Below are 56,018 nucleotides of genomic sequence, written 5' to 3'. Positions count from 1 at the left end.
GTAGAGGTTGCCCTCCAGCGCCAGCAGGTCGCGGTGCCGCGCGAGGGCGGCGACCGGCAGCTCCGGGCAGAGCATCCCGAGGCGCTCCAGGACCCGCTGCAGCGCGTCGCGCGCCGCACGCGGGGTGTCGACGGCGGGCGTCGTCAGCAGCAGCAGCGGCCGACCCTCCTCCGTCAGGCCGATGTCGTCCGTCGTCGGAGCCAGCCATGCTCCCTCGAGCGAGGCCGACCGGACCGCGCCTACCACGGGGGCGAGGAGGGTGACCGCGGCGCCGAGTCCGATCCCCCGCTCGACCCGCAGGAACCTCTCGAGCGTGGCGACGACGGGAGGGGCGGTCGAGACGATGCACCTCCTCGGAGAGGACTCCACCCGGACGATGCGCTCGCGGTGGCGGTGCTCGGCGAGCCGAGCCACCGGCGACGCCCGCAGCGACTCGGCCTCCCGCGGCCGCATCGTCCGCTCGGCCGGCGGTGCGGCGTCCGGCGCAGGCGTCCGCCGCCTCCCCGTCCGCGCTCCGCCGATCCTCCGGCCCTGGACCGTCCCGCTGCTCGTCATGAGGCGAGCCTGACCGCAGGCCGAGGCGGAGGACGCCCGCCGATCCCGATCGGTGGAGGGATCGGCGCACGTGCCCTCTGTGGAGGAGTCGGATCCGCGTCCGGGGTCCGCCGCCGCGCTCCCGCTCGGTATCCTTGACGTCATGGCACGCAGCACGGAACCGTCGACGAAGGCGGTCAAGGAACCCGGACGTCTCAAGCAGATGTGGCAGGTGTTCCAGATGACCCGCCGCTACGACAGCAGCGCCGTCTGGATCATCCTCCTCGCGCTCCTGCTCCCGATCCTGCTCGGCGTGCTCCTCGGCATCCTGCTCGGCAACGGCAACGGCTTCGTGATCGCGCTGTGGATCATCGTGGGCGTGATGGCCGGCCTGGTCGCCGGACTCGCCGTGCTCTCGCGCCGCGCCGAGCGCGCCGCCTACGGGCAGATCGCCGGGCAGCCCGGCGCGGTCGGCGCCGTCCTGCGCAGCGGACTGCGCGGCACCTGGACCGGCGGCGAGATGCCCGTCGCCGTCAATGGCAAGACCCAGGACGCCGTCTACCGCGCCGTCGGCCGCGGAGGCGTCGTGCTGATCGCGGAGGGCCCCGCCTCCCGGACCAAGCGCATGCTCGAGGACGAGCGGCGCAAGGTGTCGCGGATCCTGCCGAACGTCCCCGTCACCTTCGTGCACGTCGGCTCCGACGCCGATGCGACTCCGCTGCACAAGGTGCCGAGCCGCCTCTCGAAGACGAAGAAGGTCCTCACCAAGGCCGAAGTCCTCGCGGTGAAGAACCGGCTCTCCTCGCTCAACACGTCGCTGCCCATCCCGAAGGGCGTCGACCCCTTCAAGGTGCGCCCTCAGCGATCGCGCTGACGCACGACGCGACAGGCCGGTCGGGATCTCTCCCGGCCGGCCTGCTTCGTCTGCTGCGCGAGTCAGTAGCGGACGAGAACCGTCCCGGCCACCTTGTCGTGGAAGCCGCGCTGGTCCGAGTCCCAGACGAGCGCCGGCACCAGCACGGCCAGCAGCACAGAGCGCACGATCGGGCGCCACACGCCGACCCAGCCCCCGCCGAGACGGATGACGCGCATCCCGAGCAGGCGGTGCCCGATGCTGCCGCCGATGGTGGGGATGAAGACGACCTGCAGCAGGACGAACAGCAGCAGGCTCGCCCAGCGGTCGTAGTCGAAGAACGCGAGCGACAGCAGAGCGGCGACGGCGAAGTCGACGGCCAGGGCGGCGATGCGGCGACCGGACCGTCCGACCGAGAGGCGGCCCTCTCGTGGGAGGCCGAGACGCTCCCCCGGGTACGAGCTCGGGGCGGCGTCGGCGAAGGTCCTGCGGTCGGCGGCTGGCATCCTCCGATCCTATCCGCGGCGTCTCGGAGCGGACCGAGGAGCGAGTGGTCCGGCAGACGACGTGGAGCCCGACCCCGGACGGGCCCCGTAACATGTCGGAAACAACAGGGACACGGTGGGGAAACCCCCCGTCACTACCCTGGAACGGCTGCGCTCTGCAGCTCCCCGTTACGCCATTGGAGACCTTTGCATGTTTAAAGATTCTTCCGAGGTGCTCTCGTTCATCAAGGACACGGACGTCAAGTTCCTCGACATCCGGTTCACCGATCTCCCCGGTGTCCAGCAGCACTTCAACATCCCCGCCTCGACTGTCGATGAGGAGTTCTTCTCCGTCGGTCAGCTCTTCGACGGGTCCTCGATCCGCGGATTCGCGAACATCCACGAATCGGACATGCAGCTGATCCCTGACGTGACCACCGCCTACGTGGACCCGTTCCGCGTCGAGCGCACGCTGATTCTCGTCTTCGACATCTACAACCCGCGCAACGGCGAGATCTACTCCAAGGACCCGCGCCAGGTCGCGAAGAAGGCCGAGAAGTACCTCGCGTCGACCGGCATCGCCGACACCGCGTTCTTCGCCCCCGAGGCGGAGTTCTACATCTTCGACGACGTCCGCTACGAGATCACGCAGAACTCCGCGTTCCACTCCGTCGACTCGGTCGAGGGCGCCTGGAACTCGGGACGCGTCGAGGAGGGCGGCAACCTCGGCAACAAGACGCCCTACAAGGGCGGCTACTTCCCGGTGAGCCCCGTCGACAAGCAGGCCGACCTCCGCGACGACATCTGCCTCAAGCTGATCGACGCCGGCCTCATCCTCGAGCGCTCGCACCACGAGGTGGGCACCGGCGGCCAGGCCGAGATCAACTACCGCTTCGACACGATGGTCCACGCGGCGGACGACATCCTGAAGTTCAAGTACATCGTCAAGAACACGGCCGAGCAGTGGGGCAAGACCGCCACGTTCATGCCGAAGCCGCTCTTCGGCGACAACGGCTCGGGCATGCACACCCACCAGTCGCTGTGGAACGACGGCACGCCGCTCTTCTACGACGAGAACGGCTACGGCGGTCTCTCGGACCTCGCGCGCTGGTACATCGGCGGCCTGCTCAAGCACGCTCCCGCCGTCCTCGCGTTCACGAACCCGACGGTCAACTCGTACCACCGCCTGATCCCGGGCTTCGAGGCGCCGGTCAACCTGGTCTACTCGGCCGGCAACCGCTCCGCGTCCATCCGCATCCCGATCACCGGCACGAACCCGAAGGCCAAGCGCATCGAGTTCCGTGCGCCCGACGCCTCCGGCAACCCGTACCTCGCGTTCGCCGCCCAGCTGATGGCGGGCCTCGACGGCATCAAGAACCGCATCGAGCCGCACGAGCCGGTCGACAAGGACCTCTACGAGCTGCCCCCCGAGGAGGCGAAGCTCATCCCGCAGGTCCCCGCGACCCTGGGCGAGGCGCTCGACGCCCTCGAGGCCGACCACGACTTCCTCCTCCAGGGCGGCGTGTTCACTCAGGAGCTCATCGACACCTGGATCGAGTACAAGCGCGAGAAGGAGATCAAGCCCCTCGCGCAGCGTCCTCACCCGTTCGAGTTCGAGCTGTACTACGGGGTCTGATCCCGCAGCACTGCCGAAGGGCCGTTCCTCCTCGGAGGGGCGGCCCTTCGCCGTCCCCGGCGCGCGGGTGTCAGCGGTAGGAGGGAGCGTCTCCCGCGGCCGGCCCGTAGAACAGGCGCTCGAAGACCGCGCGTGAGCGGCGGGTCACGCCGAGGTAGTCGTCCTCGAGCGCCGTCGCGGACCCGGCCGGGTACTCCAGCAGGCGCGCGACGCCCTCGAGCTGCCGGCGGTCGGTCGGGAGGACGTCGCTGGTGCGGTTGCCCCAGAGCGTGGTGCCCGAGCGGACACGGGACGCGAGGATCCACGCGGCACGCAGCCGCTCCGCGTCCTGCGGGCCGACCATGCCCTCCTCCTCCGCGACCGCGAGGGCGGTGAGGGTCGAGGTGGTCCGCAGCGCCGGGGTCCGCCGCGCGTGCTGCAGCTGGAGGAGCTGCACCAGCCACTCGACGTCGCTCAGCGATCCACGGCCGAGCTTGAGGTGACGGCGGGGGTCGGCGCCCTGCGGCAGACGCTCGCTCTCGACCCGTGCCTTGATCCGCTTCACCTCGCGGATGTCGCGGTCGGAGACCGCTCCCGGGTAGCGGACCCCGTCAGCCAGCTCCTCGAAGTCCTCGATGAGCGCCTGGTCCCCCGCCACTCCCCGCGCCCGGAGCAGCGCCTGCGCCTCCCAGGTCAGCGACCAGCGGGCGTAGTAGGCGCGGTAGGAGTCGAGGGAGCGCACGAGGGGCCCGTTCTTGCCCTCGGGCCGCAGGTCGGCGTCGAGGTCGAGCGGCAGGCGGGAGTCCTCCGTGAGCCGGACCAGCTCGGCGACGACGAACTGCGAGTAGAGCTGGGCCTGGTGCGGCTCGGCGGTGCCGGGTCGCTGGACGTACATCACGTCGGCGTCGGAGCCGAAGCCCAGCTCCGCTCCCCCGTACCGGCCCATGCCGATGATCGCGAACTCCGCGTCGGCGCCGGGCCGGGTCGCACTGCCGCGCCGGATGGCGGCGAGCACGCCGCCCAGCAGTGCGCTGATGATGTCGGTGAGGCTGGTCGCGATCTCCTCGATCGAGCTGAGACCGAGCACGCCCCCCATGGCGGTCCGCAGCACCTCGCGCCGGCGCATCGAGCGGAGGACTGAGGCGACCGCGTCGGGCGTCTCGTGCCGGGCGAGCACGGCGCGCACCTCCTCGGCGAGCTGGGCGGCGCTACGGGGGCGGAGGGCGTCGTCGTCCTCGAGCCAGGCCGCCGACTCCGGGATGCGGTCGAGCAGCTCGCCGACGAAGCGCGATCCGGAGAGCACCGTGGTGAGCCGCTTGGCGGCTCCGGACGAGTCGCGCAGCATCCGGAGGAACCAGGGCGTCCCGCCCAGTGCGTCGCTGAGGCGCCGGAACGCGAGCAGGCCGTAGTCGGGGTCCGGTCCGTCGGCGAACCACTGCAGCATCACCGGCACGAGGTGGCGCTGGATGCTCGCGCGACGCGAGACGCCCGAGGTCATCGCGGCGATGTGGCCGAGCGCCCCGCGGGCATCCGCGAAGCCGATGGCGGCGAGGCGCGCCTCCGCCTGGCCGGTGGACAGCTCGGCGCCGCCGTCGGAGAGCGCGGCGACCGCGGAGAGCAGCGGACGGTAGAACAGGCGCTCGTGCAGGCCCCGGACGCGGTGCTTGATCCCGTTCCAGACGCTCAGCAGCTCCTCCGCCGTGCGGGCGAGCCCGCTGGAGCGGGCGAGGGTCCGCAGCTCGTGCTCGTCCCGCGGCATCAGGTGCGTGCGTCGCAGGCGCCGCAGCTGGAGGCGGTGCTCGAGCAGCCGGAGTGCTCGGTAGTCCTGCGCGAACTCCTCCGCGGCGGAGCGGCCGATGTACCCGCGGTCGGCGAGGGCGCCCAGGGCGAGGAGGGTCCCGGGCATGCGGATCTCGTCGTCGGTCTGCCCGTGGACGAGCTGGAGCAGCTGCACCGTGAACTCGATGTCGCGCAGGCCGCCGGGCCCGAGCTTGATCTGGTAGTGGACGTCGTTCTGCGGGATGTTCTCGGTGACCCGCTCCCGCATCCGCTGCACCGACTCGACGAAGTTCTTGCGGGAGGCGCTCGACCAGACCTTGGGCGCGACCGCGTCGACGTACGCCCGCCCCAGCTCCTGGTCGCCGGCGAGCGGGCGCGCCTTGAGCAGCGCCTGGAACTCCCAGCTCTTCGCCCACCGGTCGTAGTAGGTGATGTGCGACTCGAGGGTGCGCACGAGCGCGCCCTGCTTGCCCTCCGGGCGCAGGTTCGGGTCGACCTCCCAGAGCTCCGGCTCCATCGCCAGCGCAGAGGTCCCGCGCATGAGGAGCACGGCGAGCCGGGTGGCGACGTCGATCGCACGGGCGTTCGTCAGCTCCTTCTCCGGGTCGCCCTCGGCGACGAAGATCACGTCGACGTCGCTGACGTAGTTGAGCTCGGACGCTCCCGCCTTGCCCATGCCGATGACGGCGAAGCGGGTGGCGGCGACCTCGTCGCGGCCGAAGCGACCCGGGCCCGCGCCCTCGACCAGCTCGGTCCGCGCCACGGCGAGGGACGCCTCCAGCGCGGCTCCGGCGAGGTCGGCCAGCGCCCTCGTCACCCGGTCGATCGCCGCGACGGGGTCGGCCTGGCTCAGGTCGTGGACGACGATCCTGGTGAGGAGGCGGCGGTACCGCACGCGCAACGCCGTCCAGCCCGCCTCCTCCCGGAGCGACGAGAAGCCGTCGACGGCGCCGACCGACTCGAGCAACTCGGCCTTCATCTCGGCGCGCCCGGGGAGCGTGCGCACCGGCTCGAGCACGCTGGCCAGCTCGTCGGGCCGGCGCTGGAGGAAGTCGGCGAGGCCGGAGGAGGCCCCCACCACCAGAAGCAGCCGGGTCAGGGCCTCGTCGTCGGCGAGGACCGCGTCCATGCTGTCGCGGTGCCGTCGCAGCAGGTCGATCAGAGCGAGCAGCGCCTCGTCCGGGTCCGCCACCCGGGCGAAGGAGGGCAGCACCGACTCGAGCTGCCGCCCGGCCAGCTCCTCCGCCTCGGCCAGCCGTGCCCCGGTCTCGCCGAGCGCGGCGAAGCCGAGGCGTGCGACATCGCGGAGGGAGCGTTCGCGGGGCATGGCCGAGGCGTCAGAGCATCTCGAGATTGCTGCGCAGCTCGTACGGCGTGACCTGGGCGCGGTACTCGGCCCAGTCCTTCCGCTTGTTGAGCAGCACGAAGTTGAACACCTGCTCGCCCAGCGTCTCGGCCACGAGCTCGGACTCCTCCATCAGCGAGATGGCGCGGTCGAGGCTGGCGGGCAGAGCGCCGTAGCCGAGCGCCCGGCGCTCCGCGTCCGAGAGGGCCCACACGTTGTCCTCGGCCTCGGCCGGGAGCTCGTAGCCCTCCTCGATGCCCTTGAGCCCGGCCGCTAGGAGCAGCGAGTACGCCAGGTAGGGGTTCGCCGCGGAGTCCAGCGCCCGGTACTCGATGCGCGACGACTGCCCCTTGTTGGGCTTGTAGAGCGGAACGCGCACGAGGGCGGACCGGTTGTTGTGGCCCCACGAGACGTAGCTGGGCGCCTCGTCGCCGCCCCAGAGCCGCTTGTAGGAGTTGACGAACTGGTTCGTCACGGCGGTGATCTCGGGGGCGTGCTTGAGCAGGCCCGCGATGAACTGACGGCCGAGCTTCGAGAGCTGGTACTGGGCGCCCTGCTCGTAGAACACGTTCACGTCGCCCTCGAAGAGCGAGAGGTGGGTGTGCATGCCCGAGCCGGGGTGCCCGGAGAGCGGCTTCGGCATGAAGGTCGCATAGACGCCCTGCTCGATCGCCACCTCCTTGATCACGGTGCGGAAGGTCATGATGTTGTCGGCCGTGGTGAGCGCGTCCGCGTAGCGGAGGTCGATCTCGTTCTGGCCGGGGCCCGCCTCGTGGTGGCTGAACTCGACCGAGATGCCCAGATCCTCCAGCATGCGCACGGAGCGGCGGCGGAAGTCGTGCGCCGTGCCTCCGGGGACGTTGTCGAAGTACCCGGCGGAGTCGACCGGCTCCGGACCCTCGGCGCCGAAGGACGACGACTTGAGGAGGTAGAACTCGATCTCGGGGTGCGTGTAGAAGGTGAACCCGCGCTCGGCCGCCTTCGCCAGCGTGCGCTTGAGCACGTTGCGCGGGTCGGCGACGGCGGGCTGGCCGTCGGGCGTCGTGATGTCGCAGAACATCCGCGCCGTCGGGTCGATCTCTCCGCGCCACGGGAGGATCTGGAAGGTCGACGGGTCCGGATGCGCGAGGACGTCGGCCTCGAAGGAGCGGGTGAGGCCCTCGATGGCGGAGCCGTCGAAGCCGAGCCCCTCCGCGAACGCGCCCTCCACCTCGGCCGGCGCGATCGCGACCGACTTCAGCGTGCCGACGACGTCTGTGAACCAGAGGCGAACGAATTTGATCCCTCGCTCTTCAATGGTGCGAAGAACGAAGTCCCGTTGCTTGTCCATCCAGACCCCTCCTGTTTCGACCCTCAGGCTACTGCCTCCGACCGGGGCCCGCGGGGCGCCCGAGGCGCGCCGTAGACTGGCGCCCATGTCAGCGCAGCCCGTGAAACGCGTTCGAACCCGCCACTTCCAGAACGCGAAGGACTCCGGTGTCCGCATCACCGGGCTGACCAGCTACGACCAGCTCACGGCGAAGATCTTCGACGACGCCGGGATCGACTTCCTCCTCGTGGGCGACTCCGCCGGCAACACGGTGCTCGGCTACGACACCACTCTGCCCGTCACCGTCGACGAGCTCATCCCGCTGGCGCGTGCCGTCGCCGGAGCCGTCGAGCGCGCCTTCGTCGTCGCCGACATGCCCTTCGGCTCCTACGAGTCGGGTGCCGACGACGCGCTGCACACGGCGTTCCGCTTCATGAAGGAGACGCACGCGCACGCGGTGAAGCTCGAGGGCGGGGTCCGCTCCGCCGAGCAGATCCGGCGCATCGTCGAGGCGGGCATCCCCGTGATGGCGCACATCGGCTTCACGCCGCAGAGCGAGCACGGGCTCGGCGGCCACATGGTCCAGGGGCGCGGCGAGGGCATCGAGCAGCTGCTCGCCGACGCGCGAGCCGTCCAGGAGGCCGGGGCGTTCGCCGTCGTCCTCGAGATGGTGCCCGCGGACGCGGCACGTCAGGTGACGGAGGAGCTGCGCATCCCGACGATCGGAGTCGGAGCGGGACCGCACGTCGACGGACAGCTGCTCGTGTGGACGGATTTCGCCGGATTCACCACCGGCCGCATCCCCCGCTTCGTGAAGCAGTACGCGGATCTGCGCGGCGTGCTCACCGGAGCGGTCACCGCGTACCGGGACGACGTGGAGTCCGGCGCCTACCCCGGCGCCGAGCACAGCTACGAGTAGCCGCGGTCAGCGGTCCTCGGCGGCGTCCTCCTCGGCCCACTTGCGGCTGTTCTCGTGCAGCCGCTCGACGGCGTGCTCCGCCTCCTCGCGAGAGGAGAAGGGTCCCACCCGGTCGACGGAGGGGGACACGAATCCCTGCTCCACCGTGCCGGCCTTGAGGTTGTACCACCAGGAGTTCGCGTCGCCGTCAGCCATGCCGCGATCCTACGCCGCAGCCCGCGTCGGTCCGCACCCCCGCCCTTCGCTAGCATGGCCGCTATGACTGCTGCGGCGACCGCCATCGGGATCGACATCGGGGGAACGGGCATCAAGGGGGCCTCGGTGGACCTGGCCGCGGGCACTCTGCTCAGCGACCGGATGAAGCTCGCCACTCCCCCGGGCGGCACGCCGAAGGACATCGTCGCCACCGTCCAGCAGATCCTCGAGAAGATCCCGGACCTGCCCTCGGACACCCCGGTCGGCATCTGCTTCCCCGCCGTCGTCGTCCACGGACGGACGATGTCGGCGGCGAACGTGTCGGACGAGTGGATCGGCCTCGAGGCCGAGAAGCTGTTCGAGGACGCGATCGGCCGGAACATCTTCTTCGTCAACGACGCCGATGCGGCGGGCTACGCCGAATCGCGCTTCGGAGCGGCGAAGGACAAGGAGGGCCTGGTCATCATGACCACCCTCGGCACCGGCATCGGGACGGCGCAGATCCACGACGGGATCCTCATCCCCAACGCTGAGCTCGGCCACCTCGAGATCCACGGCGGCGACTACGAGAAGAAGGCCTCGTTCGCCGCCAAGGAGCGCGACGACCTCGACTACAAGCACTGGGCGAAGCGGCTGCAGCGCTACTACTCCCACCTCGAGGCGCTGCTCTGGCCCGATCTCTTCATCGTCGGCGGCGGCATCTCCAAGCACCACGACGAGTTCCTCCCGCTGCTCGACCTGCGTACCCCGATCATCCCGGCGGCGCTCCGCAACAACGCCGGCATCCTCGGCGCGGCCGCGCTCGCAGGGCGGGGCTGAGTCTTTTTCCTCGGCGGTCCCCGCCCGCCGAGGCGCGGTCGGCCTCGGGAGGTGACGCGTTCCGGGGAGCGGGGTGCGGACGGCTACGGCGAAACGCTGGCACGCGCTTCGCCGGTTCGCCTGGTGCGTGGCGCCATGGCGGACGGACGTGATCAGACCTTCGGGGTCCAGTCGTTGCGGTGAGCCACGACGGGGCGGGGGCACCTGGTCCTCGGCGGTCGATCCGCAGCGGCGCCTCAGGACCGTCCTCCGGGACCGTCGCCTTCCGGACGTCGTGATGCACCGCTTCGTCCGCAGGAGGCAGCGCGAGAGATGGCATGCGCCAGTCTCAACGAGTAGCCGCGCAAGGGTGTATCGAGACCCGGGAACCGCCACCGCAGGCCGTCGCGCTGACTGCGGGCGGGAGCGCGAAGCAACCGGCGGAGACGCGAGATGCCCCGCAGGGGCGGGGCATCTCGTGGCGAAGGGGTCGGCTGATACGCCGGGTTCTGTTCACGCCGCGCCTCTCGGCGGGCGCTGGACGGCCATCTCTCTCGGAGCCACGTCGCCGTGACCCTCCAGCGGTCTACCCGAGGACCCGACGAGCAGCCGCATCGTCCTCTGTCTGACCTTGCTCCGGGCGAGGTTTACCGAGCGGACCGGATCACTCCGGCCCCTGGTGGTCTCTTACACCACCGTTTCACCCTTACCGCCGGCCGGAGCCGACGGCGGTCTGTTCTCTGTGGCACTGTCTCGCGGGTCGCCCCGGGTGGGTGTTGCCCACCGCCCTGCTCTGCGGAGCCCGGACGTTCCTCGGCACCACGGCTCTCGCCGCGGTGACGCGACCGTCTTGCCGGCCCGTTCGCCCGTCCAGTGTACGGCTCAGGCGAGGGTGGACTCCTCGCCGCGCACCAGGATGCAGCCGCTGTCGGGGCAGAGGACGACCTCGTCGGGAGCGGAGGCGCGGATCCAGGAGAGGTCCGACTCGGTGAGGGCCACGCCGCTCCCCTCCGACACCTTCCCGCGGAGGAGGGCCGCGCCGACTCCGTAGCGGGCGCGCTGCTTCTCGTACAGCTCGACCAGGTCCTCCGGAAGGGTCGTCACCAGGTCCGCCCGGTCCCGGGCGAGCGCCTCCTGCTTGCCGCGGAGCTTCTCGGCCTGCGCGTCGCGCTCCTCGGCGAGGGTCCCGAGCGAGGCGACGACCTCGTCGCGCTCGGCCTGAGCGGCGGCGACCTCGGACTCGATGCCCTCGATCCGCTCCATCAGGGTCAGCTCGATGTCCTCGAGGTCTCCCCGTCGCTTCACGAGGGAGGTGATCTCGCTCTCGAGCGCGGCGATGTCCTTGGCCGCGGATGCGGTCTGCAGGCGGTCGCGATCGCGGGTGAGCCGCTTCTCAACCACGCCGACGTCGGACTCGATGCGCCCGAGCTCGGTGCGCACGTCCTCGAGGCGCCCTGTGCGCTCGGCGAGGGAGCGGCGGGTCTCGTTGTCGCGGGCCTGCATCGCCTGGATCCGCGCGATCTGCGGGAGCGTCGCGAGGGCGTGGCGCAGCTGCGCGCCCCTCGTGTCCAGACTCGCCAGAGTCAGGAGTTCGCGCTGGTGTGCGGGGCTGGCTTTCACGTGGCGGTCCTCGTTCCCGGCGCGCAGTACGGGCGCGCCGCGTCCATTCTCCCGCGCCCGCGGCGGGTCAGTGCACGATCGCGAAATCCCACGGGTCGGTGCGGGTCTCGCTCACCTCGACGGTGACCGTGGGCAGGGCCTCCCGCAGCGCGGTCGCGGCGACGTCGAGCCACAGCCACTCGCTCGCCCAGTGCGAGACGTCGATGAGGGCGGGGCCGGTGCCGTGCAGGGCCTTCTCGCGCGCCTCGGACGCCGGGTGGTGCCGGAGGTCGGCGGTGATGAAGACGTCGCTCGTGCGGACGGCGGGGGCGTCCAGGAGCGAGTCCCCCGCTCCCCCGCAGAGCGACACGCGGCGCACGGGTGTCTCGTAGGCGCCCGCGGCCCGCACTCCCCCTGCGGTGGCCGGCAGGAGCTCGGCCACGGCTCCGGCCAGGCGTCCGAGCGTCACCTCCTCGGGCAGGTCGCCCACTCGGCCGAGCCCGATCGACGGGTCGGCGCCCGGGACGAGCGGCGTCGTGCCGGTCAGGCCGAGGCGGGTCGCGATCACGTCCGAGACGCCGTCCGCGACGATGTCGGCGTTCGTGTGGGCCGAGATCAGTGCGCAGCCGCCCCGGATGAGGTCCGCGAGCAGGCGGCCCTTGTAGCCGTCCTCGGCGATCGAGGTGACGCCGCGCAGCAGCAGCGGGTGGTGCGCGACCAGGAGCTGGTAACCGCCGTCGACGGCCTCCGCGACGGTGTCGGAGACCACGTCGACCGTGAGCAGGATCCGCTCCACCGCGGCGTCGGGGTCGCCGGTGACCAGGCCGGGCGCGTCCCAGCTCTCGGCGGCCGCCTCGGGCCAGAGACGGTCGATGACGGCGTGGACGTCGCGCAGTGAGGGCATGCGTCCAGGGTAGGGCCGCTCAGGGCGGGTGGTCGGTGTCCACGGCGCGGATCGCGGCGTCTGCGTCGGCCGCCGCGTCGAGGTCGGCTCGCAGGTGGTCGTCCGACTCCGGCACGCGGACGGTGATGCCGCTGTACCGCTCGATCTCGATCAGGCCCGCGACTCCGGAGGCGGCGAGCACGTGGCCGCCGATCCCGCCGGTGGTGTCGACGACGTGCGTGTGCAGGCCGGCGACGCTGATCCCCTGGAACGGCTGCGGGCCGACGAAGCCCAGCAGCGTGCCCTCGACGCCGGTCGGCCGGACCTCGTGCTGGTCGCGCATCGCGTCCGGCAGGCGGCGGTAGGGCTCCGCCCGCGCGATCGGCCGGCGCAGGGTCGGGGTCTCCGCCCGCGCGCGCAGGCGGACGCCGACGAAGACGTCCGGACAGGGCACGAGCGAGCGCACTGCGGCCAGTCTGCCGAGCGGCGCGATCGGGAGCCGTCGCGGCGCACGGTCGGTGGTCCGTGCTTGCCTGGGGACCATGAACGAGTACCTGCCCTGGGCCGTCGCGGCCGCCCTGCTCCTGGCCCTCCTCATCACGGTCGTCGTCGGCCGCCGACGGCGCACTGCGGCGGAAGCGGCGGCGGAGCAGACCGCGAAGGAGGCTTCGGAGGAGCACCAGCGCACGATCGCCGGGCGCGACCGGAGCCACGAGGCGGCGCTGAAGGCACTGACGCGCGCGCGCGACGCCGAGCGCGACCTCAGTCGTACCGAGCTCGAGACGGCGCAGGAGGAGGCCGAGCAGACCCGTGACGCGCTCGCCAGGACCTGGAGCAGCGAGGCCGTCTCGCACACCCTGATCCGGGAGGCGTGCGCCTCGGCGGGGCTGTCCGGCGTCCTCGCCACGAACGTCGTCTTCGTACCGGTCGAGGCGCGCACGACGCGCCGCTTCCTCGCGCAGATCGACCATCTGCTGCTCACCCGGCACGGCGCGCTCATCATCGAGGCCAAGTACTGGCAGGGGGTCGTCTTCGACGGCGTGCGACCCGGTACCGTCCACCCCTCCTACGGCGTCCTCCTCGACGAGGATGCACTGCCCGAGGCCTTCGCGGTTCAGATCGCACCGGGGACGGTGTCGCGGTGGACGGTGCGCACGCATGTCGAGCAGCACGTCCCCGCCCGGCAGGTCCGGATCCAGGCCGCGAGGCTCAAGGAGCACCTGGCCCTGAACGGTCTGCCCACGCCGTGGTTCGAGACGGCCGTGCTCTACAGCCACCCCGACGTCAGGACGTACGCGCCCGGATGGCAGGGCACGGGAGCGGCACGGACGAGGATCCTGACGGGAGTCGACGAGCTGACGGACGCTCTGGCCGATCTCGCACGGCGCCCGAACACCACGATCGGGGAGGACGCCTGGGGCGAGCTCTCCGGATTCCTCGCCGGATGCGGCGGCCATGTGGAGCCGGTCGGGCCGACGCGTGCGTGACCAGCAGGGGGACCCGGCGGCCGGGCGGGTACGGTCATGACCGGCCTGAGCCGGACAGGACGGCGCCAGACCCTGTAGCGCCGTGAACGACGAAGGTCCGCACTCCCGGAGGAGTGCGGACCTGTTCGGTGGATCCGAGGGGATTCGAACCCCTGACCCCCTGCATGCCATGCAGGTGCGCTACCAGCTGCGCCACGGACCCGTGTTCTGTTCTGTCTTGCTTCGTGCTGTCCTGCGCTGTATCCGCCCGGCGGAAGCAACTCGAATAAACTACAACACGATTCGCGTGAAGTGAAATCGAGCGCTGTCGCCGGGCGTGTTCGTCAGTTCGAGGACGTCGACGACTCGACGGCGACGGGCTGCTCGAGGGTGAACGGCACCGTCGGGCAGTCCTTCCAGAGGCGCTCGAGCGAGTAGTACATGCGGTCCTCCTCGTGGAAGACGTGCACGACGAGGTCGCCGAAGTCGAGGAGGATCCAGCGGCCCTCCGCACGGCCCTCGCGGCGCAGCAGCTTGGCGCCGGAGTCGTTCAGGCGGTCCTCCACCTCGTTCGCGATCGCGACCACGTTGCGCTCGGAGCGGCCGGTGGCGAGGAGGAAGATGTCGACCAGCGGCAGCGGCCCCGAGACGTCGAGGGCGACGAGGTCCTCACCGCCCTTGGAGTCGGCGGCGGTGGCCGCGAGCTGGAGCAGGGCGCGGGCGGAATCGGTCGCAGTCATGAAGCCTTCAGTGTCGGTGGTGGAGATCAGAAGATGTTGAGCACGAAGCCGCCGATGAACAGCGCGATCGCGCCGACCAGCAGGACGGCCGCGGTGATCGCGAGGACCACCGGGACGCTCACGCCGGCGCGCTTCTGCGGCGCGATCATCGAGGTGCCGGCGGCGTGGGTGGAGACGGCGCTGGACGCCCGGACCGGCTCGGACTCGCCGACGGGCTGCTCGCGGTCGATGCGGTCGACGTAGCGGTCCACATCGGGCGAGTCGTAGAGGTTCGGGTGCTGGCCCGTGGAGCCGAGGCTGCGCGGGAGGTCGAACGAGCCGGTGACGAGGATCTCCCCCGTGTCCGTGCCGACTGTCGCGCCGGGGCCCGTGGTCGGCAGGATCAGCGCGTTGGTGGTGGTGACGGCACCGGTGGCGGCGACTCCGCTCGCGATGAGGGAGTCGAACGAGGCGTCCACCTCCTCCTTCGACTTGCTGTCGAGCTCCTCGGTGATGGCGAGGTGCTCGATCGGCGGCTCGAAGCTCCCGGTGATCTCGGTGGCCTTCTCGTCGGCGATGTCGAGGGATCCGCCCACCGACGCGAAGAGCGCGGTGTTCAGGTGCGGCTGCTCGGGCTGCTCGCCGGCCGTCGGCTGCTCGTCGTCCGCGTCCCGCTCGTCGGAGGCGTCCGCGGACGGCGTCTCGTCGGCGGAGGAGGAGCTCTCGATCTCGGCCTCGTGCACCTCGGCCGCGTCGGCCTCGTCGGCGTCCGCGGTCGCATCGGAGGCGGACTCGTCCGCCTCCTCCTCGGACGCCTCGGGGGCGTCCTCGGTGACGACGTCCTCGTCGCCCTCCGGCTCCTGCTCCGCTGCACCCTCGGGCACCGGCTCCGCATCACGGGACTCGTCGGCCGCCTCGATCACGGGGACCGCCCCGGTCGGCGGGAGCGCCGAGGCGCGCTCGACGTCGTCGGAGCGCTCGTCGTCGGACCGCTCCTCGTCGGCGGGCGGCTCCGCCTCCGGTGCGGCGGCGACCTTCTCCGCCTGCTGCTGCGCCAGCAGTGCGCGCAGCTCCCGACGGGTCAGCTGGCGGCCCGTGGCGTTCTCGGTGGCGACGATCTCCATCGAGGAGGTGCGCAGGTCGGGCTCGCTCGCGGGGCTCGGCTCGACGGGGGTGATCCGCAGGGCCTGGGTGGGGGTCAGCACCGGCATGTCGCCGGCGGTGGTGGCGGTCGCGGTGGCAGCTCGGCGGGACGTCGTCGGAACGGCGGCGGTCGTGGCCGCACCGGCCTCGCGCCTCTCGCGCTCGCGGATCTCGCGCCGGGTGAGCGGCTTCTCCTCGGGCTGAACTGTCATGACGTGCTCCGATACAGGTGGTGCTTCGAGATGTACTGGACGACACCGTCGGGAACCAGGTACCAGACCGGATGACCCCGGTTGACGCGGCTCCGACAGTCGGTCGAGGAGATCGCCAGTGCCGGAATCTCCAACAAGGATACGTCCTGGGCCGGCAATCCCGAAACGTTGAGGACGTGCCCCGGCCGGCTGACGGCGACGAAGTGGGCCAGCTCCCACAGCTCGTCGTAGTCCTTCCAGCTCAGGATCTGAGCGACCGCGTCCGCGCCGGTGATGAAGAACAGCTCGGCGTCGGGGTGCGCGGCGTGGATGTCGCGCAGGGTGTCGATCGTGTAGGTCGTGCCGATGCGGTCAACGTCGACGCGGCTGACGGTGAAGCGCGGGTTCGACGCCGTCGCGATCACCGTCATCAGGTACCGGTGCTCGGCGGAGGTCACCGTCTTCTTGTGCCACGGCTGGCCGGTGGGCACGAAGACGACCTCGTCCAGGTCGAACGACTGGGCCACCTCGGAGGCGGCGACCAGGTGACCGTGGTGGATCGGGTCGAAGGTGCCGCCCATCACGCCGATGCGCGGACGCCGCGGGCCTCCGCTCGCGGCGGACGTCACGATCGCTGGGCTCCCCGCCTAGTGTCCGTGACCGTGCTGGTCGTGGGAGCCGGCGCCGGTCTTGTGCGAGTGGCGGTTCGCCACGTCCCGGTAGCTCCAGGTGACGAAGCCGAGGGCCGTGAAGGCGACGGCGGCGATCAGGCCGAAGACGATCGGGGGGAACGGCAGCTCCGTGTGGGCCGCTGCTTCGGCGAGGACGGTCGTCGCGAGGGACATGCAGTGCTCCTTGGAGGTCGTGGTCGCCCCGGCGGGGCTCCGACGAGTCTACCCGGACGCCGCTCGACGCCGGATCGCCGGTCCGGGCGCTAGGCGCGGACCTGTCCCGCGCCGCGCAGCAGCCACTTCGTGCTGGTCAGCTCGGGAAGACCCATGGGGCCCCGAGCGTGCAGCTTCTGCGTCGAGATGCCGACCTCGGCGCCGAACCCGAACTCCCCGCCGTCGGTGAAGCGGGTGGAGGCGTTGACCATCACGACCGCGGAGTCGACCTCGGCGAGGAAGCGCTCGGCGCTCCGGAGGTCGTTCGTCACGATCGACTCGGTGTGGTGGGTTGAGTACCGGTCGATGTGGGCCATCGCGGCGTCGAGGTCGTCGACGATCGCGACGGCGACGTCGAGCGAGTAGTACTCCGCGGACCAGTCCTCATCGGTGGCGGGCACCGCGTCAGGCCAGAGCGCCGCGACGCGCTCGTCGCCGTGCACGGTCACTCCCGCTTCCGCGAGCCGGCCGAGGACGGGCGGGAGGAGGCGCTCGGCGGCGTCGCGGTGGACGAGGAGGGTCTCGAGGGCGTTGCAGGTGCTCGGACGCTGCACCTTGGCGTTGTGGACGATGTCCACGGCCCACTGCTCGTCGGCACTGGCGTCGAGGAAGACGTGGACGACTCCGGCGCCCGTCTCGATCACAGGGACGGTTGACTCGGTCACGACCGACTCGATGAGGCCCGCGCTCCCCCGCGGCACCAGGACGTCGACGTAGCCGCGCGCTCGCATGAGGGCCTTCGCGCCCTCGCGGCCGTGGTCGTCGACCGTCTGCACCAGCTCGACGGGCAGGCCGACGGAGGCGACGGCCTCCTGCAGCAGCTCCACCAGGACGCGGTTCGTGTTCTCCGCGGCCGAGCCTCCGCGCAGGATCACGGCGTTCCCGCTCTTGAGGGCGAGCGCCGCGATGTCGATGGTGACGTTCGGGCGCGCCTCGTAGATCGCTCCGACCACGCCGAACGGGACCCGCACCTGGGTGAGGGAGGCGCCGTTGGGCAGGTTCGATCCCCGCACCGTCTGCCCGACCGGATCGGTGAGCCCGACGACCGCGACGACGGCGTCGGCGAGGGACCCCAGGCGCGCCGCATCGAGGCGGAGGCGGTCCTGCAGGCCCGCGCTCATCCCGCTCTCGCGGCCCCGCTGGAGGTCGAGCTCGTTCGCCGGGACGACGCGCTCGGCGCTCGAGCGCACCGCGTCGGCGATGGCGAGCAGAGCCCGGTTCTTGAGGTCGGTGGTCGCACTGCGGAGGGAGCGCGACGCGACGCGGGAGGCGGCGAACCGCTCGGTCAGCGCACTGCTGTCGGGGGTCGTCTGCGGCATCCGGCCAGTGTAGAGGCAGACGACCCCGGCGGCGGGAGTCAGCTCTCCTCGCCGGCCTCCGTGCCGTCGCCCTCGTCGGCGACGCGCCAGACGCCGCCCTGGCGCTCGCGCTCGAGCTCCGCGCGGGCCTCGGCCTTGGCGTCCATCCGCTCGAAGTAGTCCTCGCGACGCTCGTTGCGGGTCTTGCGCCGGTTGTCCTCGAGGCGGAGGTCCGTTCCGCGGGGCGCGGTGATGAGCTCGGCCGTCGAGGTGAGGGTCGGCTCCCAGTCGAAGACGACGCCGTCGCCGGGGCCGATGACGACGGTGGAGCCGGCGACCGCTCCGGCCGAGAAGAGGCCGTTCTCGACTCCGAGCTTGGCCAGGCGGTCGGCGAGGAAGCCGACGGCCTCGTCGTTCGTGAAGTCGGTCTGCGCCACCCATCGCACGGGCTTGGTGCCCAGGACCCGGTAGACGTTGCCGTACGAGCCGCCCTCGACGCGGATCTCGAAGTCCTTCTCGTCCACGGCGCGGGGGCGGATGGTGATGCGCTCCACCCGCGGCACAGCGGCCAGCTCGAGGCGGTGCTTCTCGACGATCTCGGCGAGGGCGAACGTCAGCTGGCGGAGTCCCGAGTGGCTGACCGTCGAGATCTCGAAGACGCGGTAGCCGCGGCCCTCGAGGTCGGCCCGGACGAAGTCGGCCAGCTCCTGGGCCTCGGGCACGTCGACCTTGTTGAGCGCGATCAGCTGCGGGCGCTCGATCAGCGGCACCTGTCCAACGCCGACGGGGTATGCCGCCAGCTCCCCGAGGATGATGTCGAGGTCGGTCAGCGGGTCGCGGCCGGGCTCGAGCGTGGCGCAGTCGAGCACGTGGACGAGCGCGGTGCAGCGCTCGACGTGGCGGAGGAACTCCAGGCCCAGGCCCTTGCCCTCGCTCGCGCCCTCGATGAGACCGGGCACGTCGGCGACGGTGAACCGCGACTCCCCCGCCTGCACGACGCCGAGGTTGGGCGCGAGGGTCGTGAACGGGTAGTCCGCGATCTTCGGCTTGGCCGCCGAGATCGCCGCGACGAGGCTCGACTTGCCCGCCGAGGGGAATCCGACGAGCGCGACGTCCGCGACGGTCTTCAGCTCGAGGACGACGTCGCCCTCCCAGCCCGGCGTGCCGAGCAGCGCGAAGCCGGGCGCCTTGCGCTTCGTGGTGGCGAGAGAGGCGTTGCCGAGCCCGCCCTGCCCGCCCGGAGCGATGACGAACCGGAGGCCGGGCTCGTCCATGTCGATCAGCTGGTCGCCGTCCGGCGACTTGACGACCGTGCCGACCGGGACGGGGAGCTCCATGAGCTCGCCGTTCCCGCCCGCGCGGTGGTCGCCCATGCCGGGACCGCCGTTCTCGGAGCTGCGGTGCGGGTGGCGGTGGTAGGCGAGCAGCGTCGTCGTCTGCGGGTCGGCGACGAGGACGATGTCGCCCCCGTGCCCGCCGTTGCCGCCGTCGGGGCCGGCGAGCGGCTTGAACTTCTCGCGACGGACGGAGACGCAGCCGTTGCCGCCGTGGCCGGCACGCAGATGCAGCGTGACGTTGTCGACGAAGGTGACCATGGTGTGAATCCGTCCGTGAGTGCGTGCGGCGCCGGGATGCCGGCGCCGGGGGGCTGTGCCCCGGTAAACGCGCAAGGGGCGAGCCGAAGCCCGCCCCTTGCGTCCTGTGCCTGTGCGGCCGAGGAGGTCGACCCTACTGGGCGGCCGCCACGATGTTGACGACCTTGCGGCCGCCCTTGCTGCCGAACTCGACAGCGCCCGCCGAGAGGGCGAACAGGGTGTCGTCGCCACCGCGTCCGACGTTCGCGCCGGGGTGGAAGTGCGTGCCGCGCTGGCGGACGATGATCTCGCCCGCGTTCACGACCTGGCCGCCGAAGCGCTTGACGCCGAGACGCTGCGCGTTCGAGTCGCGACCGTTGCGAGTGGAGCTCGCGCCCTTCTTGTGTGCCATTTCTCATCTCCTCGAGACCGGGGGGCCGCAGCCCCGTGCTGTTGCCCTGCAGGGCGATGGCTCGCTCCGCAGGTCAGCTCAATTCCTTTGCAGGACTACTTGATGCCAGTGACCTTGACGCGCGTGAGGTCCTGACGGTGCCCCTGGCGCTTCTTGTAACCGGTCTTGTTCTTGAACTTCTGGATGATGATCTTCGGACCACGGAGGTCCTCGAGCACCTCGGCGGTGACCGTGACGCCCGCGAGGGTCGCCGCGTCCGAGGTGATCGACTCACCGTCGACGAGCAGCACGGCAGGAAGCTGCACGGTGCCGTTCTCGTCGGCCTTGACGCGGTCCATCGTCACGATGGTGCCGACCTCGACCTTCTCCTGCCGACCGCCGGCGCGCACAACTGCGTAAACCACTTCTCGTACCTGTTTCTCGTCTGGACGGAGCGGAGGCCTCGTCCGGGGCTTGTAGGGACGGGGCTGAGCCCCGGTCTTCCGGTTCGTACCCGTCTCCTCACGACACGAGGGAACCGGCACCGCGGCCCGCGCCCCGTGAGGGGCGGAGCGACAACGGAAATCTGCGTGAGCACATGGATCGCGCCACACCAACGGTCAAGAGTACGGGATCCGCGCTCCACGGTCAAACGCACACGACTGCGAAGCCGTGTCCACCCGACCGGCGACCCCGTCACGATAGTCGAGGAGGAGGCGCGTGGACGGACGGCGCGCCGCCTACGATCGGGGAATGGCCATCCTCGTCGACGCCGCGCGCTGGCCGGCGCACGGCCGGCTGTGGGCGCACCTCGTGAGCGACGTCTCGCTCGAGGAGCTCCACGACTTCGCGCGCCGTCTCGGCGTGCCCGAGCGCGGCTTCGACCTGGACCACTACGACGTGCCCGAGGAGCGGATCGACGAGCTCGTCGCCGCGGGCGCGGTCCCCGTCGGCGCGCGGGAGCTGGTCGAGCGGCTGAGGCGGAGCGGGCTCCGCGTCCGCGGGCGCGACCGGGACGCCGAGAGGGCCCGGCGCCGGCTCTCGCCGGGCACCGGGCCCTCCTGACACCGGGTCGCGCTACTGGTCGGCGCGGCGCGGGGTCTGCTCGGGGATGACCGCGACTCCGGTGAGCGCGGCCGTCGTGACGCGCCGGCTCTTCGCACGGCCCTGGCCGGGCTGCTTCGGGGCCGGCAGAGCGTCGAGCACGGAGTCGAGCAGGTGCTCGGCGACCTCGCTGCGGACGCGGCGCGGAGGCGTGACCGGCGCGATCGGGATGTCGAGGATCGGCGCGGCAGCGGCCGGCTCGATCTCCTTCTCGACCGGGGTCTCGACGGGAGCCGACTCGACGGCCGCCGTCTCGGCGGCCTCCTGGCGCGGCTCGCGGTCGCGGCTGCGACGACGGCGCTCGCCCCGGGCGGGACGCTCGCCGCGACGACTCGGCTCGGACGGCTGCTCCTCGGGTGCCGTGGCGGACTCCTCCGGCGCCATGGCCTCGACGGTCTCGGCGGCGTCCTCGACCAGCGCGGCCGCCTCCTCCGCTGCCTGGCGCACGGCCTGGGGGTGGATGGTGCTGGCGGCGATCTGCGCGAGCGCGTTCTTCGCGTCGTCCGTGATGGCGTGGGTGCTGATCGGCTTGGTCGCCGGCGCGCCCTGCCCGTTCTGCCCGCCGTTCGAGCGCCCGGAGGCGGCGGGCTGCTGCTCGCCGCCCTTGCCCCGGCGGCGCTGCTCCTGCTGCGGAGCGGCGGTCGACCGGTGCTTGAGCACGGGGTCGTGGTGGACGATGACGCCGCGTCCGGCGCAGATCTCGCAGTTCTCGCTGAAGGTCTCGAGCAGGCCCAGGCCCAGCTTCTTGCGGGTCATCTGCACGAGGCCGAGCGAGGTGACCTCGGCGACCTGGTGCTTCGTCCGGTCGCGGCTCAGGCACTCGACCAGGCGGCGGAGCACGAGGTCGCGGTTGGACTCGAGCACCATGTCGATGAAGTCGACGACGATGATGCCGCCGATGTCGCGCAGGCGCAGCTGGCGGACGATCTCCTCGGCCGCCTCCAGGTTGTTCTTCGTGACCGTCTCCTCGAGGTTCCCGCCCGAGCCGACGAACTTGCCGGTGTTGACGTCGACCACCGTCATCGCCTCGGTGCGGTCGATCACGAGCGAGCCGCCGCTGGGCAGCCACACCTTGCGCTCCAGCGCCTTCTCGATCTGCTCCGTGATGCGGAACTCGTCGAACGCGTCCTTCTCACCCGTGTAGACCTCGACGCGCTCGAGCAGATCGGGTGCGACCTGGCTGAGGTAGAGCTCGATGGTCTCGCGGGCGTCGTCGCCGGCGATGACCATCTTCTCGAAGTCCTCGTTGAAGACGTCGCGGACGATCTTGATCAGCAGGTCCGGCTCGCTGTGCAGGAGAGCGGGAGCCTGCCCGGTCGCGGCCTTCGCGCTGAGAGCCGTCCACTGCGCGGTCAGGCGCTCGACGTCGACGGTCAGCTGCTCCTCCGTGGCGCCCTCGGCCGCGGTCCGGACGATGACGCCCACGTTCTCGGGCAGCACCTCCTTGAGGATCTTCTTCAGGCGGGCGCGCTCGGTGTCCGGGAGCTTCCGCGAGATGCCGTTCATCGAGCCGTTGGGCACGTAGACGAGGTAGCGGCCGGGGAGCGAGATCTGGCTCGTGAGACGGGCGCCCTTGTGGCCGACGGGGTCCTTCGTGACCTGGACGAGGACCCGGTCGCCGGGCTTGAGCGCGAGCTCGATCCGGCGGGGGCCGCCGGCGTTGTTCGCGGCGTCCCAGTCGACCTCGCCGGAGTAGAGCACGGCGTTGCGCCCGCGTCCGATGTCGACGAAGGCGGCCTCCATGCTCGGGAGGACGTTCTGCACGCGGCCGAGGTAGACGTTGCCGATGAGCGACGCCTCCTGCGAGCGGGCGACGTAGTGCTCGGCGAGGACGCCGTCCTCGAGCACGCCGATGCGGATGCTGTCCTCCTTCGAGCGGACGACCATGACGCGGTCGACTGCCTCCCGGCGGGCGAGGAACTCGGACTCGGTGACGACCGTGCGGCGCCGGCCGGCGTCGCGGCCGTCGCGGCGGCGCTGCTTCTTGGCCTCGAGGCGGGTCGAGCCCTTGATGCGCTGCGGCTCGGTGATGAGCTCGGGCTCCCGGGCCTCGCGCTGCTCGCGCGGCTGGCGGACCCGGACGACGGTGTTCTCGGGGTCGTCGGAGCCGGACCTCTCGCTCTCGCCGCTGCGGCGGCGCGAGCGGCGGCGGACGGAGCCCTGCTCCTCGGCCGGGCTCTCGCGCTCCTCCTGGACGCCCAGCGGCGCGCCGCGGGGAGGCAGCGGAGCCAGCTCGACGTAGTCGGGCAGGACCGGCGCCTGGAACAGCAGCGACGGGCTCGGCAGTGCGGGCCGTCGCGGCTCCTCCTGCTCGGCGCCCGGGGTCTGCGGGAGGGCGTTGAAGAACACCGCGCCCGTCGACGTCGACGGCTCGGCCGCCTCCGCGGCGCTCCCGGTCTCGGGCAGCTCGATGCCCTCGGCTCCGGTCTGGTCGGTCTCGTTGCTGTCGATGATCGTCTCCCCTGTCGCTGGCGCGCTCGACTCGGTCCGCCGGGTCGCCCGGCGGCCACCGAAGAGGCGGCTGATCTTCCTGGCCCCGCTGCGGGGCCCGTCGCGGTCCGGATCGGATCCGCTCGTACTGTTGTCTTCCACCATTCCTGGTGCACTCCTCGGCCGGGTCGTCCGCCGCGTCGTCTTCCCGGATGCTTCTCTCGTGCGAGGGGCCTCGGCCCGCCGCGAATCCTTCCGCTCCCCCGGTCCCGTCGCGCTCGTGGCGCGGGACTCCGGTTGCAGCTGCACTCTCGGAACTGACTATCCGACACGCGCTCCTCCGCGGTGCGACCTGCGGTCGACTCCCGGCGGAGCGGAGATCCGGCGCGTCCATTCGCGGAACGCTGTCGATCTCCTGTGGCCCGGTGCTCGCCCGGTAAACCTTCTTCGCGTCGATGCGGGGTCCCCCGGACCGACGGCTCCGATTATCGCACGCATTCCCAGAGGCGCCGATCCGGCGCGTGCCATAATCCCCCGGTGTCCAGCGATCCCGGGGTGCGCGACGCCCCCACCCAGCAGCGCCCCGTCGTCTTCGCCGTCCTGCTGATCGTCCTCGGCGTGATCGGCTGGACCGCCGCCTTCGCCCTCACGAACGACAAGTTCGCCGCTCTCGAGAACCCCGATGCGGGCCTCGGCTGCGACTTCAGCCTGCTCGTGCAGTGCAGTGCGAACCTGAACTCGGCGCAGGGCGCGGTCTTCGGCTTCCCGAACCCCCTCATCGGCCTGGCGGCCTGGATCGCGCCGATCGTGGTGGGGCTGGGCCTGCTCGCGGGCGCCCGGTTCGACCGGTGGTTCTGGGCGGCCTTCAACGTCGGCTTCCTGCTGGCCCTGGTGTTCGTGGGCTGGCTCATCGCGACGAGCGTCTTCGCGCTCGGAACGCTCTGCCCCTGGTGCATGCTCACCTGGGCCGTCGTCATCCCGGGCTTCTGGCTGGTGACGCTCCGCAACCTCCGTGAGGGCGTGTTCCCCGTCCGCGCCGGGGTTCGCCGCTTCGGTGGTGCCGCCTACGGCTGGGTCCCGTTCATCACGCTGCTCTGCTACCTGCTGATCGCGGTGATCGCGCAGGTGAGGCTGAACGTGCTCGCCTACCTCTGACGGACGTCGTCAGAGGCAGGCGGCCGAGCGGCTCAGGCGAACCAGAGGCCGAGCTCGCGCGCGGCCGACTCCTCGGAGTCGGACCCGTGCACGAGGTTCTGCTGGACCTTGAGGCCCCAGTCGCGGCCGAGGTCGCCGCGGATGGTGCCGGGAGCGGCCGTGGTCGGGTCGGTGGTGCCGGCGAGGGCGCGGAAGCCCTCGATCACGCGGTCGCCCGCGATGCGCAGGGCGACGATCGGGCCGCTCTCCATGAACTCGACGAGCGGCTCGTAGAAGGGCTTGCCCTCGTGCTCGGCGTAGTGGGCGGCGAGCAGCTCGCGGTCGGCCTCGACGAGCTTCACGTCGACGAGGGAGTAGCCCTTCGCCTCGATGCGGCGGAGGATCTCGCCGGTGAGGTTGCGGGCGACGCCGTCGGGCTTGACGAGGACGAGGGTCTCCTGAGTGGCCATGGTTCAGCGGTCTCCTTCGGTGGGGTCGGTGGGCTCCGCCGCCCGGCGCGTCTGAGCGTCGAGGCGGGTGCCGGTCACCATGCAGTACGTCCACAGCGCCACGAAGGCGGCGCCGATCACGTACATGATCGGGACCAGCAGGCCCGAGGCCACGATAACGAACTGCAGCACCCAGCCGATGCGGAAGCCGACCGGCCGGTTCAGCAGGCCCAGAGCGGCGACGAGCGCGAGGCAGACCACCGCTCCCCCGACCAGCACGACCACGGGGTCGGCCGCCTTCAGCCCGAAGGCCACCAGGGTTGCGAGGAAGACGATGACCGCCTCGAAGCCGAGCACGATCGAGCCGAGGCTCTCCCGGACGGTCCGCGAGCGCCGCGGGCGCCCGGCCCTCACGCGCCCAGCCAGTTCTCGTCGCGGGCCGCGGTGATCGTGCGGCCGACGAGGGTGATCGAGCCCGTGACCAGCAGGGCGCCCTTGTCGGTGCGCGCCGCGAGGACGCGACCGGCCGTGAGAGCACCGAGCGGGTCGTCGGCGACGCGGACCGCCTCCTCCGGGAACACGGTGCGGGCGAGCGCGGCGAGCTCCTCGGCGGGCATCGCCCGATCGCTCGGCGCCGTGGTCACGATCAGCTCGTCCACCACGGGGCGGAGCTCCCGGAGAATCCCCTCGGCGTCCTTCTCGGCCAGCACGCCGAGGACGGCCGTCACGCGGTCGAAGTCGAAGTAGCGCCCGAGAGCGGCGGCGAGGGACGCGGCCCCGTGCGGGTTGTGCGCCGCGTCGACGACGGTGCGCGGAGCGAGTCCGACGAGCTGGAGGCGGCCCGGGGAGGTCGCGGCGGCGAAGCCCTCGTCGAGGACGTCGCCGGTGAGCTCCTGCGTCCCGCCTCCCAGGAACGTCTCGACCGCGGCGACGGCCACGGCGGCGTTCTCGGCCTGGTGGTCGCCGAAGAACGGCAGCAGCAGCTGCTCGTACGTGGTGACGAGTCCCCGCACGGTGACGACCTGGCCGCCGACGGCGACGGTCGTCGACTCGACGTCGAACTCCGCCCCCTCGACGACGATCGTCGACTCGGTGGCCTCGGCCGCGTGCCGCAGCACCGCCTCCGCCTCCGGGACCTGCCTCGCGGAGACCACCGAGGCGAGCGGCTTGACGATGCCCGACTTGGTGCGCGCGATCTCCTCGATCGTCGAGCCGAGGCGGTCGGTGTGGTCGAGGGCGATCGGCGTGAAGACGGCGACCTGCGCGTCGGCGACGTTCGTCGAGTCCCACTCGCCGCCCATCCCCACCTCGACGACGGCCACATCGACCGGCGCGTCGGCGAAGGCCGCGTAGGCCAGGACGGTGATCGCCTCGAAGAAGGACAGCGGCGCCTCGCCCTGCTCGGCCAGCTCGGCGTCGGTCATCCGCAGGTACGGCTCGACGTCCTGCCAGTTGTCGGCGAGGCTCCGGTCCGAGATCGGCTCTCCGTCGATGACGATGCGCTCGTTGAAGCGCTCGAGGTGCGGACTGGTGAACAGGCCCACCCGCAGCCCGTGGGCGCGCAGCAGGCTCTCGATCATCCGGCTGGTCGAGGTCTTGCCGTTGGTTCCGGCGATCTGGATCACCGGGTAGGCGCGCTGCGGGTCGCCGAGGATCTCGACGGCGCGCCGGGTCGGAGCGAGGCGCGGGCGGACGCTCGCCTCGCCCAGGCGCTCCAGCAGCGCGGCGTAGACGGCGTCGGCGGCCGCGCGGTCGGCGTCGTCCGGCTCGAACGGATCAGACATCGGCGGCCTCGACCTTCTCGACGCGGATGATGGCGGTGCCCGCGGGGCCGAAGGCGATCGCGCCCTCGCCGCCCTCGAGAGCCGTGGTGAGCGGAGTGAACGCGCATCCGGTCGCGAGGGTCTCCTCCGCGATCCAGAGCGCGTGCGGCTCGAGCGCCTGCAGGCTCGGCTCGTCGAGCACGACCTCCAGGACGATCCGGTCGCTGACCTCGAACCCGGCCGCCTTGCGGGCGTCCTGCACCGCGCGGATGAGGTCGCGGGCGAGCCCCTCCGCTTCGAGCTCGGGGGTGGTCGCCGTGTCGAGGAGCACGAAGCCCCCGCGCGGGAGCAGGGCGATGGCGCGGTCGTCGCCGGCCGAGCCGCCGACCTCGAGCGTGAGCTCGTACTCGCCCTCGACCAGCTCGACGCCGCCGGCGGTGACGACACCGTCCGTCTCGCTCCAGTCGCCGGCCTTGGCGGCCCTGATCACGGTCTGCACGCCCTTGCCGAGTCGGGGCCCGGCGGCGCGCGCGTTGACCGCGAGACGGGAGGTGACGCCGTAGTCGGCGGCGCTGGAGTCGACCAGCGGCACCAGCGACACCTCCTTCACGTTCAGCTCGTCGCGGAGGATCGCCTCGAACGGCGCGAGCTCGGCGGCGTCGGCGACCACCACGGTCAGGCGCGCGAGCGGCAGGCGGACGCGGAGCCCGGCCTGCTTGCGGAGGGAGAGCGCGGTGGACGAGATGCCGCGGACCGCGTCCATCGCGTGCACGAGCGCCGGGTCGGCGGGGAACTCGTCCGCCTCCGGCCAGTCGGTGAGGTGGACGCTGCGGCCGCCGGTCAGGCCCTGCCAGATCTGCTCCGTGACGAGAGGCAGGAGCGGGGCGGCGACGCGGCACACGGTCTCGAGGACCGTGTAGAGCGTGTCGAACGCCTCCGATCCGCGGCCGTCCTCGTCGACGCCCTGCCAGAAGCGGTCGCGGGAGCGGCGCACGTACCAGTTCGTGAGCACGTCGCTGAAGTCGCGGAGCGCGGCGGCCGCGAGCGTGGAGTCCAGCGCCTCGAGCCGGCCGGTCACCGTCTCGACCAGATCGCGGGTCTTGGCCAGCAGGTAGCGGTCGAGGACGTCCTCGGAGCCGGTGCGCCTGGTCGCCTCGTAGCCGCCGCCCGCCGAGGCGTTGGCGTAGAGGGAGAAGAAGTACCAGGTGCTCCACAGCGGCAGCAGCACCTGGCGGACGCCCTCGCGGATGCCCTCCTCCGTCACGACGAGGTTGCCGCCCCGGAGGACCGGGCTCGACATCAGGAACCAGCGCATGGCGTCGGAGCCGTCGCGGTCGAAGACCTCGGCCACGTCCGGGTAGTTGCGCAGCGACTTTGACATCTTCTGCCCGTCGTTGCCCAGCACGATGCCGTGGCTGACCACGTTGCGGAACGCCGGGCGGTCGAAGAGCGCGGTGGAGAGCACGTGCAGCGTGTAGAACCAGCCGCGTGTCTGCCCGATGTACTCGACGATGAAGTCCGCCGGGTTGTGGGTGTCGAACCAGTCCGCGTTCTCGAACGGGTAGTGCACCTGGGCGAAGGGCATCGATCCGGAGTCGAACCAGACGTCGAGGACGTCGCTGATCCGGCGCATCGTCGAGCGCCCGGTCGGGTCGTCGGGGTTCGGGCGGGTCAGCTCGTCGATGAACGGCCGGTGCAGGTCGTCCGGGCGCACGCCGAAGTCGCGCTCCAGCTCGTCCAGCGAGCCGTAGACGTCGATCCGCGGGTACTCCGGGTCGTCGCTCTTCCACACCGGGATCGGCGAGCCGAAGTAGCGGTTGCGGCTGATGGACCAGTCGCGCGCGCCCGAGAGCCACTTGCCGAACTGGCCGTCCTTGACGTTCTCGGGGACCCAGGTGATCTCCTGGTTGAGCTCCTCCATGCGGTCGCGGATCGCGGTGACGCGGACGAACCAGCTCGAGACCGCCTTGTAGATCAGCGGGTTGCGGCAGCGCCAGCAGTGCGGGTACGAGTGCTCGTAGCTCGCCTGGCGGAGCAGCCGGTGGCCCGCGCGCAGGAGCTGCGTGAGGGGCTTGTTCGCGTCGAAGACCTGGAGGCCGGCGACCTCGCTGATCTGCGGCAGGAAGCGGCCGCCGTCGTCGACCGAGATGATGACGGGGATGCCCGCCGCCTCGCAGACCTTCTGGTCGTCCTCGCCGTAGGCGGGCGCCTGGTGCACGATGCCGGTGCCCTCGCTGGTGGTCACGTAGTCGGCGACGAGGATGCGCCACGCGTTCTGCGTGCCCCAGGCCTCGGTGTCCGCGTAGTGGTCCCAGAGGCGGTCGTAGCTGATCCCCTCGAGCTCGGAGCCGCGATGGCTGCGCGAGACGGCGGCCAGGGCCGACTCCGCGTCCGGATAGCCGAGGTCCTTCGCGTAGGCGCCGACCTGGTCGATGGCGAGCAGGTACTCGGCCGAGAGCTCGCGCTCCTCGGGCTCGCCCCTGCCGTCGGCCGCGCCGTTCGGGCCGGCGGGGACGACCGCGTACTCGATGTCGGGCCCGACGGCGAGCGCGAGGTTCGTCGGCAGCGTCCACGGCGTCGTCGTCCACGCGAGAGCGCGGACCGCCGTCAGCTGGAGCGCCTCCGCCGTCTCGCCGACCAGCGGGAAGGTGACGGTGACCGTCTGGTCCTGGCGCATCTTGTAGACGTCGTCGTCCATCCGCAGCTCGTGGTTCGAGAGCGGCGTCTGGTCGCGCCAGCAGTACGGCAGCACGCGGTGGCCCTCGTAGGCGAGGCCCTTGTCGTAGAGCTGCTTGAACGCCCAGATCACCGACTCCATGAAGGTGGGGTCGAGCGTCTTGTAGTCGTCGTCGAAGTCGACCCAGCGCGCCTGGCGGGTGACGTAGTCCTGCCACTCCCCGGTGTAGCGCAGCACCGACTCCTTCGCGGCGGCGTTGAAGGCCGCGACGCCCATCTCCTCGATCTGGGACTTGTCGGTGATGCCGAGCTGCCGCTCCGCCTCGAGCTCGGCGGGCAGGCCGTGGGTGTCCCAGCCGAAGCGGCGGTGCACCTGCCGTCCGCGCATCGTCTCGAAGCGGGGGAAGACGTCCTTGGCGTAGCCGGTGAGGAGGTGCCCGTAGTGCGGCAGGCCGTTGGCGAACGGCGGGCCGTCGTAGAAGACCCACTCCGGCGCTCCCTCGCGCTGCCGGATCGACTCCTGGAAGGTGTCGTCCGCCTTCCAGTACGCGAGCACGCGCTCCTCGATCTCGGGGAAGCGTGGCGACGGGGACACGCCCCGGCCGAACGCGGAGCCCTCGGCGGGCTCGGCTCCGTGCGGGGTGGGCGGGGTCAGGGGGTAGGTCACGTGCGGTCTCCTGGCAGTGCTGCTGGTCTGCACGAGGACGGCCCGCCCGGATCTCAGACCCCGGGCCGGGTCGCGGTACCACCTCGCTTGGACCGGTCGGCCGGTCGCTCCCGGAGGAGTGCCCGCTGACGCGTTCCCACTCGATCGGCTGTCACGGGCCGCACCCGTCCGGGTCTACTGGGCGCAGGCCGGAGCCGGCGCCGTTCTTCCGGAGACTCACCGGTGATGGCCGGGTCGAAGTCGTCCGGCGCTATCCTAGCGCGTCGGGGGAAGCGGAGCAGGAGCGGTTCATGGTGCGAGGAGTGCAGCGCGGACGGCCCCGCGCGTCGTCGCGCTCCATGCTGGAGGACGCCGCTCTGGACCTCTTCGTCGAGCAGAGCTACGCGGGCACGACGATCGAGCAGATCGCCCAGCGCGCGGGCGTCTCGCGCAACACCTTCTTCAACTACTTCGAGTCCAAGAGCGACGTCTTCTGGGTGCTGGTCGACGACCGGCTGGCCGAGCTCCCGGAGGCGCTGGCCGAGACGGTGGCCGGGGCGCCGGTGATGGACGCGCTCGGCGACGCGCTGCTCGCGATCGGCTCCGGCTTCGGACCCGCGACGGTGCCGTGGGTGCTCACCCAGTCCGAGATGATCGGCAGCGTCCACGAGCTGCAGGCGTCGGCCCTCGGCCGCCTCGCCCGGCAGGCGGCCGTCATCGCCCGCTTCGTGGAGGAGCGGAGTGCGCGCCCGCTGCCCTCGCACCTCTCGCGTGCCATCGCCTACGCGAGCGTCGGAGCCGCGGTGGCGGCCGTGCAGGCCTGGGCCGCGGCGGGCCCCACCCGCGGCGAGCTCGTGCCCTATCTCGACGAGGCGCTCGCGCCCGTCCGCGCCGGCTTCGCCCCCGTCGTCGACTGACCCGGCTCCCGCCGCTCCGGTAGAATCGTCGCGGCCGGCGGGCGACTCGCCCCGGAGCCCCCATCCAGGCACCATCACCACCGACACGGTGCCGCCCATAGCGAACCGGAGCATCATGACCCTCGCCGACCGCCTCCCCGCGAAGCCCGCCCTCGAGGGCCTGGAGGGCACGTGGGGCCTCCGCTGGCAGGCCGACGGGACCTACCGGTTCGACCGCACCGGCCTCACCCGCGCCGACGTCTACTCGATCGACACCCCGCCGCCCACCGCGTCCGGGTCGCTGCACATCGGGCACGTCTTCTCCTACACGCACACCGACGTCGTCGCGCGGTTCCAGCGGATGCGCGGCAAGAGCGTCTTCTACCCGATGGGCTGGGACGACAACGGCCTGCCCACCGAGCGCCGCGTGCAGAACTACTACGGTGTGCGCTGCGACCCGACGCTCCCCTACGAGCCCGGCTTCACGCCTCCGTTCGAGGGCGGCGACAACAAGAGCAGCAAGGCCGCCGACCAGAAGCCGATCTCGCGCCGCAACTTCGTCGAGCTGTGCGAGCGCCTCACCGTCGAGGACGAGAAGCAGTTCGAGGACGTCTGGCGGGCCCTGGGCCTGTCCGTCGACTGGTCGCAGAGCTACCGGACCATCGGTGACGAGTCGCAGGCCGCCTCGCAGCGCGCCTTCCTCCGCAACCTCGCCCGCGGCGAGGCCTACCAGGCGCAGGCCCCGACGCTCTGGGACATCACCTTCCGGACCGCCGTCGCCCAGGCGGAGCTCGAGGACAAGGACCAGCCCGGCGCCTACCACCGCCTCGGCTTCCACCGCGAGGGCGGCGAGGACGTCTTCATCGAGACGACCCGTCCCGAGCTGCTGCCGGCCTGCGTCGCCCTCGTCGCGCACCCCGACGACGAGCGCTACCAGGCGCTGTTCGGCACCACCGTCCGCACGCCGCTCTTCGACGTCGAGGTCCCGGTGCTCGCGCACCACCTCGCGCAGAAGGACAAGGGCTCGGGCATCGCGATGATCTGCACCTTCGGCGACATCACGGACGTGGTCTGGTGGCGCGAGCTCGACCTGCCCAACCGCGCGATCATCGGCTTCGACGGCCGCCTGATCTCGGAGGCGCCCGCCGCGATCACGAGCGACGGGGGCCGCGCCGCGTACGAGCAGCTCGCCGGCAAGACCGTCTTCTCCGCGAAGCAGGCCGTCGTGGCACTGCTGAAGGAGTCCGGCGAGATGGTCGGCGACCCGCGCCCCATCACCCACCAGGTCAAGTTCTTCGAGAAGGGCGACAAGCCGCTCGAGATCGTGTCGACCCGCCAGTGGTACATCGGCAACGGCGCTCGCGACGCGGTGCTCAAGGAGCGCCTGCTGGAGCTCGGCCGCGACGTGCGCTTCGTGCCGGAGTTCATGCGCGTCCGCTACGAGAACTGGGTGAACGGCCTCTCCGGCGACTGGCTGATCTCGCGCCAGCGCTTCTTCGGCGTGCCGATCCCGGTGTGGTACCCGCTCGACGGCGACGGCAACCCCGTCTTCGACTCCCCGATCGTGCCGGACGAGGCGGCGCTGCCGGTGGATCCCTCCAGCGACCCGGCCCCCGGCTACTCGGAGGACCAGCGCGGAGCGGCGGGCGGCTTCCAGGGCGAGCTCGACGTGATGGACACCTGGGCGACCTCCTCGCTGACCCCGCAGCTCGCGGGCGGCTGGGAGCGCGACGACGAGCTCTGGCAGCTGGTCGCTCCCTACGACCTGCGCCCGCAGGGCCAGGACATCATCCGCACCTGGCTCTTCTCGACCCTCCTGCGCTCGCAGCTCGAGGACGGCCGCGCCCCGTGGAGCACGGCGACCGTGTCCGGCTTCATCGTCGACCCCGACCGCAAGAAGATGTCGAAGTCGAAGGGCAACGTGGTCACTCCCGCCGCGATGCTCGAGCAGCACGGCTCGGACGCGGTCCGCTACTGGGCCGCCTCCTCGCGCCTGGGCACCGACGCGGCCTTCGACCCGCAGAACCCGACGCAGATCAAGATCGGCCGCCGACTGGCGATCAAGATCCTCAACGCGGCGAAGTTCATCCACGGCTTCCCTCTCGCCGAGGGCGCCGAGGTCACCGACTCGCTCGACCTCAGCATGCTGGCCACCCTCGACACCGTGGTCGCCGACGCGACGACGGCGCTCGAGAACTACGACCACGCCCGCGCCCTCGAGACGACGGAGGCGTTCTTCTGGACGTTCTGCGACGACTACCTGGAGCTGGTGAAGGAGCGCGCGTACAGCGAGGACGGCGCGTCCGCCGCGGCCGCCCTGCACCGGGCGCTCGACGTCCTCCAGCGCCTGTTCGCGCCGTTCCTGCCGTTCGCGACGGAGGAGACCTGGTCGTGGTCGCACGACGACTCGGTGCACCTGCGCCCCTGGCCGGCCGTCGAGGGCCTGGGCGGCGACCCCGCCGTCCTGGCCGCGGCGAGCTCGGTCCTCACGGCCATCCGGCGCGCGAAAACCGATGCGAAGGCCTCGCAGAAGACGCCGGCCCGCTCCGCCCTGGTGACGGCGCCCGCCGAGCTCGTCGCGTCTCTCCGACTCGCCGCGGGAGACCTCGCGGCCGTCGGCAGGATCGCGACGCTCGACTTCGCCGAGGGCGACGCCCTCGCGGTCGGCATCGAGCTCGAGACCGAGGCGTAGCGCCGCTCCCGGGAGGCGGGAATGGTCCCGCCTCCCTCCCCACCGTCGAGAGGACCCCTCCCATGCAGCTCGGAACCCGCTGGTCGGTCGGCCAGGTGCCGCCGCAGACCCTCCCCGAGATCGTCGTCACCGCCATCGGCGACGTCGAGGGCGAGCTCACCGCGGCCGGCACGGCGACCGCCGACTGGCGCTGGACGCTCACCTGGCTCGAGGGCAGGCCCGTCCTCGAACTCGACGACGGCACGACGATCACCTACCGTCCTGACGATGATGCTGCCTACATCACGCAGCCGCAGGGCCGCGTGGAGGGCGAGGACGACGACGACTGGGGCTGACGCCCCTTCGCGGCGCGGTCGTCGAGTCCGGTGAGCGCGCGCGTCCTGCGATCCTGAGTCGGAGCCCTCTCCCCCGCTCGCGCTCTAGGCTCGCAGGATGAGCGCACCCGATCCCGTCGCCGTCCTGCTCGAGCCGAGCGGACTCCCCCACGGGCTCCCCGACTTCGCCGCCGTCGACCCCGAGGCCTACCGCCCGGCGTTCCTCGAGGCCCTCCGCCGGCACCGCGCCGAGATCGACGCGATCGCCGGCGCCTCCGAGCCGCCGACCGTCGAGAACACCCTCGTCGCCCTCGAGCGGGCGGGCCGCGAGCTGCGCCGGGTGAGCGCCGTCTTCTTCACCGTCGCCGCCTCCGACCGCACTCCGCTCACCGACGCTCTGGAGGCCGAGCTCGCTCCGCTGCTCTCGGCCCACAGCGATGCGATCAGCCTCGACCCGCGCCTGTTCGCCCGTCTCCGCGCTCTCGCCGAGCAGTCGACGGAGCTCGACCTCGACGCCGAGACGGCCTACCTCCTCGAGCGGAGGATCACCGGGTTCGAGCGCTCCGGTGCGCTCCTCGACGACGCGGGGAAGGCACGGCTCGGCGAGCTGAACGAGCAGCTGTCGACCCTGACCACGCGCTTCGAGAAGGACCTGCTCGCCGAGTCGAACGACCGGGCGGTCCTCCTCGAGGACGTCGCCGGCCTCGACGGGCTCGACGAGTCCGACGTCTCGGCCGCCGCGCGCGCCGCCGCCGACCGCGGCGTCGACGGCTGGCTGATCACCCTGCCCCTCTACTCCGGCCACCCCTGGCTCGCGCGTCTGCGCGACCGCGGCGTCCGCGAGCGCGTCCTGCGCGCCTCTGTCGGCCGCGGTGCGGAAGGCGGGCCGCACGACACCACCGCGACTCTGCAGCAGATCGTCGCGCTGCGGGCCGAGCGCGCAGCTCTGCTGGGCGCGGCCTCGCACGCCGATTTCGTGATCTCGGGCCAGACCGCGGGCTCGCCGGAGCGCGTCCTGTCGCTGCTGCGCGAGCTCGCCGCTCCCGCCGCCCGGAACGCGAGGATCGAACTCGAGCGGATGCAGGCCTCCGCCGACGCCGAGCAGGACGCCGCCGGAGCGCCGCGCTTCACGATCGAGGCGTGGGATCGCGCCTACTACGAGGAGCGCGTGCGGTCGGAGAGCTACTCCGTCGACTCCAGCGCACTGCGTCCCTTCTTCGAGCTGGAGCGGGTGCTCCGCCGCGGCGTGTTCGCCGCCGCCACCGGTCTCTACGGCGTCCGCTTCTCGGAGCGGAACGACCTGGCCGGCTACAGCGAGCACGTCCGCGTGTTCGAGGTGCACGAGGAGGACGGGACGCCGCTGGGCCTGTTCCTGCTCGATCCCTTCACCCGCGACTCGAAGCGCGGCGGGGCGTGGATGAACTCCCTCTCCAGCCGCACGTCGCTGCTCGGTGACTCCGCCGTCGTCGTGAACAACCTGAACCTGTCGGCTCCGGGCCCGGGCGAGCCCGCCCTTCTCAGCCTCGACGAGGTGGAGACGCTCTTCCACGAGTTCGGGCACGCCCTGCACGGCCTGTTCGCGAGCACGCGGTACCCGCGCTTCGCCGGTACCGCGGTGTTCCGGGACTTCGTCGAGTTCCCGAGCCAGGTGAACGAGACGTGGGTGCGCCGCCCCGGGCTCCTCGCCGAGTACGCCCGCCACGTCGAGACCGGCGAGGCCCTGCCCGCGGGGACCGTCGAGCGCCTCGAGGCGTCCGCCCTGTGGGGCGAGGGCTTCGCGACGAGCGAGTACCTGGCGTCCGCCCTGCTCGACCTCGCCTGGCACTCCCTGCCGGCCCCGGTCGAGCGGCGCGACGCCGCCGCCTTCGAGCGCGACGTGCTCGACGGCGCGGGCCTCCTCCTTCCCGCCGTGCCGCCCCGCTACCGCAGCACGTACTTCGCGCACGTCTTCTCCGGCGGCTACTCCGCGGGCTACTACTCCTACATCTGGAGCGAGATCCTCGACGCGGACTCGGTCGAGTGGTTCGAGGAGAACGGCGGCCTCGACCGCTCGGCGGGCGAGCGCTTCCGCCGCGGGGTGCTCGAGCTCGGCGGCTCCCGCGATCCGCTCGAGGCGTACCGCGCGTTCCGCGGGCGGGATGCGCGGACCGAGCCGCTGCTCGCGCGCCGCGGCCTCCTCTAGCGGCGCCGGGGGACGAGCCAGGCGAGGAGGACGAGTCCCACGACCAGGCCCCAGAACGCCGATCCGATCTCCGCGATGGTCGTGCCGGAGGCGGTGACCAGGAGCGTCGCCGCCGCCGGCAGCCGCAGCCGCGCGTCCTCCACAGCGGCCTGCACCGCCGACACGAACACCCCCAGCAGCGCCAGACCGGCGACCGCCTCGATCAGCAGCGGGCTCGCGGAGGACACCAGCGCGGCGGCCGCTCCGGCGAACACGCCCAGCACGAGGTAGGAGGCGCCCGCCGAGACCGAGGCGACCCAGCGCTGCTCCGGCCGCGGCGAGGCCTCGGGACCCGCGGTCAGCGCGGCGCTGAGCGCGGCGTAGTTGATCGGCACGCCGCCGAAGATCGCCGAGACCCCGGAGAGAGCACCGGTCGAGACGATCCCGGGACGCGAGTGGGCCGCGAAGCCGAAGCTCGTCAGCACCGCGATGCCAGGGATGTTCTGCCCGGCCATGGTGACCACGTAGAGCGGCAGGCCGATCCCGACCATCGCTCCGATCTCGAACACCGGAGCGACGAACTGCGGCACGGGGAGCAGCGGCGCACCGGCGAGTGCCGCGCCGTCCGTCACGATCAGCAGCACGATCGCCAGGGCGATCGCGGCCGGCACCGCCCAGCGGGGCAGGAGCCGCAGGAGCAGCAGCCAGAGCAGGATCACCGGCAGCGCGAGCGCGGGGATCTCGACCGCCGCGCGCACCGGCGCCAGGACGAGCGGGAACAGGATGCCCGCGAGCATGGCGTTCGCGAGCGGCCGCGGGATGCGCGCGACGAGCCTCCCGAGCGCCGGCCACAGCCCGGTGACCACCAGCAGAGCGGAGGCGACCAGGAACGCCCCGACCGCGCGGTCGAAACCACCGGGGAGCGTCGCGGTCGCGGCCAGCAGGGCGGCTCCCGGCGTGCTCCAGGCGAAGGTCATCGGCACGCGGTAGCGGATGCTCAGCACGATGCAGAGGACCCCCTGCAGCACGCAGACGGCGAGGAGGCCCGAGGCTGCCTGCACGTCGGTGGCGCCCACCGCGACCACCCCGGCGAGCACGATCGCGAACGAGCTCGAGAAGCCGGTCAGGGCGGCGACGATCCCGGCGAGCAGCGGCTGGACGATGGCGGAGCCCCCCGGAGGATCGACCGGCACCGAGGCGACCGGACGCGCCGTCGGCGCGCTCCGCCAGGTTAGGGAAGCAGTAGCGCCTCGCCCGACGATCCGCCGGGCCAATCGCGGTGAACTGGCAGAGCGGGGCGGGGAGCGACTAGGCGCTCTTCTCCTGGCGACGGGGAGCGTGGGGCACGATCGTCGGGGCCGCGTTGTCGAGCACCGCGGCGCGGGTGACGACGACGCGCGCCACCTCGTCCGAGGAGGGCACCTCGAACATGATCGGGCCGAGCACCTCCTCGAGGATCGCACGCAGTCCGCGGGCGCCGGTCTGGCGGAGGACCGCCAGGTCCGCGATGGCCTCGAGAGCGCCCCGGTCGAACTCGAGCTCGACGCCGTCGATCTCGAACATCCGCTGGTACTGCTTCACGAGCGCGTTGCGCGGCTCGGTGAGGATCTGCATGAGCGCGACCTGGTCGAGCTGCGTGACCGTCGTGACGACGGGGAGGCGCCCGATGAACTCGGGGATCAGCCCGAACTTGTGCAGGTCCTCCGGGAGGACCTCGCTGAAGATGTTGATCTCGTCTTCCTTGTTGTGCAGCGGGGCGCCGAAGCCGATGCCGCGCTTGCCCGCCCGCGACGAGATGATGTCCTCGAGCCCGGCGAAGGCGCCGGCGACGATGAAGAGGACGTTCGTCGTGTCGATCTGGATGAACTCCTGGTGCGGGTGCTTCCGCCCGCCCTGCGGGGGCACGGAGGCGACGGTGCCCTCGAGGATCTTGAGCAGTGCCTGCTGCACTCCCTCGCCCGAGACGTCGCGCGTGATCGAGGGGTTCTCGGCCTTCCGCGCGATCTTGTCGACCTCGTCGATGTAGATGATGCCGGTCTCGGCACGCTTGACGTCGTAGTCGGCGGCCTGGATGAGCTTGAGGAGGATGTTCTCGACGTCCTCGCCGACGTAGCCCGCCTCGGTGAGGGCCGTGGCGTCCGCGACGGCGAAGGGCACGTTGAGGCGCTTCGCGAGGGTCTGAGCGAGGTAGGTCTTCCCGCAGCCCGTGGGGCCGATGAGCAGGATGTTGCTCTTGGCGATCTCGACCTCGTCGTGGATCGCGTCGGCGGCGGTGATGGTGTTGCGGGCGCGCACGCGCTTGTAGTGGTTGTACACGGCGACGGCGAGGGCCTTCTTGGCCTGCTCCTGCCCGATCACGTACTCCTCGAGGAAGCCGAAGATCTCCTTCGGCTTCGGGAGGTCGAACTCGTGGCTCGTCTCCTCGCTCGACTCGGAGAGGCGCTCCTCGATGATCTCGTTGCAGAGCTCGACGCACTCGTCGCAGATGTAGACGCCCGGTCCCGCGATGAGCTGCTGGACCTGCTTCTGGCTCTTGCCGCAGAAGGAGCACTTCAGCAGGTCGGCGCTTTCGCCAATACGTGCCACGGGGATGCCCCACTTCCTTGTCGTGCGTCTGTCGTGCGTCGGTCGGTCGTGCAACGGAGCCCGGAGCTCCGGCCGGTGCGAGCGGGACGAGCCCCCTGACACTGCTCCGAGCCTAGCCGCTGAGCCGCGAGGGCTCGGCAGGCGGGCCGGATTCGCCGTGCCTTGCGCCTCGTGTGGCGCTTTGCTACGGCGACGGAGGACGCAGAGAGGGGCCGGGCGGCGGATCGCTCCGCCATCCGGCCCCTCCTGGACGCCCTACGCCGTGAGAGCCGGGAGGCTCTTGCGGCTGGTGAGCACCTGGTCGATCAGCCCGTACTCGAGCGCGTCGCTCGCGCCGAGGATCTTGTCGCGGTCGATGTCCTTCTTGACCTGCTCGATCGAGCGGTTCGAGTGGTGCGACAGCGTCTCCTCGAGCCACTCGCGCATGCGCATGATCTCGGCGGCCTGGATCTCGATGTCCGAGGCCTGGCCCCCGCCCTGCTGCACGGCGGGCTGGTGGATGAGGATGCGCGCGTTCGGCAGCGCGAGGCGCTTGCCGGGCGTTCCCGCGGCGGTGAGCACGGCGGCGGCCGAGGCGGCCTGGCCGAGCACGACCGTCTGGATGTGCGGGCGGATGTACTGCATCGTGTCGTAGATCGCCGTCATCGCGGTGAAGGAGCCACCGGGCGAGTTGATGTACATGACGATGTCGCGGTCCGGGTCCTGGCTCTCGAGCACGAGGAGCTGGGCCATGATGTCGTCCGCGGAGGCGTCGTCGACCTGGACTCCGAGGAAGATGATGCGGTCCTCGAAGAGCTTGGCGTACGGGTCCTGGCGCTTGTAGCCGTAGGCCGTGCGCTCCTCGAACGTGGGGAGGATGTAGCGCGAGGACGGTGCGGCTCCGGAGCCGAACGCCGTTCCGCCGAAGGTGGGTGTGGTCATTGTCTGTTCCTGATCTCTCGGCGCGTTCGCTGGACTACTCGTCGATGGCGGTTCCGCCACCGCCGGCCACGTCGGTCGCCGACGAGCGGATGTGGTCGACGAAGCCGTAGGCGAGGGCCTCCTCGGCGCTGAACCAGCGGTCGCGGTCGCCGTCCTCGTTGACCTGCTCGACGGTCTTGCCGGTCGCCTTGGCGGTGATCTCGGCGAGGCGCTTCTTCATGTCGAGGATGAGCTGCGCCTGGGTCTGGATGTCGGAGGCCGTGCCGCCGAAGCCGCCGTGCGGCTGGTGGAGGAGCACCCGCGCGTTCGGGGTGATGTAGCGCTTGCCCTGGGTTCCGGCGGTGAGGAGCAGCTGGCCCATCGAGGCCGCCATCCCGATGCCCACGGTCACGATGTCGTTCGGGACGAACTGCATCGTGTCGTAGATCGCCATGCCCGCGGTGATGGAGCCGCCGGGCGAGTTGATGTAGAGGTAGATGTCCCGCTCGGAGTCCTCGGCTGCCAGGAGCAGGAGCTTCGCGGCGATCTCGTTCGCGTTCTCGTCGCGCACCTCGGAACCGAGCCAGATGATCCGGTCCTTGAGCAGGCGGTCGAAAACACTGTTGGGCATAACCATGTCGGCCATGTATTGCTCCGTTTCAGTTGTCGCTTCGGAGGCGAATCTATCGGACGCCGCCAGGCCGATCCGGCCGTGTTCGCCCGGGGCGGAGCGGGAGTCGCCCGTGTTCGCCCGGGGCGGACCGGAGCCCCGCAACGAGAGGAGCCGCCCTCCGACGGATCGGGGGGCGGCTCCTGACGTGCTCGCGAGGACTACTCCGCGGCCGGGGTCTCCTCGGCGGGAGCGGCGGCCTTCTTCTTGGCCGGCGCGCGCTTCTTCTTGGGGGCCGGGGCGGGCTCCTCCTCGGCGGCGGGCTCCTCGGCGACGGGCTCGGCGGGGACCTCGGCGTCGGCGGCGGCCTGAGCCTCCTCCGCGACCTCGGTCTCGTCCGAGGCGACGGCCTCGTCGGAGGCCTCGACGGCCTCGTCGTCACCGGGGACCGCGGTGAACGCGGTCAGGTCGACGGCGTTGCCCTCGGTGTCGGTGACCTTCGCCTTGCCGAGGACGATCGCGAGCGCCTTGTTGCGGGCGACCTCGCCGACCATCTGGCCGATCTGGTTGTTCTCGGACAGGATCTTGATGAACTCGTTCGGCTCCATGCCGTACTGCGCCGCACCCTGGATGAGGTACTGCGTGAGCTCGTCCTGGCTGACCTGGACCTTCTCCTGCTCGACGACGTGGTCGAGGAGGATCTGGGTCTTGAAGGTCTTCTCGCTGGCCTCCTTGACCTCGGCGCGGTGCTCGTCGTCCTCGAGGCGGTTCTCGCCCTCGAGGTGGCGGTGCACCTCGTCCTCGACGAGACCGGCGGGCACGGGGACCTCGACGAGGGCGAGCAGCGCCTCGACGAGCTTCTCGCGGGCCTCGCCGCCCTGCCCGAAGGTCTTCTGCTGAGCGGCCTGCTCCTTGAGCGACTCGCGCAGCTCCGCGATGGTGTCGAACTCGCTGGCGATCTGCGCGAAGTCGTCGTCGGCCTCGGGGAGCTCGCGCTCCTTGACGGCGGTGAGCGCGACGGCGATCTCGGCCTGCTCGCCGGCGTGGTCGCCGCCGAGCAGCGGAGCGGTGAACGTGGTGCTCTCGCCCGCGGTGAGCGAGTCGAGCGCCTCGTCGATGCCCTCGATCAGCTCGCCCGAGCCCAGCTCGTAGGAGATGGCGTTGGCGGTGTCGACCTCGACGCCGTCGATGGAGGCGACCAGGTCGATCTGCGCGAAGTCGCCGGTCTTCGCCGGGCGGTCCACGGTGACCAGGGTGCCGAAGCGGCTGCGGAGCTTGTCCAGCTCGGCGTCGACGTCGGCGTCGGTGACCTCGGCCGCCTCGACGGTGAGCTCGATGCCGTCGTAGTCCGGGACGGTGATCTCGGGGCGCACGTCGACCTCGATGGCGAGCTCGAGGTCGCCGGTGAAGTCCTTGTCGCTCGGCCAGGCGACGATGTCGGCCTGCGGGCGGCCCAGGGGGCGGACCTCGGTCTCGCGGACGGCCTCGCGGTAGAAGCCGTCGAGGCCCTCGTTGACCGCGTGCTCGAGCACCGCGGCCTTGCCGACGCGCTGGTCGACGATGGCGGGCGGGACCTTGCCCTTGCGGAAGCCGGGGACGTTGATCTGCTCGGCGATGTGGCCGTAGGCGTGCGTGATGCTGGGGCCGAGCTCGTCCGGGGTGACCGAAATCGCGAGCTTCACGCGGGTCGGGCTCAGCTGTTCTACCGTGGTCTTCACGTGAGGGGATCTCCTGTGCTGGTTGGTGTCGGCGCCGGATGACGGTCGTCACGGGTCGATGTCGTCACGATGAGTACTCGTGGTCGGGGCGACAGGATTCGAACCTGCGACCTCCCGCTCCCAAAGCGGGCGCTCTAGCCAAGCTGAGCTACGCCCCGGATGCGCGGGCCTGGGCACCGTGCGTGAGACTCTCGTCGAGCCGTCCCCGCACGTGCGCTTGCGCGACACGCCGAAATGGCCTTCGCAAGTGTACTGCACCGCGGCAGCGGCGACCGGAACCGCGCGGCGGAGGACGACCGGGGTGTCCACGGTGCACGCGCGATGTACTACGCTGTCCTGGTGCCCGGTCGAGAGACCCGGTCGCACCGGTTCGCGGTCGTCAGGCCGCCGATCCGGGGCTGTAGCTTAGTGGTAAAGCCTCTGTCTTCCAAACAGATGATGCGAGTTCGATTCTCGTCAGCCCCTCTCCTCTCGAAGAGCCCCGGATGTCCGGGGCTCTTCGTCGTACCGGGCGTGCTCAGCCGACCGCGCCGCGGTGCTCCTCCGTCAGGGCGAGGTACGAGGCGGCGTTCCGGCGGATGCCCTCGCGCTCCTCCTCCGTCAGCTCCCGCCGGACCCTCCCGGGGACGCCCGCCACGAGCGAGCCCGGCGGGACGACCGTCCCCTCGAGGACGACGGCGCCCGCGGCGATCAGCGAGCCGGTGCCGATGACGGCCCCGTTCAGGACGGTCGCGCTCATGCCGACCAGCACGTCGTCCTCGAGGGTGCAGCCGTGCAGCACGGCGTTGTGCCCGACCGAGACTCCGGCGCCGATGACCGCGTCGTAGTCGGCGTCGACGTGGACGACGACGCCGTCCTGGAGGTTGCTGCCGGCGCCGAGCTCGATCCGCGCGTGCTCGGCGCGCAGGACGGCGCCGTACCAGACGCTCGCCCGCTCCCCCAGGCGCACGGAGCCGATCACGGTGGCGCCCGGAGCGACCCACGCGGTGTCGGCGATCTCCGGGGCGCGTCCCCCGGTCAGGGCGAGGACGCGGGCGCCCTCCGCAGGACTCGACGGCATCGGGTTCTCCTCTTCTCCGGTGGTCAGCGCCCGGCGCGCAGGAAGGCGAGGACCGCCAGCACCCGCCGGTGGTCGGAGCCCGAGTCCTCGAGCCCGAGCTTCTGGAAGATCGCGGTCACGTTCTTCTCCACGGCGCCCACGCCGACGAAGAGAGCGGAGGCGATGCCCGCGTTCGTGCGCCCCTGGGCCATCTGCTCCAGCACCTCCCGCTCCCGCGGGGTCAGCGAGGCGAGCGGGTCGCGGTTGCGCTGCAGGAGCGAGGCGACGACCTGCGGGTCGAGGACGGTTCCGCCCGCCGCGACGCGCTCGACGGCGTCGCGCAGCTCCTCCACGGAGGCGACCCGGTCCTTCAGGAGGTAGCCGAGTCCGCCGTCGCCGGAGCCGAGCAGCTCCTGCGCGTAGGTGACCTCGACGTACTGGCTGAGCAGGAGGACCGACACGTGCGGGTAGCGGCGGCGGATCTCCAGCGCCGCGCGGACGCCCTCGTCGCGGAAGGTCGGCGGCATCCGGACGTCGAGCACGGCGACGTCGACCCCGGCCGGGTCCCGCGCCAGATCGGCGAGCAGGGCGTCCGCGTCCCCGAAGGCGCCGACGGAGGCGAACCCCGCGTCCTCGAAGAGGCGGACCAGGCCCTCGCGCAGGAGGACCGAGTCCTCGGCGATGGCGACGCGGATCACGGGCACGCCCTCAGGATAGGACGGCCGGGCGGTAGGGGACGTGCACCCCGACCGTGGTCGGCCCGCCGACCGGCGACTCCACGCTCAGGATCCCGCGCAGGCCCCGGACGCGCCCGCCGACCCCCTCGAGACCGTGACCGGCGACCGGCGACGCCCCGCCGACTCCGTCGTCGACCACCCAGGCGTCGAGCCAGCGCTCCCCCGGAGTGCCGGAGTCGCGGGTGTCGAGATGCACCCGCACCGATCGGGCACCGGAGTGCTTGGAGACGTTGGCGAGCAGCTCGGCGACGACGAAGTAGACGCTGCGCTCGACCTCGGGCGGCACGTCCGCCACGGGGTGCTCGGTGAGGACCTCGACCGGCACCGGGCTGAGCTCGGCGAGCGAGTGCACCGCCGCCTCGAAGCCCCGGTCCTGCAGGATCGGCGGCGCCACTCCGCGGGAGAGGGCGCGCAGCTCGTCGAGCGCGGCGCGCACGTGCTCGCGAGCCTCGTCGACCAGGCGGGCGGCGGACTCCGGGTCGGCGGCGAGTCGGTTGCGGGCCGAGGCCAGGTCCATCTGCACCCGGATCAGGCGCTGCTGCGGGCCGTCGTGGATGTCGCGCTCGAGCCGGCGCAGCGCGCGGTCCTCGGCGGCGACGGCTGCGCCGCGGGAAGCGCTCAGCTCGGCGACCTCGCGCTGGAGCGCCTCCGACTCCCACGGGCCGAGCAGGAGACGGTCGACCAGCCAGTGCAGGAGGGAGAGGCCGCGGGTGGCGAACGGCAGGGTCGAGACGAAGAGGACGGTCGTGGCGACCGTCGCCGCGGCGACCAGTCCCGCCGGAGGCTGCGGGGCGCCCAGCAGAGCGGCCCCGCTCTCGGCCAGCAGGCGGGCCGGACCGGGGGCCCCCGTGAGCACGGCGGCCACCGTGCCCGGGCCCGCCCAGGTCCACAGCGCGAGGAGCAGTCCGGACAGCAGCGCGAGCACCGGAGCCACGACGAGCGTGTGCAGGAGAGCGAGCCAGTAGTGCCCGTCGATCACCGGACCGTAGAGGGCGAAGGTCGAGGGAGTGACGGCGGAGGGCGGTCGCCGCCACTGCGGCCGGGGGACGGCGGGCCGTCCGGCCAGCACGTCGAGGCCGACGGCGGCCCGCGAGAAGAAGCGCGCCGTGTAGAGGGCGGCGGGCAGGAACACCAGGCCGATCAGGACTCCGACGAGCCCGAGCGCGACGGCCAGCGCGACGCCGGCGCAGAAGGCACCGAGGAGCGCGACCGGGATCGCGGCCACCAGCGCGAGCACCTCCCGGGGCAGTCCGCGCCAGAGCCGGAGGTAGGCGCGCGAGGCCTCGCCGAGGGCCGTCGATGCTCCGCTCATCCGCGCCTCCTGTCCGCTCCCGCCGCCGCCGCGACCCGGTCGAGCGTACCGGCGGCACGGCTCCGGGCACCCGGGGGGAAGCCCCCGTGACGCCCCTCCGCGACCGAGGTGAGCCTGTCCTTCACCGGACTGAGCCGAGCCTGCGCTTCCTTGCGGCGCCGGGGGATCTGCGTACTGTTGACGATCAGTCACCCCCTCTCGAAAGGACCAGACGATGTCCACCACGTCCGTCACGTCGCTCACCTCGTCGAACCCGGATGTCGCATCCGGAGTCGCTCAGTTCCTCAGCCCCGTCGTCATCGAGATGACCGCGCTCGCCGTCAACGGCAAGCAGGCGCACTGGCACGTCCGCGGCGCCAACTTCATCGGCGTCCACGAGCTGCTCGACGCGATCGTCGGCCGCGCCATCGAGTGGGCCGACCTCGCCGCGGAGCGCGTCGTCGCCCTCGGCCTCCCGGTCGACGCCCGCATCCAGACCGTCGCCTCGGCGACGCGGTCCGAACCCCTCACCCCCGGCTTCCAGCGCTCCGAGAACGCGATCGTCGAGATCATCCGCCAGATGGACGTCGCCATCGCGACCGTCAACACGGCGATCGCCGAGCTAGCCGAGATCGACGCGAGCAGCCAGGACGTCGCGATCGAGATCGGCCGCGGCCTCGAGAAGGACCGCTGGTTCCTCTTCGCCCACGTCAGCGAGAGCTGAGCACCACGCCTCGACCGGCCCGCGGATCCTCGGATCCCGCGGGCCGTCGTCGTTCCCGGGCCCGTCCGCGCGATCCGGAGCAGCCGGTGTCGCGACGGGCGCGGGTCAGCCGCCGTGCGTGAAGCGGCCCGCCAGGAGGGTCGCGGCGACCGGCATGGATCGGAGGGCTCCTGCATCGGCGGCGAGCGGATCGCGGTCGACCACCACCAGATCGGCGGGATCGCCGGCCGCGGGCCTGAGCCGGCGCACCCGGGTCGAGGCGACGATCGCCTCCTCGACGCTCACCCGCTGCTCCGGATGCCAGGGCTCGTCGCCGGGCAGCGACCGCGCGACCGCGGCCGAGATCGCGACCCACGGGTCGAGCGGAGCGACCGGAGCGTCCGAGCCGAGCACCACGCGGGCCCCGGAGTCGAGCAGCGAGCGCAGCGGGAACGCCCGGCCGGTCCGTCCCGGCCAGTACCGCTCCGCCACCACGCGGTCGTCGAGCGCGTGCGCGGGCTGCACTCCGGCCTCCACGCCGAGCGTGGCGAACCGCGGAAGGTCGGTCTCCGCGAGCAGCTGAGCGTGCTCGATGCGGCCGCCGCCGACCCGGCCGAGCGCGTCCAGAGCCAGAGTCGCCGCGGCGTCTCCGATCGCGTGCACGGTGGAGCGGATGCCCCCGGCGGCCGCGCGGGCGAGCAGCTCGTCCAGCTCGGCGGGCTCCACGGTGAGGACGCCGTAGCCGTCGTGGTCGGCGTAGGGGTGGGCGCAGTAGGCGGTCCTCGTGTTGAGGGAGCCGTCGATCAGGACCTTGAGCGGGCCCATCCGCAGCAGGCCGTCACCGCCGTCGAGCTCGTCGCCCGTGCGCAGTCCCTCCGCGAGGGCGCGTTCGAGGTGGTCGCGGTAGACGCCGGTGTCGACGCGGAGGGAGCGGGTTCCGCCGTCGACGCGACGGGTCCAGTCCCCCGCGTTCCAGCGCATCTCGAGGTCGACGACGCCGACCACCCCGCGGGCCGCAGCCCGCCGGGCCGCCGCGTCGGCGAGCGCGTCGAGCTCGTCGTCGCCGAGGGCTCCGAGTGCGGTGACGAGCTCGAAGCAGGCGTCCTCGCGCAGCAGCTCGGGCTCGGGAGCGACGGCGTAGCGCCGGTACGCGGCGGAGTTCAGCCAGGCGCAGTGCAGGTCGCCGCTGATCAGCACGACGGGCCGCTCCGGAGAGACCTCGTCCAGGAGCGCGGTCGTCGGCGGCTCCGGCCAGAGGCCGTCGCGGAAGCCGAAGCCGATCAGCGTGCCGGTACCGGGCTCCTCCGCCAGGCGACGTCGGACCGCGTCCGCCGTTCCGCGGGCCGAGTCCGCCGACGAGACGTCCAGGCGCGGGGCCGTCATCGCCCACTGGGTGAAGTGGACGTGCTCGTCCCAGAGGCCGGGGAGCACCCAGCGCCCGTCGAGGTCGCGCACCTCGTCGCCCGGGGCGGCGGCGTCCGGTCCGACTGCTTCCACGCGGCCGTCGCGCAGGAGCACGGCACCGGGTCGGGACGAGCCGAGGAGGCGGGCGCCCCGGAGCAGGAGACCGCCGGTCATCGGGCGGCCTCGCGGAGCGCGGGGCGGACGGCTCGGCGGGTGCGCGACCGGGCCGACGCACCGGCGCTCACGACTGGCACACCGGGCACCAGTAGAGCTTGCGCGCGCCGATCTCCTCGAGCAGCACGTTCGTGCCGCAGACGCGGCAGGGCAGACCCTCGCGCTTGTAGACGTAGTTGCGCTCGGCGCGGCTGCGGACGGCTTTCGAGCGCTCGGTCTTCGTCAGGCCGCGGCGCGTGATCATCATCCCGGTCCGGATGCCGTCCTCGAGCAGGTCCGCCCAGTCCCGCCACAGCTCCTGTGCGAGCTCCAGCGGCACCTGCTTGCCGGGAGTGTGCGGGTCGAGGCCGGCGCGGTAGAGCAGCTCCGCGCGGTAGATGTTGCCGATGCCGCTGACCACGGACTGGTCCATCAGCACCAGCCCGACCGGCGTCGCCGTCCTGCGGAGCCGGTTCACGAAGCGGTCGCGCGCCTCGTCGGAGTCGTCGTCGGCCGGATCCGGACCGAGGCGGGCGAGGAGGGCCTCCACCTGGGCGGGGTCCATCACCTCGCAGGCGGTGGGGCCGCGCAGGTCGGCGACCGTCTCCTCCGTCATGATGCGCACGCGCACCGCGCCCACGGGCTCCGGCGGGAACTCGTCGAGGTCGGAGTCGGTCTCGTGCTCCGTCTCGGAGAGGCGCACGGCGCGGCGGCGCCGGGGAGCGCCGATGCTGCTGCCGGCCTTGCCGTCCGGGAACAGCGGCGAGACGTGCCCGAGGAAGTCCCACGCACCGTAGAGGCCGAGGTGGACGTGCAGCGTCAGGTCGCCCTCGAAGCGCAGCAGCAGGTGCTTGCCGACGGCCGTGGACTCGAGGACCTCGCGCCCGTCGAGGAGCGCGGCTCCCTCGGTGAAGCGGCCCTGGGGGCTGCTGGTCGCGACGCGGTGCCCGACGACGTCGCGCTCGAACTGCAGGGCGATCCGGTGGACGGAGTGCCCCTCGGGCACTCAGCGCTCCTTCGCGGCGGAGTCGACGACCCGGCCGGCGATGTCGCCAGTGGCCTCGTACTCGGCGAGCTGCGCGATGCGGCGCACGTGCCGCTCCTCGAAGGTGAAGGGCTCGGCGACGAACGCGTCGATGAAGCCGGTGGCCTCCTCGACGGAGTGCTGGCGGGCCCCGATCGAGATGACGTTCGCGTCGTTGTGCTGGCGGGCCAGCACGGCGGTGCTCAGGTTCCACACGAGTGCCGCGCGCACGCCCGCGACCTTGTTCGCCGCGATCTGCTCGCCGTTGCCCGAGCCGCCGAAGACGACGCCGAGGGCCTCGACCCCCGCCTCCTGATCGCGGACGACCGCGGCGGCGGCGTTGATGCAGAAGGACGGGTAGTCGTCCAGCGGGTCGTAGGACGTGGGGCCGTGGTCGATCACGTCGTGACCGGCGGCGCCGAGGTGCTCGATCAGGTGACGGCTGAAGTCCAGCCCTGCGTGGTCCGTGGCGATGTGGATGCGCACGAGAGAACTCCTCCGGAAGAGCCGTCTGGGACCCGCGGTGCCCGGGCCGGGAGCCAGAGTACCGCGGGTCGGCTCAGTCGAACTGCGGGTCGCGGGTCCGCGAGCGCTTGAGCTCGAAGAAGCCGTCGAAGGAGGCGGCGGCGACGATGCCGTCCCAGAGGGTCAGCGCCTGCTCGCCCCTCGGGATCGGCGAGATGACGGGGCCGAAGAAGGCGACGTCCCCGATCGCGATGACCGGGGTGCCGACGTCCTGGCCGACCCGCTCGATCCCGTCGAAGTGGGAGGCGCGCATCGGCTCGTCGTGCTCGTCCGAGTCGGCGTGGGCGGCGAGCTCCGCGGGCAGGCCGAGCTCGGCCAGCGACTCGGCGATCACCGCGTCGACGTCGGTGCGCCCGCCCGGGTGGATCCGGGTGCCGAGCGCGTCGTAGAGCGGCTTCACGTGCTCGCGGCCCTCGCGCTCGGCGACGGCGGCGACCAGGCGCGTGTAGCGCAGCGCGCGCGGGAGGAAGGCGCGGTACGAGTCGTCCACGTCCTTGTCCTCATTGAGGACGGCGAGGCTCATGATGTGCCACTGCACGTCGAGGTCGCGCGCCGGCGTCACCTCGTCCACGAATCGCGAGGTCATCCAGGCCCACGGGCAGGAGGGGTCGAACCAGAAGTCCACAGAGGTCATGGGGACACGCTACGCCGCTCGCGGCGGCCGCGTCCGCGCTCCCCGGCGGCTCCGCAGGATCGGCGCCACGGGGCTCCACGGCGGGTCCCGGCAGCTCTAGGGTGGATCGGCGGCGCCCGCACCCCGGCGCCCGCGGCAGCGCCCGAGACGAACGGATGGAGCACCCCCGTGCCAGGAGACAACCTCACCCGGAGCGAGGCGCAGGAGCGCGCCTCGCTGATCCAGGTCCACGACTACGACATCGCCCTCGACCTGACCCGGGGAGCCGAGACCTTCCTCAGCACGACCACGGTGCGCTTCTCCGCCACCGAGGGCGCCTCGAGCTTCATCGACGCCGTCACGGGCACGGTCCACTCCGTCACCCTCAACGGCGCGGAGCTCGACCCCGCCGACGTCGCCGACGGCGTCCGGATCCGCCTCGACTCCCTGGCTGCGGACAACGAGCTCACCGTCGTCGCCGACATGCTCTACACCAACACGGGCGAGGGCCTGCACCGCTTCGTCGACCCCGTCGACGGCGAGGTGTACCTGTACTCGCAGTTCGAGGTGCCCGACTCCCGCCGCGTCTTCGCGGTGTTCGAGCAGCCGGACCTCAAGGCCGAGTTCCGCTTCACCGTCACCGCGCCCGCGCAGTGGCAGGTCGTGTCGAACCAGCCCACTCCCGAGCCGGTCCCGGCGGGCGAGGGGATCGCGACTTGGAGCTTCGAGCCCACCCCGCGCATCTCCTCCTACATCACGGCCCTCGTCGCCGGACCCTACGTGGTCGAGACCGACTCGCTCGTCTCCTCCGACGGCCGCACCATCCCGCTGGGGGTCTTCGCCCGGGCCTCGCTCGCGCCCTTCCTCGACGCCGACTACGTGTTCGAGAAGACGAAGCAGGGCTTCGCCTTCTACGAGGAGAAGTTCGGCGTCCCGTACCCGTTCGCGAAGTACGACCAGCTGTTCGTCCCCGAGTTCAACGCCGGCGCGATGGAGAACGCGGGAGCGGTGACCTTCACCGAGACCTACGTGTTCCGCTCGAAGGTGACGGACGCGATCAAGGAGCGCCGGGTCGTCACGATCCTCCACGAGCTCGCCCACATGTGGTTCGGCGACCTGGTCACGATGAAGTGGTGGAACGACCTCTGGCTCAACGAGTCGTTCGCCGAGTACGCCTCCACCCTCGCCACCGCGGAGGCGACGGAGTGGACCGAGGCGTGGACCACCTTCGCCGCGATGGAGAAGAGCTGGGCCTACCGCCAGGACCAGCTGCCCTCGACCCACCCGATCGTCGCGACCATCAACGACCTCGAGGACGTCCAGGTCAACTTCGACGGCATCACCTACGCCAAGGGCGCCTCGGTGCTCAAGCAGCTCGTCGCGTGGGTCGGCGAGAAGGAGTTCCTCGCCGGCGTCCACGAGTACTTCGTCAAGCACGCCTTCTCGAACACGGAGCTGCGCGACCTGCTGGTCGAGCTGGAGGCCACCAGCGGGCGCGACCTCACCGAGTGGTCGGCGCAGTGGCTCGAGACGGCCGGCGTGAACACGCTCCGCCCCGAGATCGCGGTCGACGAGAGCGGAGCGATCGCGTCCTTCGCGATCCTGCAGACCGCGGTCGAGGAGTACCCGACGATCCGCCCGCACCGCCTGGCGATCGGCCTGTACGACTTCGAGGGCGAGCGCCTCGTCCGCGTCGACCGCCTCGAGCTGGACGTCGACGGGGAGCGCACCGAGGTGCCCGAGCTGATCGGCCGCACCCGTCCGGCGCTCGTGCTGCTCAACGACGACGACCTCGCCTACGCGAAGGTCCGCCTCGACGACGCCTCGCTCGCCGTGGCCGTCGAGCACCTCGCGAGCATCGACAGCCCCCTGGCCCGCTCGCTGGTCTGGGGCTCGGTCTGGGACTCGACCCGCGACGCCGAGTCGGCGCCGCGCGACTTCGTCCGCCTCGTCCTGGGCAACGTCGCGACCGAGACCGAGTCCACGACCCTGCGGACGGTGCTCAACCAGCTCGTCGCCACCGCCACCCAGTACGTCGCTCCGGAGTACCGGGCCGAGGTCCTCGAGGAGGCGGGCGATCAGCTGTGGACGCTCGCGCAGAGCGCCGAGCCGGGCAGCGACGCGCAGTTCCAGTTCGTGAAGTTCTTCGCCGCGATCGCGTCCACCCCGGCGCACCTCGAGGCCGTGCAGGCGCTGCTCGACGGCTCCACCGCTCTCGACGGCCTCGACATCGACACCGACCTCGGCTGGGAGCTGCTGATCGCTCTCGTCGCCGGCGGGCGGGCCGGTGCGGACGACATCGACGCGGCGCTCGCCTCGGACAACACGGCGACCGGCCAGCAGTCGGCCGCGCACGCCCGTGCCGCACTGCCGACCGCGGAGGCGAAGCGCGCGGCGTGGGACTCCGTCACGGCCGACGACTCGGCACCGAACACGATCGTCCGCTCGACGGGCCTGGGCTTCCAGCGCGCCGCCGACCCGCGCCTGCTCGACGCGATGGTCCCGGTCTACTTCGACGCCCTCCGCTCCCTCTGGGAGTCGAAGAGCTACAAGATCGCCGAGTACCTGGTCGTCGGCTTCTACCCGGCCGCCACGCCCTCGCAGGAGATCGTCGACGCCACCCGCGCCTGGCTCGACGCGAACCCGGAGGTCCCGGCGCTGCGCCGACTCGTGATCGAGAACCTGGCCGGCGTGGAGCGTGCGCTCCGCGCCCAGGAGCGCGACACCCGGGGCTGACAGCGAGCCGCCCGGTCCCCCGGCGCTCGGCGCTGCGGGACCGGGCGGCTCTCCCCGCTCCCGGCGCCTAGCGCTGCGGGACCGAGCGGCGCTCCGGCCCGTCATAGGCGGACAGCGGCCGGATGAGCGCGTTCGAGCCCCGCTGCTCGATCACGTGGGCCGTCCAGCCCACCACCCGCGCGGCGACGAACAGCGGAGTGAAGATCCCGGTGTCGAAGCCCATCAGCCGGTAGGCGGGGCCGGACGGGTAGTCGAGGTTCGGCAGGATGCCCGTCCGCTCGGCCATCGCCGCGGCCAGAGCGTCGTACAGCTCCATCATCTCGCCGGCCCCCTCGTGCTCGGCGAGCCGCCGGAGAGCGGCGTCCATGGTCGGCACCCGCGAGTCGCCCGACTTGTAGACCCGGTGGCCGAACCCCATGACCTTCCGGCGCTGTCCGAGAGCCTCGGCGAGCCACTCGCGGGACCGCCGGTCCGCCTCCGGTCCGGTGCCGACCTCGTCGAGCACGTGCAGCACGGCCTCGTTCGCCCCGCCGTGGAGCGGTCCCTTGAGCGCTCCCACGGCGGCGGTCACGGCGGAGTGGACGTCCGACAGCGTCGACGTCACGACGCGGGCCGTGAAGGTCGAGGCGTTGAAGGAGTGCTCGGCGTAGAGCACCAGCGAGACGCGGAACGCGTCGACGACGACCGGCTCCGGCACCTCGCCGAAGGTCGTCCAGAGGAAGTTCTCGGAGTAGTCGAGGTCGTCGCGCGGATCGATCGGCTCGAGGCCGCGCAGGCGGCGCTGAGCGTAGGCGACGATCGCCGGCAGTGCCGCCCAGAGCCGCACGGAGCGCTCCAGCACGGCCTCGGCAGCGTCGGCGTCCGGATCCTCCTCGAGCGCGCCCAGGACGCTCACCGCCGTCCGCACCACGTCCATCGGGTGCGCCGACAGCGGCAGCAGGTCGATCACGGTGCGCACCTCGGGGGCCAGGGCGCGGTGGGCCCGCTCCACGGCGGCCAGCCCGGCCGCCTCCTCCGCAGTGGGGAGCTCGCCGTGCCAGAGCAGCCAGGCCACGTCCTCGAACGAGGTCCCCGCCGCGAGCTCCTGCACGGGGTAGCCGCGGTAGAGCAGCGAGTTCGACGCCGGGTCGACCTTCGAGACGGCCGTCGTGTCGACGACGACCCCCACGAGTCCCTTGCGGATGTCCTGATCGGTCGTGCTCATCCTTCGCTCCTTCGCGAGAGGCGGGCGGCGGCACCGGGGAGCGCCGCCGGTTCGTGCGGGTCGGCGCGCTCAGGCGCCGTAGTGGTCGGCGAGCGAGAAGTCGAAGACGCCCTCGTCGAAGCGGCTGTACGAGGCGTAGTCGAGGAGCTCGTAGAGCTCGGCGCGCGTCTGCATGCCCGCGACCTCCGAGCGGAGCGAGCCCTCCGCTTTGAGGGCGTCGAGTGCCCGCATCGCGGCGCCCATCGCGATCCGGAGCAGCGAGACCGGGTGGATCACGACGTTCACGCCGACGTCGGCGAGCTGCTGCGCGGTGAACAGCTCGCTCTTGCCGAACTCGGTCATGTTGGCGAGGATCGGCACGTCGATCGCGGCGCGCACGGCCTCGAACTCGGACAGGTCGCGCATCGCCTCGGGGAACACCGCGTCTGCTCCGGCGTCGACGAGGCGCTTGGCGCGGTCGATCGCGGCCGGCAGGCCGTCGAGGGCGCGGATGTCGGTGCGGGCCATGATCACCAGGTCGGAGTCGCGGCGCGCGTCGACGGCCGCCGCGATCCTCCGCACCGAGGTCGCCTCGTCGACGACCGCCTTGCCGTCGAGGTGCCCGCAGCGCTTCGGGTTCACCTGGTCCTCGATGTGCAGCCCCGCGACTCCGGCGTCCTCGAGCATCTGCACCGTCCGCGCGACGTTCAGCGGCTCGCCGAAGCCGGTGTCCGCGTCGACGAGGACCGGCAGGTCGGTCAGGCGCGCGATCTGCTGCGAGCGGCCGGCCACCTCGCTGAGCGTGGTGAGCCCGATGTCCGGCAGCCCCAGCTCGGCCGAGAGCACGGCGCCCGAGACGTAGATCCCGTCGAAGCCCTTCGCCTCGATGAGGCGCGCGGAGAGCGGAGTGAACGCGCCGGGCAGCTGCAGCAGCTCGCCCGAGGCGAGGCGCTCGCGGAAGAGGCGGCGCTTCTCGGCGGGAGTCCGGGTGGAGTGGAGCATCGGGCGTCCTTCCCAGGGCGGTGTCCGGGTCCGAGCGGACCCGCCTCGAATCTATACGCGCTCGGGGCTCGTGCACCCGTCTCGGAGGGAGGCGTCCCGTAGCCTGGAGCGGTCATGCTGCTTCTTCAGACCTCCACCCCGGACCCTGTCGCCGCCACCGTCTCCTTCTTCGAGTCCGAGCCCTTCTGGAAGGTGGTCGCGATCCTCGGGATCGTGCTGGGCGCGCTGCTGGTGCGCGTCATCGCCCACTTCGTGATCGGCCGCGTCGTCGACCAGATCGTGTCGGGAGTGAAGCGCCGACAGCGCGTCGAGGACACCCAGTCGATCGCCGCGTCGCCGCTCGCGGCCGTGCGGGTGGTGCAGCGCACGCGCACGCTCGGGTCGATCCTCAACAACCTGAGCTCGATCCTGATCGTCGTCATCGCCCTGGTCATGATCGTGACGACGATCGACAAGGACCTCATCGGCTCCTTCGCCCTGTTGACGGCCGCCCTCGGCGCGGGCCTCGGCTTCGGCGCGCAGAACATCGTCAAGGACGTCCTGAACGGGCTGTTCATGGTCGCAGAGGACCAGCTCGGGGTCGGCGACGTCGTCGACACCGGGCAGGCGACGGGCGTGGTCGAGTCGGTCGGCGTCCGGGTGACGCAGATCCGCGACGTCAACGGCACCCTCTGGTTCGTCCGCAACGGCGAGATCGTCCGGGTCGGGAACATGTCGCAGGGCTGGTCGCGCGTCATCGTCGACCTGGCCGTGCCCTACGAGACGGACCTCGAGCAGGTGCAGTCCACGGTCCTCGCGACCGCGAACGAGCTGGCGGCGAGCAGTCGCTGGCGGGCCCGGATCATCGACAAGCCCGAGCTCTGGGGCCTGGAGTCCATCGCCGACGACGCCCTGGTCATCCGGGTCGTGGTCAAGACCCGCACCACCGCTAAGGACGACGTCGCCCGCGAGCTGCGCCTGCGCCTGAAGAAGTCGCTCGACGCGCTCGACGTGAAGCTCCCCTCGCTGGCCACCGTCGTCCTCGAGGGCTTCGAGGGGGCGACGAGCGTCGGAGGCGCCAAGCCGCCGCGGACCACGCCCTCCCCCACGATCAGCACCGAGCACGGCAGGCCCGTGCGGCTCCCCCGCGCGTTGCGGCGCGGGAGCGGGACGCCGCCCCAGGACGGCGGCGGCACCTCCGGCCCGACGGGAGCGCGCTCGTGAGCGGCCTGCAGATCGGCGGCACGCCTCCGCTGCGCAGCTTCTGGGAGCACATCGGCGGCCGGCCGACGTTCGAGCGCCTGGTCCGCCGCTTCTACGAGGGCGTCCGCGAGGACGAGGTCCTCTGGCCGATGTACCCCGAGCACGACCTCGAGGGCGCGATCCAGCGGCTGACCGGCTTCCTCGAGCAGTACTGGGGCGGTCCGGGCACCTACAGCGAGGAGCGCGGCCACCCGCGCCTGCGGATGCGGCACCAGCCGTTCCGGATCAACCCCGAGGCCCGCGACCACTGGCTCCAGCACATGCGGACGGCCGTCGACGATCTCGAGCTCGCTCCGGCCGACGACGC

At 71.8% G+C, this 56,018-nt stretch carries 50 protein-coding genes, 3 tRNA genes and 1 other RNA gene (2 of these 54 running past the window's edge); 16 read left to right on the top strand and 38 right to left on the bottom strand.

Annotated elements, in window-relative coordinates; genetic code table 11:
• Positions 1-555, bottom strand: partial view of a hypothetical protein gene (locus C5C69_RS04585; protein ID WP_146080868.1) — the 5' portion only. 645 nt of this gene lie to the left of the window's left edge; 555 of the gene's 1,200 nt are visible here — the first part of the coding sequence; its start codon is at positions 553-555; the stop codon falls past the left edge of the window.
• A 142-nt stretch (positions 556-697) separates the two neighbouring features.
• On the opposite strand from C5C69_RS04585, the gene C5C69_RS04575 reads away from it, so the two are divergent.
• A complete protein-coding gene (locus C5C69_RS04575) occupies positions 698-1,408 on the top strand; it encodes a DUF4191 domain-containing protein (protein WP_104223728.1) in 711 nt (236 codons plus the stop codon).
• Positions 1,409-1,470: 62 nt separating this feature from the next.
• Here the strand turns inward: C5C69_RS04575 and C5C69_RS04570 are convergent, their stop codons facing one another.
• Complete coding sequence (locus C5C69_RS04570; protein ID WP_104223667.1) at positions 1,471-1,893, bottom strand: RDD family protein; 423 nt, start codon at positions 1,891-1,893, stop codon at positions 1,471-1,473.
• 190 nt (positions 1,894-2,083) lie between these two features.
• On the opposite strand from C5C69_RS04570, the gene glnA reads away from it, so the two are divergent.
• Entirely contained in the window at positions 2,084-3,508 is a 1,425-nt protein-coding gene (gene glnA, locus C5C69_RS04565; protein ID WP_104223668.1) for a type I glutamate--ammonia ligase, read from the top strand.
• A 70-nt stretch (positions 3,509-3,578) separates the two neighbouring features.
• Here glnA and C5C69_RS04560 read toward each other — a convergent pair whose 3' ends face one another.
• Complete coding sequence (locus tag C5C69_RS04560; RefSeq protein ID WP_104232553.1) at positions 3,579-6,593, bottom strand: bifunctional [glutamine synthetase] adenylyltransferase/[glutamine synthetase]-adenylyl-L-tyrosine phosphorylase; 3,015 nt, start codon at positions 6,591-6,593, stop codon at positions 3,579-3,581.
• Between the two features lie 10 nt (positions 6,594-6,603).
• The gene (locus C5C69_RS04555) at positions 6,604-7,941 is read right to left on the bottom strand and encodes a glutamine synthetase family protein (RefSeq protein WP_068253236.1); all 1,338 of its coding nucleotides are present in this window, start codon (positions 7,939-7,941) and stop codon (positions 6,604-6,606) included.
• An 85-nt stretch (positions 7,942-8,026) separates the two neighbouring features.
• Between C5C69_RS04555 and panB the strand changes: the two genes are divergently transcribed.
• The gene (panB, locus tag C5C69_RS04550; RefSeq protein WP_104226711.1) at positions 8,027-8,839 is read left to right on the top strand and encodes a 3-methyl-2-oxobutanoate hydroxymethyltransferase; all 813 of its coding nucleotides are present in this window, start codon (positions 8,027-8,029) and stop codon (positions 8,837-8,839) included.
• Between the two features lie 6 nt (positions 8,840-8,845).
• Here panB and C5C69_RS04545 read toward each other — a convergent pair whose 3' ends face one another.
• Entirely contained in the window at positions 8,846-9,034 is a 189-nt protein-coding gene (locus C5C69_RS04545) for a hypothetical protein (protein ID WP_104257397.1), read from the bottom strand.
• Positions 9,035-9,097: 63 nt separating this feature from the next.
• On the opposite strand from C5C69_RS04545, the gene ppgK reads away from it, so the two are divergent.
• Positions 9,098-9,853 carry a polyphosphate--glucose phosphotransferase gene (gene ppgK, locus C5C69_RS04540; protein WP_104239180.1) on the top strand — a complete coding sequence of 252 codons (756 nt, stop codon included), beginning with the start codon at positions 9,098-9,100 and terminating at the stop codon, positions 9,851-9,853.
• Between the two features lie 461 nt (positions 9,854-10,314).
• Here ppgK and rnpB read toward each other — a convergent pair.
• From rnpB to C5C69_RS16880, 4 genes are all read right to left on the bottom strand, one after another.
• An RNA gene (gene rnpB, locus C5C69_RS04535) (RNase P RNA component class A) lies at positions 10,315-10,693 on the bottom strand.
• A 21-nt stretch (positions 10,694-10,714) separates the two neighbouring features.
• Positions 10,715-11,452 carry a zinc ribbon domain-containing protein gene (locus tag C5C69_RS04530; RefSeq protein WP_104257396.1) on the bottom strand — a complete coding sequence of 246 codons (738 nt, stop codon included), beginning with the start codon at positions 11,450-11,452 and terminating at the stop codon, positions 10,715-10,717.
• 67 nt (positions 11,453-11,519) lie between these two features.
• On the bottom strand, positions 11,520-12,335 hold the full coding sequence (locus C5C69_RS04525) for a Nif3-like dinuclear metal center hexameric protein (protein ID WP_104257395.1): 816 nt from the start codon (positions 12,333-12,335) through the stop codon (positions 11,520-11,522).
• A gap of 19 nt (positions 12,336-12,354) precedes the next feature.
• Positions 12,355-12,780 carry an acetolactate decarboxylase gene (locus C5C69_RS16880; protein WP_181127020.1) on the bottom strand — a complete coding sequence of 142 codons (426 nt, stop codon included), beginning with the start codon at positions 12,778-12,780 and terminating at the stop codon, positions 12,355-12,357.
• Positions 12,781-12,856: 76 nt separating this feature from the next.
• On the opposite strand from C5C69_RS16880, the gene C5C69_RS04515 reads away from it, so the two are divergent.
• Positions 12,857-13,801, top strand: coding sequence for a nuclease-related domain-containing protein (locus tag C5C69_RS04515; protein ID WP_104257394.1), 945 nt, complete (start codon positions 12,857-12,859; stop codon positions 13,799-13,801).
• A gap of 129 nt (positions 13,802-13,930) precedes the next feature.
• Here the strand turns inward: C5C69_RS04515 and C5C69_RS04510 are convergent.
• The 9 genes from C5C69_RS04510 to rplU all read right to left on the bottom strand — a co-directional run bounded on the left by C5C69_RS04510 (position 13,931) and on the right by rplU (position 20,405).
• A tRNA-Ala gene (locus C5C69_RS04510) sits at positions 13,931-14,003 on the bottom strand.
• Positions 14,004-14,124: 121 nt separating this feature from the next.
• Complete coding sequence (rsfS, locus tag C5C69_RS04505; protein WP_104247265.1) at positions 14,125-14,520, bottom strand: ribosome silencing factor; 396 nt, start codon at positions 14,518-14,520, stop codon at positions 14,125-14,127.
• Positions 14,521-14,546: 26 nt separating this feature from the next.
• Positions 14,547-15,854, bottom strand: a complete 1,308-nt coding sequence (locus C5C69_RS04500) for a hypothetical protein (protein ID WP_104257393.1) — start codon at positions 15,852-15,854, stop codon at positions 14,547-14,549.
• A complete protein-coding gene (nadD, locus tag C5C69_RS04495; RefSeq protein WP_104223678.1) occupies positions 15,851-16,462 on the bottom strand; it encodes a nicotinate-nucleotide adenylyltransferase in 612 nt (203 codons plus the stop codon). The genes C5C69_RS04500 and nadD overlap by 4 nt, the downstream gene beginning before the upstream one ends.
• An 18-nt stretch (positions 16,463-16,480) precedes the next feature.
• On the bottom strand, positions 16,481-16,678 hold the full coding sequence (locus tag C5C69_RS04490; RefSeq protein ID WP_104223679.1) for a hypothetical protein: 198 nt from the start codon (positions 16,676-16,678) through the stop codon (positions 16,481-16,483).
• A gap of 89 nt (positions 16,679-16,767) precedes the next feature.
• A complete protein-coding gene (locus C5C69_RS04485; protein ID WP_104257392.1) occupies positions 16,768-18,036 on the bottom strand; it encodes a glutamate-5-semialdehyde dehydrogenase in 1,269 nt (422 codons plus the stop codon).
• A 38-nt stretch (positions 18,037-18,074) separates the two neighbouring features.
• Complete coding sequence (gene obgE / locus C5C69_RS04480; RefSeq protein WP_104257391.1) at positions 18,075-19,610, bottom strand: GTPase ObgE; 1,536 nt, start codon at positions 19,608-19,610, stop codon at positions 18,075-18,077.
• 133 nt (positions 19,611-19,743) lie between these two features.
• Positions 19,744-20,001 carry a 50S ribosomal protein L27 gene (gene rpmA, locus C5C69_RS04475; RefSeq protein WP_068209107.1) on the bottom strand — a complete coding sequence of 86 codons (258 nt, stop codon included), beginning with the start codon at positions 19,999-20,001 and terminating at the stop codon, positions 19,744-19,746.
• 95 nt (positions 20,002-20,096) lie between these two features.
• Entirely contained in the window at positions 20,097-20,405 is a 309-nt protein-coding gene (gene rplU, locus C5C69_RS04470) for a 50S ribosomal protein L21 (RefSeq protein WP_104223682.1), read from the bottom strand.
• A 328-nt stretch (positions 20,406-20,733) separates the two neighbouring features.
• Here rplU and C5C69_RS04465 point away from each other — a divergent pair, with 328 nt between their 5' ends.
• The gene (locus C5C69_RS04465; RefSeq protein ID WP_104226718.1) at positions 20,734-21,045 is read left to right on the top strand and encodes a DUF4031 domain-containing protein; all 312 of its coding nucleotides are present in this window, start codon (positions 20,734-20,736) and stop codon (positions 21,043-21,045) included.
• Positions 21,046-21,057: 12 nt separating this feature from the next.
• On the opposite strand, the gene C5C69_RS04460 is transcribed toward C5C69_RS04465, so the two are convergent.
• The gene (locus tag C5C69_RS04460) at positions 21,058-23,679 is read right to left on the bottom strand and encodes an Rne/Rng family ribonuclease (protein WP_104257390.1); all 2,622 of its coding nucleotides are present in this window, start codon (positions 23,677-23,679) and stop codon (positions 21,058-21,060) included.
• A gap of 372 nt (positions 23,680-24,051) precedes the next feature.
• Between C5C69_RS04460 and C5C69_RS04455 the strand changes: the two genes are divergently transcribed.
• On the top strand, positions 24,052-24,669 hold the full coding sequence (locus C5C69_RS04455) for a vitamin K epoxide reductase family protein (protein ID WP_258065183.1): 618 nt from the start codon (positions 24,052-24,054) through the stop codon (positions 24,667-24,669).
• A gap of 32 nt (positions 24,670-24,701) precedes the next feature.
• Here the strand turns inward: C5C69_RS04455 and ndk are convergent, their stop codons facing one another.
• Genes ndk through ileS form a run of 4 tightly spaced genes read right to left on the bottom strand, consistent with a single transcriptional unit; the run spans position 24,702 to position 30,203 of the window.
• Positions 24,702-25,118, bottom strand: coding sequence for a nucleoside-diphosphate kinase (gene ndk, locus C5C69_RS04450; RefSeq protein ID WP_104223686.1), 417 nt, complete (start codon positions 25,116-25,118; stop codon positions 24,702-24,704).
• 3 nt (positions 25,119-25,121) lie between these two features.
• Positions 25,122-25,511 (bottom strand): DUF4233 domain-containing protein, encoded by a 390-nt coding sequence (locus C5C69_RS04445; RefSeq protein WP_258065181.1) that lies wholly within the window; start codon positions 25,509-25,511, stop codon positions 25,122-25,124.
• The gene (locus tag C5C69_RS04440; protein ID WP_104223687.1) at positions 25,508-26,881 is read right to left on the bottom strand and encodes a folylpolyglutamate synthase/dihydrofolate synthase family protein; all 1,374 of its coding nucleotides are present in this window, start codon (positions 26,879-26,881) and stop codon (positions 25,508-25,510) included. The genes C5C69_RS04445 and C5C69_RS04440 overlap by 4 nt, the downstream gene beginning before the upstream one ends.
• Positions 26,874-30,203: an isoleucine--tRNA ligase gene (gene ileS, locus C5C69_RS04435; protein ID WP_374953567.1), complete on the bottom strand. Its 3,330-nt coding sequence runs from the start codon at positions 30,201-30,203 to the stop codon at positions 26,874-26,876. Before ileS ends, C5C69_RS04440 begins: the two co-directional genes overlap by 8 nt.
• 290 nt (positions 30,204-30,493) lie before the next feature.
• On the opposite strand from ileS, the gene C5C69_RS04430 reads away from it, so the two are divergent.
• From C5C69_RS04430 to C5C69_RS04415, 4 genes are all read left to right on the top strand, one after another.
• Positions 30,494-31,099, top strand: a complete 606-nt coding sequence (locus C5C69_RS04430) for a TetR/AcrR family transcriptional regulator (protein WP_104257388.1) — start codon at positions 30,494-30,496, stop codon at positions 31,097-31,099.
• A gap of 115 nt (positions 31,100-31,214) precedes the next feature.
• Complete coding sequence (gene valS / locus C5C69_RS04425) at positions 31,215-33,770, top strand: valine--tRNA ligase (RefSeq protein WP_104257387.1); 2,556 nt, start codon at positions 31,215-31,217, stop codon at positions 33,768-33,770.
• A 62-nt stretch (positions 33,771-33,832) separates the two neighbouring features.
• Positions 33,833-34,105, top strand: a complete 273-nt coding sequence (locus C5C69_RS04420; protein WP_104257386.1) for a hypothetical protein — start codon at positions 33,833-33,835, stop codon at positions 34,103-34,105.
• A 97-nt stretch (positions 34,106-34,202) separates the two neighbouring features.
• Positions 34,203-36,266, top strand: a complete 2,064-nt coding sequence (locus tag C5C69_RS04415; RefSeq protein WP_104257385.1) for a M3 family metallopeptidase — start codon at positions 34,203-34,205, stop codon at positions 36,264-36,266.
• Here C5C69_RS04415 and C5C69_RS04410 read toward each other — a convergent pair.
• From C5C69_RS04410 to C5C69_RS04385, 6 genes are all read right to left on the bottom strand, one after another.
• On the bottom strand, positions 36,263-37,438 hold the full coding sequence (locus C5C69_RS04410) for a benzoate/H(+) symporter BenE family transporter (RefSeq protein WP_104257384.1): 1,176 nt from the start codon (positions 37,436-37,438) through the stop codon (positions 36,263-36,265). The two genes, C5C69_RS04415 and C5C69_RS04410, sit on opposite strands and share 4 nt — an antisense overlap.
• A 115-nt stretch (positions 37,439-37,553) precedes the next feature.
• The gene (gene clpX / locus C5C69_RS04405; RefSeq protein ID WP_104223693.1) at positions 37,554-38,831 is read right to left on the bottom strand and encodes an ATP-dependent Clp protease ATP-binding subunit ClpX; all 1,278 of its coding nucleotides are present in this window, start codon (positions 38,829-38,831) and stop codon (positions 37,554-37,556) included.
• A 255-nt stretch (positions 38,832-39,086) separates the two neighbouring features.
• Positions 39,087-39,752, bottom strand: a complete 666-nt coding sequence (locus C5C69_RS04400; RefSeq protein ID WP_068253282.1) for an ATP-dependent Clp protease proteolytic subunit — start codon at positions 39,750-39,752, stop codon at positions 39,087-39,089.
• A gap of 34 nt (positions 39,753-39,786) precedes the next feature.
• A complete protein-coding gene (locus C5C69_RS04395; protein WP_097165884.1) occupies positions 39,787-40,377 on the bottom strand; it encodes an ATP-dependent Clp protease proteolytic subunit in 591 nt (196 codons plus the stop codon).
• Positions 40,378-40,562: 185 nt separating this feature from the next.
• Positions 40,563-42,059: a trigger factor gene (tig, locus tag C5C69_RS04390; RefSeq protein ID WP_104257383.1), complete on the bottom strand. Its 1,497-nt coding sequence runs from the start codon at positions 42,057-42,059 to the stop codon at positions 40,563-40,565.
• Between the two features lie 80 nt (positions 42,060-42,139).
• Positions 42,140-42,217: transfer RNA gene (locus C5C69_RS04385), tRNA-Pro, on the bottom strand.
• Between the two features lie 236 nt (positions 42,218-42,453).
• On the opposite strand from C5C69_RS04385, the gene C5C69_RS04380 reads away from it, so the two are divergent.
• Positions 42,454-42,524, top strand: a tRNA-Gly gene (locus C5C69_RS04380).
• 52 nt (positions 42,525-42,576) lie between these two features.
• Here the strand turns inward: C5C69_RS04380 and C5C69_RS04375 are convergent.
• From C5C69_RS04375 to C5C69_RS04365, 3 genes are read right to left on the bottom strand one after another with little or no spacing between them, the layout of a single operon-like run.
• Entirely contained in the window at positions 42,577-43,119 is a 543-nt protein-coding gene (locus tag C5C69_RS04375) for a gamma carbonic anhydrase family protein (protein ID WP_104226728.1), read from the bottom strand.
• Positions 43,120-43,142: 23 nt separating this feature from the next.
• The gene (locus C5C69_RS04370) at positions 43,143-43,802 is read right to left on the bottom strand and encodes a response regulator transcription factor (RefSeq protein WP_104257382.1); all 660 of its coding nucleotides are present in this window, start codon (positions 43,800-43,802) and stop codon (positions 43,143-43,145) included.
• A 4-nt stretch (positions 43,803-43,806) separates the two neighbouring features.
• Positions 43,807-45,147, bottom strand: a complete 1,341-nt coding sequence (locus C5C69_RS04365; RefSeq protein ID WP_104257381.1) for a histidine kinase — start codon at positions 45,145-45,147, stop codon at positions 43,807-43,809.
• A 214-nt stretch (positions 45,148-45,361) separates the two neighbouring features.
• On the opposite strand from C5C69_RS04365, the gene C5C69_RS04360 reads away from it, so the two are divergent.
• Positions 45,362-45,850, top strand: coding sequence for a Dps family protein (locus tag C5C69_RS04360; RefSeq protein ID WP_104223697.1), 489 nt, complete (start codon positions 45,362-45,364; stop codon positions 45,848-45,850).
• 105 nt (positions 45,851-45,955) lie between these two features.
• Here the strand turns inward: C5C69_RS04360 and C5C69_RS04355 are convergent, their stop codons facing one another.
• The 4 genes from C5C69_RS04355 to C5C69_RS04340 all read right to left on the bottom strand — a co-directional run bounded on the left by C5C69_RS04355 (position 45,956) and on the right by C5C69_RS04340 (position 49,569).
• On the bottom strand, positions 45,956-47,407 hold the full coding sequence (locus tag C5C69_RS04355) for an amidohydrolase (RefSeq protein WP_104257380.1): 1,452 nt from the start codon (positions 47,405-47,407) through the stop codon (positions 45,956-45,958).
• Between the two features lie 67 nt (positions 47,408-47,474).
• On the bottom strand, positions 47,475-48,392 hold the full coding sequence (locus C5C69_RS04350; protein ID WP_104257379.1) for an Fpg/Nei family DNA glycosylase: 918 nt from the start codon (positions 48,390-48,392) through the stop codon (positions 47,475-47,477).
• A complete protein-coding gene (locus C5C69_RS04345) occupies positions 48,393-48,896 on the bottom strand; it encodes a ribose-5-phosphate isomerase (RefSeq protein ID WP_104223700.1) in 504 nt (167 codons plus the stop codon).
• A 73-nt stretch (positions 48,897-48,969) separates the two neighbouring features.
• Positions 48,970-49,569 (bottom strand): DsbA family protein, encoded by a 600-nt coding sequence (locus C5C69_RS04340; RefSeq protein WP_104232533.1) that lies wholly within the window; start codon positions 49,567-49,569, stop codon positions 48,970-48,972.
• A 168-nt stretch (positions 49,570-49,737) separates the two neighbouring features.
• Between C5C69_RS04340 and pepN the strand changes: the two genes are divergently transcribed.
• Positions 49,738-52,284: an aminopeptidase N gene (gene pepN / locus C5C69_RS04335; RefSeq protein WP_104257378.1), complete on the top strand. Its 2,547-nt coding sequence runs from the start codon at positions 49,738-49,740 to the stop codon at positions 52,282-52,284.
• A 67-nt stretch (positions 52,285-52,351) separates the two neighbouring features.
• Here the strand turns inward: pepN and C5C69_RS04330 are convergent, their stop codons facing one another.
• Together C5C69_RS04330 and prpB are read right to left on the bottom strand one after the other, a co-directional pair.
• A complete protein-coding gene (locus C5C69_RS04330) occupies positions 52,352-53,488 on the bottom strand; it encodes a bifunctional 2-methylcitrate synthase/citrate synthase (protein ID WP_104226735.1) in 1,137 nt (378 codons plus the stop codon).
• A gap of 69 nt (positions 53,489-53,557) precedes the next feature.
• Positions 53,558-54,469 carry a methylisocitrate lyase gene (gene prpB / locus C5C69_RS04325; RefSeq protein WP_104226736.1) on the bottom strand — a complete coding sequence of 304 codons (912 nt, stop codon included), beginning with the start codon at positions 54,467-54,469 and terminating at the stop codon, positions 53,558-53,560.
• A gap of 114 nt (positions 54,470-54,583) precedes the next feature.
• Between prpB and C5C69_RS04320 the strand changes: the two genes are divergently transcribed.
• Both C5C69_RS04320 and C5C69_RS04315 read left to right on the top strand, forming a co-directional pair.
• A complete protein-coding gene (locus C5C69_RS04320; protein WP_104257377.1) occupies positions 54,584-55,672 on the top strand; it encodes a mechanosensitive ion channel family protein in 1,089 nt (362 codons plus the stop codon).
• On the top strand, positions 55,669-56,018 hold the 5' portion of the coding sequence (locus C5C69_RS04315; protein WP_279630823.1) for a globin. 61 nt of this gene lie beyond the right edge of the window; the window shows 350 of its 411 coding nt (coding positions 1-350); its start codon is at positions 55,669-55,671; the stop codon falls past the right edge of the window. Before C5C69_RS04320 ends, C5C69_RS04315 begins: the two co-directional genes overlap by 4 nt.

The sequence above is a fragment of the Rathayibacter sp. AY1C7 genome (assembly GCF_002931865.1).
Lineage (GTDB): Bacteria > Actinomycetota > Actinomycetes > Actinomycetales > Microbacteriaceae > Rathayibacter.
Note: the sequence above shows the minus strand (reverse complement) of the source record. Positions and strands in the feature narration are given on the sequence as shown.

Coding starts and splice junctions, on each gene's coding strand:
- C5C69_RS04415 (WP_104257385.1), top strand. CDS start 34,203: ATGAGCGCACCCGATCCCGTCGCCGTCCTGCTCGAGCCGAGCGGACTC.
- C5C69_RS04575 (WP_104223728.1), top strand. CDS start 698: ATGGCACGCAGCACGGAACCGTCGACGAAGGCGGTCAAGGAACCCGGA.
- C5C69_RS04485 (WP_104257392.1), bottom strand. CDS start 18,036: ATGCCGCAGACGACCCCCGACAGCAGTGCGCTGACCGAGCGGTTCGCC.
- C5C69_RS04365 (WP_104257381.1), bottom strand. CDS start 45,147: ATGAGCGGAGCATCGACGGCCCTCGGCGAGGCCTCGCGCGCCTACCTC.
- C5C69_RS04555 (WP_068253236.1), bottom strand. CDS start 7,941: ATGGACAAGCAACGGGACTTCGTTCTTCGCACCATTGAAGAGCGAGGG.
- C5C69_RS04525 (WP_104257395.1), bottom strand. CDS start 12,335: ATGCCCTCACTGCGCGACGTCCACGCCGTCATCGACCGTCTCTGGCCC.
- C5C69_RS04395 (WP_097165884.1), bottom strand. CDS start 40,377: ATGGCCGACATGGTTATGCCCAACAGTGTTTTCGACCGCCTGCTCAAG.
- C5C69_RS04570 (WP_104223667.1), bottom strand. CDS start 1,893: ATGCCAGCCGCCGACCGCAGGACCTTCGCCGACGCCGCCCCGAGCTCG.
- rsfS (WP_104247265.1), bottom strand. CDS start 14,520: ATGACTGCGACCGATTCCGCCCGCGCCCTGCTCCAGCTCGCGGCCACC.
- C5C69_RS04440 (WP_104223687.1), bottom strand. CDS start 26,881: ATGTCTGATCCGTTCGAGCCGGACGACGCCGACCGCGCGGCCGCCGAC.
- obgE (WP_104257391.1), bottom strand. CDS start 19,610: ATGGTCACCTTCGTCGACAACGTCACGCTGCATCTGCGTGCCGGCCAC.
- C5C69_RS04400 (WP_068253282.1), bottom strand. CDS start 39,752: ATGACCACACCCACCTTCGGCGGAACGGCGTTCGGCTCCGGAGCCGCA.
- ppgK (WP_104239180.1), top strand. CDS start 9,098: ATGACTGCTGCGGCGACCGCCATCGGGATCGACATCGGGGGAACGGGC.
- C5C69_RS04500 (WP_104257393.1), bottom strand. CDS start 15,854: ATGACAGTTCAGCCCGAGGAGAAGCCGCTCACCCGGCGCGAGATCCGC.
- C5C69_RS04340 (WP_104232533.1), bottom strand. CDS start 49,569: ATGACCTCTGTGGACTTCTGGTTCGACCCCTCCTGCCCGTGGGCCTGG.
- prpB (WP_104226736.1), bottom strand. CDS start 54,469: ATGCTCCACTCCACCCGGACTCCCGCCGAGAAGCGCCGCCTCTTCCGC.
- C5C69_RS04465 (WP_104226718.1), top strand. CDS start 20,734: ATGGCCATCCTCGTCGACGCCGCGCGCTGGCCGGCGCACGGCCGGCTG.
- glnA (WP_104223668.1), top strand. CDS start 2,084: ATGTTTAAAGATTCTTCCGAGGTGCTCTCGTTCATCAAGGACACGGAC.
- rpmA (WP_068209107.1), bottom strand. CDS start 20,001: ATGGCACACAAGAAGGGCGCGAGCTCCACTCGCAACGGTCGCGACTCG.
- C5C69_RS04420 (WP_104257386.1), top strand. CDS start 33,833: ATGCAGCTCGGAACCCGCTGGTCGGTCGGCCAGGTGCCGCCGCAGACC.
- C5C69_RS04360 (WP_104223697.1), top strand. CDS start 45,362: ATGTCCACCACGTCCGTCACGTCGCTCACCTCGTCGAACCCGGATGTC.
- C5C69_RS04515 (WP_104257394.1), top strand. CDS start 12,857: ATGAACGAGTACCTGCCCTGGGCCGTCGCGGCCGCCCTGCTCCTGGCC.
- C5C69_RS04460 (WP_104257390.1), bottom strand. CDS start 23,679: ATGGTGGAAGACAACAGTACGAGCGGATCCGATCCGGACCGCGACGGG.
- C5C69_RS04490 (WP_104223679.1), bottom strand. CDS start 16,678: ATGTCCCTCGCGACGACCGTCCTCGCCGAAGCAGCGGCCCACACGGAG.
- C5C69_RS04545 (WP_104257397.1), bottom strand. CDS start 9,034: ATGGCTGACGGCGACGCGAACTCCTGGTGGTACAACCTCAAGGCCGGC.
- C5C69_RS04375 (WP_104226728.1), bottom strand. CDS start 43,119: ATGCCGTCGAGTCCTGCGGAGGGCGCCCGCGTCCTCGCCCTGACCGGG.
- C5C69_RS04320 (WP_104257377.1), top strand. CDS start 54,584: ATGCTGCTTCTTCAGACCTCCACCCCGGACCCTGTCGCCGCCACCGTC.
- C5C69_RS04560 (WP_104232553.1), bottom strand. CDS start 6,593: ATGCCCCGCGAACGCTCCCTCCGCGATGTCGCACGCCTCGGCTTCGCC.
- valS (WP_104257387.1), top strand. CDS start 31,215: ATGACCCTCGCCGACCGCCTCCCCGCGAAGCCCGCCCTCGAGGGCCTG.
- ndk (WP_104223686.1), bottom strand. CDS start 25,118: ATGGCCACTCAGGAGACCCTCGTCCTCGTCAAGCCCGACGGCGTCGCC.
- panB (WP_104226711.1), top strand. CDS start 8,027: ATGTCAGCGCAGCCCGTGAAACGCGTTCGAACCCGCCACTTCCAGAAC.
- C5C69_RS04330 (WP_104226735.1), bottom strand. CDS start 53,488: ATGAGCACGACCGATCAGGACATCCGCAAGGGACTCGTGGGGGTCGTC.
- C5C69_RS04430 (WP_104257388.1), top strand. CDS start 30,494: ATGGTGCGAGGAGTGCAGCGCGGACGGCCCCGCGCGTCGTCGCGCTCC.
- C5C69_RS04355 (WP_104257380.1), bottom strand. CDS start 47,407: ATGACCGGCGGTCTCCTGCTCCGGGGCGCCCGCCTCCTCGGCTCGTCC.